The organism is Streptomyces sp. NPDC079141, assembly GCF_040686775.1.
Taxonomy (GTDB): Bacteria; Actinomycetota; Actinomycetes; order Streptomycetales; family Streptomycetaceae; genus Streptomyces.
Genome location: NZ_JBFBLP010000014.1, coordinates 168,494 through 222,710 on the forward strand (window position 1 = coordinate 168,494; position 54,217 = coordinate 222,710).

Here is a 54,217-nt window from a genome sequence, read left to right on the forward strand (position 1 = left end):
ATCAACAACCAGGTCGGCTTCACCGCGGCCCCCGAGTCCTCGCGTTCCTCCATGTACGCGACGGACGTGGCCCGCATGATCGAGGCCCCGATCTTCCACGTGAACGGCGACGACCCGGAGGCCGTGGTCCGCGTCGCGCGGCTCGCCTTCGAGTTCCGCCAGGCGTTCAACAAGGACGTGGTGATCGACCTCATCTGCTACCGCCGCCGCGGTCACAACGAGTCGGACAACCCGGCCTTCACCCAGCCGCTGATGTACGACCTGATCGACAAGAAGCGCTCGGTGCGCAAGCTCTACACCGAGTCCCTGATCGGTCGCGGCGACATCACCCTGGAAGAGGCCGAGCAGGCGCTGCAGGACTACCAGGGCCAGCTGGAGAAGGTCTTCACCGAGGTCCGCGAGGCCACCTCGCAGCCGGCTTCGGTCGAGCCCTCGGAGCCGCAGGCCGAGTTCCCGGTCGCCGTGAACACCTCGGTCTCCGCCGAGGTCGTCAAGCGGATCGCCGAGTCCCAGGTCAACGTCCCGGACAGCATCACCGTCCACCCGCGTCTGCTGCCGCAGCTGCAGCGCCGGGCGACGATGGTCGAGGACGGCACGATCGACTGGGGCATGGGCGAGACCCTGGCCGTCGGTTCGCTGCTCCTGGAGGGCGTCCCGGTCCGCCTCGCCGGCCAGGACTCCCAGCGCGGCACGTTCGGCCAGCGCCACGCGGTGATCATCGACCGTGAGACGGGCGACGAGTTCACGCCGCTGATGTACCTCTCCGAGGAGCAGGCGCGCCTGAACGTCTACAACTCCCTGCTCTCCGAGTACGCGGCGATGGGCTTCGAGTACGGCTACTCGCTGGCCCGCCCCGAGTCCCTGGTGATGTGGGAGGCGCAGTTCGGCGACTTCGTCAACGGCGCCCAGACGGTCGTGGACGAGTTCATCTCGTCGGCGGAGCAGAAGTGGGGCCAGACGTCCGGCGTCACCCTGCTCCTCCCGCACGGCTACGAGGGCCAGGGCCCGGACCACTCGTCCGCGCGCCCGGAGCGGTTCCTCCAGCTCTGCGCCCAGAACAACATGACGGTCGCGATGCCGACGTCCCCGTCGAACTACTTCCACCTCCTGCGGTGGCAGGTGCACAACCCGCACCACAAGCCGCTGGTCGTCTTCACCCCGAAGTCGATGCTGCGTCTGAAGGCCGCGGCGTCGAAGGCGGAGGAGTTCACGACGGGCCAGTTCCGCCCGGTCATCGGCGACGCGTCGGTGGACCCGGCGGCCGTGAAGAAGGTCGTCTTCTGCGCGGGCAAGGTCTACTACGACCTCGAAGCCGAGCGTCAGAAGCGCGGCGTGACGGACGCTGCAGCTGCCGCGACGGCGATTATCCGCATCGAGCGCCTGTACCCGCTGCCGGGTGCCGAGCTCCAGGCCGAGATCGCCAAGTACCCGAACGCCGAGAAGTACCTGTGGGCCCAGGAGGAGCCGGCGAACCAGGGTGCGTGGCCGTTCATCGCCCTGAACCTCATCGACCACCTGGACCTGGCGGTCGGTGCGGACGTCCCGCACGGCGAGCGTCTGCGCCGCATCTCTCGCCCGCACGGCTCGTCCCCGGCGGTCGGTTCCGCGAAGCGGCACCAGGCCGAGCAGGAGCAGCTGGTGCGTGAGGTGTTCGAGGCGTAGTCCTCGACATCGGTACGAAGGGGCCCGGTGCCCGGCCGGAAGGCCTGCACCGAGCCCCTTCGTCTTGGGGTCAGCCCAGGAACGGCTCGAAGTCCCAGTAGGGCCGCGTGCGTTGACGGGCGGCGATCGTGAGCGGGTGCTGGGCACCCAGCCCACGGGTCAGCCCGAGGATGCCGTCCTCCTCCATCCGGCCGGCCGCCACCTGCTCCCGCGCCGCCCGCAGGTCGGAGGCGAGCGCGACCTGGCAGGACAGCGTGAAGGGGTGCTCCTCGCCCAGCGCCTGCCGGGCCCGGCGCAGGGTGTCCCGGCTCAGCTCCACGGCCTCCTCGATACGGCCGTTGAGGTTGCGCGCACCGGCGGCGTTGAGCGCGCAGCCGAGCGCCCAGGGGTGGTCCACGCCGAGCGCTGCCGTGAGACCCGCGAGCCCGGCCTCGAACAGTGACATGGCCTCGGCCCGCTCCCCCATGGCCTGCCTCACGAGGCCGCTGTTGGACACCATGCCGGTGGCGACCGGGTGGGCCGCGCCGAGGAGTTGGCGGTACCCGGACTCGGCCTCGTCGACGAGCTCGCGGGCCTGGTGCAGATCGCCGTGCTCGCGCAGGAAGTTGCCGTGGACCGTGAGGAAGGCCAGGGTGCGATGGTGCTCCCGGCCGTGCGCCAGGATCAGCTGTTCCAGGAGGCTCACCATGGTCGGCCACATGTCCGGGGTGCGGCCGCCCTCGTACCGCATGCTCATGGCCAGCTCGGCGCGGGCCGCCAGTGTCTGGGGGTGCTGGTGGCCGAGTACCTGCGTATGGAGCCGGACGAGCGGCTCCTGGTGGGCAAGCGCCTCGCGGTAGCGGCCCAGCAGCCGCAGTCCGTGGCTGACGGCGGTGCCCGAGTCGAGCGTGCTCATGTGGCGGGCGCCCAGGACGTGTTGCCGCCTGGCCGAGGTCTCCGTGTCGAGTTCGTACGCCTCCCTGTACCGGCCGAGGAGCCGCAGGCCGATGCCGAGGTGGTGCCGGGCGGCCAGCGTGGGGGCCTCGTCCGGGCCGAGCAGCCGGCCGAGTCTGCCGAGGACCTCGCTCTGCAGATCGTGGGCCTCCTGGTACCGGCCGAAGTGACGCAGATCGGCTGCCACACCGGTCTGGATCATGAGTTCGTCGATCGGCCGGCGCCGGGGATCCTCCTGGAGGATCGTCAGGAGGCCGCTCCCTGCTTCGTACGCCTCACGGAACCTGCCGTCGGCACGCAGGATGCCGCACTGCTGGTCCGTCAGGTCGAGCATGGGCCGGCTGAGCGGGGACATGAGGCCCGCCCAGCGGTCCCGAATCCGTTCGGCCAGTCGTGCGCCCTCCCCGTACTCTCCGCCGGCCAGGCAGTACCGAAGGCAGTTGAGAACCGTCTCCTGCACCGCGGGCAGGGAGCTGTCCAACGCCCCGGAGGCTTCCAGATGCGGCAGCAGCTCCGCGTATGCAAGCCAGCTCCTGCTGTCTGCCGGGTTCTTGGGGTCGGCCGCCGCGAGCAGGCTGAGGACGGCCGCACGGTGGTGGAGGCGGCTCTCGTCACTGATCAGCCTGGACACGATGTCGTGGACCAGCCGGTGCATGCGGACCGCACCCTGCGACGGCCCTCTCTCGATGCCGCCGAAATCGGTGGTTTCGCGCGTGAGGATCGAGTACGCGACCAGGGTGTCCAGGGCCTGGTTCCAGGCGAGCTCGTCGGTCGTCATCCAGCGCAGTTCCTCGGGGAGTTCCACGTCCGGATGGGCGCGGACGAGCCCGAGGGGGATGCGCCCGGGCGCGAAGAACGTGCACAGGCCGAGGACGTCGACGGCCCGCGGCTGGTCCTGCCGGAGCCGGTTGAGCAGGATCGACCAGGAGGTCAGGGACGCCTCCGGGAAGCCCTGACCGGTCACGGGCTCGTCCACGATGGACAGCCTGCGTTCGCGGACCATGCTCAGGTATTCGTGCGCCTCCATGTGCGACTCGCCCAGCCAGGCGGCCGCCTGGACGACCGGCAGCGGTACGTCACCGAACTCGGCGGCGATCACGTCGGCCTCGTGCGTGGTGATGTGGGGCGCGCGACGCATCAGATAGGCGGTGGACTCCCCGCGAAGGAAGGCGGGGACTTCGAGCATGTCGGCATGCTCGCTCCAGGCCCGGTTCCGGGATGTGATCAGGACGTGGCCGGTGCCCTGGGGAAGCAGGGCACCCGCGGCCTGGGGAATGTCCCAGCCGTCGAAGATCAGCAGCCAGTTGGAGTACGGCTGCCCGCGGCGCAGGGCGTCCCTGACGGCTCGGACGCGTTCGCCGGGCTCGCTGCCCACCCGCAGGCCGAGCTCCACGGCAAGCTCACCCAGCCGATCGCGCTGGATGGCGCGGTCGTCCGAACTGACCCACCACACCACGTCGTAATCGCTGCTGAAGCGGTGGGCGTACTCGGCGGCGATGTGGGTCTTGCCGATGCCGGACATGCCCAGCAGGGCGCAGACGGCGGTGCCGGGCTCCGCGTCGACGAGGAGCTGATGAAGGTCGTTGAGCAGTTCGTCGCGGCCGGTGAACCGGGGGTTGCGGCGCGGGACCTCGCCCCAGATCTCGCAGCGCGTCTCCGGGTAGCGGACCCGTGCGGACAGGGTCAACGGGGTACGGCGGCGCGGCAGTTCGAGGCGGTTGAGCAGACGCTCCTCGGCGGCCGCCTCGCTCAGCCCCCACAGGTTGGCCGGCTCCAGGACCGCGGTGGCGGACGGGAGCGACCGGTTTGTGAGGTTGACGGCGGCGAAACGGTGGGCGTGCTCGGCCACGAAGCCGCGCAGGACGTCGTTCCACTCGCCGGCGGGGCGGACGCCGAGTTCGAAGAACCAGTCGTTGAGAACCAGCAGCACCCGGCCGCCGGGCATGAGCAGATCGCCGAGCGCTTCCTCCAGCGGAACGTCGTCGCGCGGGTTCCAGCGCTGAAGGCTGACGCGGTGGCCGTGACGCTCCAGGCAGTACGCGATCCATGCCGCCCAGGCCCGGTGAAAGCCGGGGTAGACGACCATGACACCGGAGACGAGGCTCGGTGGCTGCGGACGGGCGGGGGCGGCGTCGGCCCCTGCCGACCGGTCGCTCGCCGCGTCACGACGGGGGGCCGGAGAGGGCGCCCCGCGAGCCTGCCGGTCGGCTGCCCTGAGCCGGTCCACCTCCGCGCGGAGGCTGTTGAGCTCCGCCTCCTGCCGGGCCCGGTCCCTCTCGGCCCGCAGCCTGGCCCCGGTCTCCTCCGCTGTCGCCGCCTCGTCCGCGGCGAGCAGATGCTGTTCCAGATCCGCGCAGCGTTGCTCGGCCAGCGCAACACGCTGCTCGGCCGCGGCCAGCGCGGCTTCCAGGTCGATGACGCGCTGCCGCAGCGCGTCCCTCTCGCCGCGCACCCGGTGTTGCTCCGCGCGCAACACGTCCAGCTCGGCGCCGGATGCCCGCTGGGCGGCCACCGTCGCGGCGAGTTCCTGCCGCTCCGCCTCCAGCCCCGCGAAGCGCTCGCGCTCCGTGTGCAGGACCGTGGCCAGGGCGTCGGCCTGGGTCCTGGCCACCTCCATCTCCTGGACGGCCGCCGCCAGCTTGTCCTCCAGGACCTGCACCTGCCAGGCACGGGGGTTGGCCGTCTTCAGGGCCGCTCGCTGGAGGTCCGTCAGGCGGTTGCGGGCCGCGAGAGACATCGGGCGCCCGAGTTTCCTGCCGACGTCCTCGACCAGCGCGGCGACGAAATGGTCCGGCGCGACCGTGTGACCGCTCAGATAGCGGCTCACACTGCTCGGCTTGTAGCGTCGCTTGGCCGCGTATCCCCGCACTGAGATCCGCAGTTCCGCGAAGCACTGGCGCAGTTCGACGGCCAGGTCACGGCGCTCGCCGGCCAGCTCGGCCGCCAGCGGGGCGAGACCGACGGCGAGGGCGCCCGCGGGGTCGCCGAGGGGGACGACCAGCTCCCCGGAGACCACCTCGATCTCGTCCACTCGTTCCCCCTGCCCTGCGCCACGCACGTGTCCCACAGCATCCGCAACATGATGAGCTTGGCGCAACACCCCTGACTTTTCCCAGAGTTGAAGCACAAACCCGCCCAGCTCCGAAGGGGAACGGTCATGAACCGCAAGCACGCCCTCAAAGCAACCGTCACCGTGCTGGCCGCGGCCGTCTCGGGTGCCGTACGCGCCGTCGTGTCGTGGCTGCTGGATCACGGCACGGACGGTGCGTGACAGCGGGCCGCGCCTATCCTGGAGGTATCGCGTTCCGGCAGCCCTGCTGTCCCCATCCCCGACGGAGAGCACGTTGTACTTCACCGACCGAGGCATCGAAGAACTTGAGAAGCGGCGCGGCGAGGAGGAGGTCACCTTCGAGTGGCTCGCCGAGCAGCTGCGGACGTTCGTCGACCTGAATCCGGACTTCGAGGTGCCGGTGGAGCGGCTGGCGACGTGGCTGGCGCGGCTGGACGACGAGGACGACGACGAGTAGGTCGTACGGGGGTATGTGGCGGGGCGCCTGGGCGGCGCCCCGCTTTCGTGTTGTTCGCGCCGTCGGGGTCAGTCGCGCGGGTGGCTGAGGTCGTACGTCAGGCCCAGCGCGCCGTGCGCGAGCAGCAGCGCCCCCGCCATGGTCCAGCCGCCGCTGTGCCGCCGCAGGCCGAAGGCCGTGAGCGGCAGGCCGGCGGCGATCTGGGCCAGGGCGAGTGCCCGCGCCTGTGGGCTGCCGGACCAGGGGAGCCATGGACCCAGGCTTCTGTCGACCGCGCCGAGCTCCGCGCGGACCGTGTCCCGCCAGCCCGCCCACTCGACGGCGCGGGCCGTAGGCAGGGCGCGGGCGGCCTCCCGGAGCCGGTCGGCGCTGTCGCCGGGGGTGAGGCCCTCGGGCAGGGCGGCTCCCGCGCGCGTGAGGACCGCGAGCAGGCCGCGCAGGCGGGCGCGGGCGTCGGCCTCGGGGTCCGGTTTCGTCAGCGCGTCGAGGGACTCCATGTCGAGGACCGGGTCGAGGCCCAGGCGGGCGGCGAAGGTGCGCATGGCCTCGTCCTCGCCGGCCGGGGTGCCGTTGGTGAGCCAGACGTAGCCGACCGGGCGGCGGAAGCCGGAGGCGAGCGTGTAGCCGGCGCGGTCCCGGTCCCACCACAGGGCGAGTACGGGCCAGGGGGCGCCGACGGCCAGGGCGGTGGCCCAGCCGGTGAGGACGCGGTCGACGGGTTCCTCGCCGTGCAGCCAGGGCGTGCCCTCGGGGACGAGAACGCTCCACTGCGCGCCGGCCGGGACGAGCAGCATGCGCTCGCGCAGCAGCTGGGCGACTGGGGCGACGGAGTCCGGCTCCGCCCTGCACAGGAGCAGGGCACCGGGGGCGGGGGCGGTGCGGGGAGATTCCGTCGGCATGGTCACACGCTAGGACGACAAACGCCGTTTGGTCATATTTGAAGCCGAATGCATCCCCAGAATGAGTGTCTTGACTTTCGTTGGCCGCGATATATCGTGAATGACAAGAGACGCGATATGGCGCGTTGTCACGGGGAGGATCCCACCATGTCCGAGTGGTCCGTCGCCGAGCCGCGGAAGCTCACGTTCGACGAGCCCGTGCGCGAGCTCCACGTGCGCGTCGTCAACGGAACGGTCAACGTCATGGGGACGGACGAGGGTTCCGCCCGTCTGGAGGTCTCCGACATCGAGGGCCCGCCCCTGGTCGTGACCCAGGAGGACGGCACGCTCACGGTGGCGTACGACGACCTGCCCTGGAAGGGCTTCCTGAAGTGGCTCGACCGCAAGGGCTGGCGGCGCAGCGCCGTCGTCTCGCTGGCCGTGCCCGCCGACACCCGGGTCGAGGTGGGCGTGGTCGGCGCCGGAGCCGTCGTCTCCGGCGTCCGCGGCCCGTCGGTGGTCAAGGGCGTCACGGGCGACACGACCCTCGTCGGGCTCTCCGGCCCGGTGCGCGCCGACACGGTCTCCGGGAACCTGGAGGCCCAGGCCGTCACCGGCGACCTGCGCTTCAACTCCGTCTCCGGCGATCTCACCGTCGTCGAGGGCTCGGGCCCCTCCGTGCGGGCCGACTCGGTCAGCGGCTCGATGATCGTCGACCTCGATCCGGACGGGCCCACCGACATCCGCCTCACCAGCGTCTCGGGCGAGATCGCCATCCGGCTGCCGCAGCCGGCCGACGCCGATGTCGAGGCCAACACCGCCAGCGGCACCATCTCCAACGCCTTCGACGGTCTGCGGGTCCACGGCCAGTGGGGCGCCCACAAGATCACCGGACGGCTCGGCGCGGGCAACGGCAAGCTGCGCGCGACGACGGTGTCCGGATCCATCGCCCTGCTGCCCCGGCCCCCGCGCGAGGACGAGCCCTGGGACGCGGACGAGGCCCCCGTGGACAGCACACCGGGCACCACAAGGGAGAATGCCGGTTCCGGTTCGGGACCGGCCGCCTCCACCGCCGACCCGGCCGACGGCACGACCGACAAGAAGGTGCTCTGACATGCCTCCCGTCTTCGCCCACGGCCGCCTGCGCCTGTACCTGCTGAAGCTGCTGGACGAGGCCCCGCGCCACGGCTACGAGGTGATCCGCCTCCTGGAGGAGCGCTTCCAGGGCCTCTACGCGCCGTCGGCGGGCACGGTCTATCCGCGCCTGGCCAAGCTGGAGACCGAGGGTCTGGTCACCCACACCACCGAGGGCGGCCGCAAGGTGTACGCCATCACGGACGCCGGCCGGGCCGAACTGGCCGACCGCAGCGGGGAACTGGCCGACCTGGAGCTGGAGATCCGTGAGTCGGTCGCGGAGCTCGCCGCCGAGATCCGGGCCGACGTCCGCGGCGCGGCCGGTGATCTGCGGCGCGAGATGCGGGCGGCGGCCGGAGAGGCCCGCCGGGCCGGCGGCGCCAAGGGCGGTGACGAACGGGACGGCACCTTCGGGGACTTCGGCGATGTCACGGACTTCACCGAGAAGGAGGCGTGGCGCGCCGCCAAGGAGGAGATGCGCCGCGCCAAGCAGGAGTGGAAGGACCAGGCCCGGCGCGCCAAGGACGAGAGCCGCCGGGCCCGCGAGGAGGCCCAGCGGGCCCGGCGCCAGGCCAAGGAGGCCCAGGACCGGGCGCGCGCCCAGGCGCAGGAGGAGATGCAGCGCATCGCCCGGCGGGTCCAGGACCATGTGCAGGACCACTTCTCGCGGGGCGACTGGCCGACAGGCGTGCGCGAGGGCCTGACCGAACTGGCCAAGGAGTTCGGCGAGTTCGGGATGGACTTCGGCAAGGACTGGGCCTTCGGCCGGAGTTCCACCGCACAGCGGCCGCGCCCCGAGCACTCCGGGCCCCCGGAGGACTCGCGCAAGCCGCACCCGGAGTACTCCGAGACCCCGGAGGACTTCCCCGGCAGCTACGAACCCTCCTGGGCGCACGAGGACTCCACCGGAGACCCCGCCCGCGACCTGGACCGCCTGCTGGACCGCTTCCGCGACGACGTCCGCGACGCGGCCCGGGACCATGGCGTCACGGCCGACCAGCTCCGTGACGCACGCCGCCATCTGTCGACGGCGGCGGCACACCTCGCGGCGCTGCTGCGGGGGCCGAAGGTCTGACGGGGCCACCGCGGGAGGGGGCGCCTCGGTGCCCCCGGCCGTGGGTCCTCCCCGTCAGCCCGCCTTCCTGCCCTCTCCCCCGCCGTACAGAACCCGGGTCAGCGCCTCGTGGGTCACGCCGTGGTCGGCGAGGACCTCCGCGGGCACGCCCGGCCGGGTGGCGAGGGCGAGCAGCAGATGCTCGTCGCCGATGTGCCGATCGCGTCGGGCGACGGCGATGCGCAGTGCCCGTTCGAGGGTGTCCTTGGCCTCCCGGCTGAAGGAACGGCGCCCGGACCACCACCCCTTGTCCTTGCGGTCGCCGGACATCGCCCCGACGCCGTGCACCTCCTCGACCCGGGCGACGATCTGCGCGACGTCGATCCCGAGCCCCGCGAGCGCGTCGGCATCCGCCTGGGACAGTCCGGCCAGCCGCCGCGCCTCGCCGAGCGCGTCCCGCACCGACTGTTTGCGCTCCGCCAGCCCCAGCGCGGCCAGCGCGAAGGAGGCTCGGCTGCCTTCCCGGTCGAGCAGGGCGAGGAGCAGGTGGTCGGCGTCCACGGTGTGGGCCCCCGCCCGTTCCGCGAGCTCGACCGCACCCTTCACCACATCCCGGGCGTCCTTCGTGAACCGCTCGAACATCAATGCCTCCCGTACTTCTTGTGCACGGCCTGCCTGCTTACGCCGAGTTCCGCGGCGATTTCCTGCCACGACCAGCCCTGGTTGCGCGCGCCGCGCACCTGCACCGCCTCCAGCTGCTCCAGCAGCCGGCGCAGTGCGGCGACGGCACGCAGTCCGACCCGCGGATCGCGGTCGCCCGCCCGCTCGGCGAGATCCGTAGCTTCGCTCATACCGTCAACCTATGTTGACACCAGGCAGATGTCAACCATGGTTGACATCCGGGGCAGGCGAAAGGCGGGCCCGGAGAACCCGAACCCGCCCGTCCACCTACCTGCCGACCTGCCTGGAACCCGAGGTCAGTTGCTGAGCACGATCTTTCCGAACTGCTCCCCCGACTCCATCCGCTCGAAGCCCTCTCGCGCCCGGTCGAGCGGGAGCACCTCGTCGATGACGGGCCGCACACCGGTCGCGGCGCAGAAGGACAACAGGTCCTCCAGCTCGTCCTTGGTGCCCATCGTGGAGCCGACGATCTTCAGCTCCAGGAAGAAGATCCGGGTCAGCTCGGCGTGCGAGGGCCGGTCGCCGCTGGTCGCCCCCGAGATGACGAGCGTGCCGCCGGGCCGCAGCGACTTGACCGAGTGCGACCAGGTCGCCGCGCCCACGGTCTCGATGACGGCGTCCACCCGCTGCGGCAGCCGCGCACCCGACTCCACCGCCTCCACGGCACCCAGCTCCACGGCCCGCTTTCGCTTGGCCTCGTCCCGGCTGGTGGCGAAGACCCGGAGCCCCGCCGCCTTCCCGAGCACGATCGCGGCCGTGGCGACACCGCCGCCGGCGCCCTGCACGAGCACGGAGTCACCGGGCCGTACGCCCGCGTTGGTGAAGAGCATCCGGTACGCCGTCAGCCAGGCCGTGGGCAGACAGGCGGCCTCCTCGAAGGACAGCTCCTTCGGCTTGGGCAGCACGTTCCACGTCGGCACGGCGACCTGCTCGGCGAAGGTGCCCTGGTAGCGCTCGGTGAGGATGGAACGGGGTTCCCTGGGGCCGACCCCGTGACCGCTCTGGCCGATGACGGAGTGCAGGACGACCTCGTTGCCGTCCTCGTCCACGCCGGCGGCGTCACAGCCGAGGATCATCGGCAGCTTGTCCTCTGCGAGGCCGACGCCGCGCAGGGACCACAGGTCATGGTGGTTGAGGGAGGCGGCCTTGACGTTGACGACGCTCCAGCCGGGGCGGGCCTCGGGGGCGGGGCGCTCCCCCAACTCAAGGCCGGTGAGCGGCTGGTCGCGGTCGATTCGGGCGGCGTAGACGGCGAACATGATGTTGACGATAGGGGGCGCGTCTGTCATCCGGTACCGGGCGGCACTGTGAGACATGCCCTCTTGCGTTCGGACCTGCGCGGCCCACGCCGAACCACCCACCCGGCCCAACCCCCGGGTAAAGAAATGACCCCGGCCGAAAACCCGACCGGGGTCATCCCTCCTACAGCTCAGCTCACCGCCGAGCCACGCCCTCCGCCCGCGCCGCGGCGGCGACGGCCGCCGTCACCGCGGGGGCGACCCGCTCGTCGAACGGCGACGGGATCACGTAGTCCGCTGCAAGGTCGTCGCCGACCACCGACGCCAGCGCCTCGGCGGCCGCGATCTTCATGCCCTCCGTGATCCGGGAGGCCCGGACCTGGAGCGCCCCGGCGAAGATGCCGGGGAACGCGAGCACGTTGTTGATCTGGTTCGGGAAGTCCGAGCGCCCGGTGGCCACGACGGCCGCGTACTTGTGCGCGACGTCGGGGTGCACCTCGGGGTTCGGGTTGGCCATCGCGAAGACGAAGGCCCCCTCCGCCATGGACGCCACCGCGGGCTCCGGCACCGTACCGCCGGAGACGCCGATGAAGACGTCGGCCCCGGCCAGGGCGTCCTCCAGCGAGCCGGTCAGGCCGGCCTTGTTGGTGAACCCGGCGACCTCGCGCTTGACGTCGGTGAGGTCCGAGCGGTCGGCCGAGATGATGCCCTTGCGGTCGGCGAGCGCGACATCCCCGATACCGGCCTCGACCAGCATCTTGGCGATGGCGACACCGGCCGCACCCGCGCCCGAGATGACGGCCCGCAGCTGCCCGATCTCGCGCCCGCTCAGCCGGGCGGCGTTGCGCAGCGCGGCCAGCGTCACGACCGCCGTGCCGTGCTGGTCGTCGTGGAAGACCGGGATGTCCAGCCGCTCCTGGAGCTTGCGCTCGATCTCGAAGCACCGGGGCGCCGAGATGTCCTCCAGGTTCACGCCGCCGAAGGAGGGCGCGAGCCGCACCACGGTCTCGACGATCTCGTCGACCCCGGTGCAGGACAGCGCGATCGGGACCGCGTCCACGCCGCCGAACTGCTTGAAGAGGATCGCCTTGCCCTCCATCACGGGGAGGGAGGCCTCGGGCCCGATGTCGCCGAGTCCGAGCACGGCCGTACCGTCGGTCACCACCGCGACGACGGACGACTTCCAGGTGTAGTCGTGCACCAGCTCGGGCTGCTCGGCGATCGCGCTGCACACCTTCGCGACGCCGGGCGTGTACGCCAGGGACAGGTCGTCCTTGTCCTTGACCGGCACGGTGGCCTGCACAGCCATCTTGCCGCCGCGGTGGAGCGCGAACGCCGGATCGAAGGAATCGAGGGGCTCGGCCCCGCCGTCCTGATCGGTACTGCTCTCGCTGCGAGGATTGACAATCTCCGCTGCCACTTTGTCTGACCCCTTAGATATTCATGGTTTGAGGGTGGCCACTCCTGGTGAGAAGTGGGCGGGCACCGCGCACGGCCCAGGCTGTTGCTGCATGCGGGCCGGTGCGCGACGGGCGCGCCGCACACGCGCCCTGAGCCCCGGATGAGGGGTGTAAAGCACCTTCTTACCGGACGACCGGCTTCGAGGACGAGTCCAATACGTGCAAGCTCACATGGCGGAACGAAGAACGATCATCGATCACCGGATATCGGTGACATGAATCATGTGCACCTATATGGACAAGTCGCCCGGGCCCCCTTGACGGGCGCCGGAGCCACGGTCAGGTGCCTTCTCAGCGGCCCTGCCGGTCATCCGCATCCTGAGACAGGCCGGAGATCTTCCGGCCGGAAGGGGAGATTCCCGTAGAAGGTGCGGTCGTGATGTACCGACCTGGTGGGGTTCGGGTGTCACCCGTTATCCGATTTTGACATAGCGAGCCCCCTGAATGGCTCAGTCCGAATGGCAAGATGCCGTAATCACACGAGGTCGCGACACTCGAAGGCGTGTGCTCTCGTCGACCCAAGGCCTCTGCCGACCCCATCGGCAGGTGCCCGCCCCATCGGCAACTCCACCCATCCGCCGGAGGAACCCACCATGACCGCAAGCACCACCCGTCGTACGACCGCCGCGCGCTCCCGGCTGGCAGCGGTCGGCTCGATCGCGGTCGCAGGCGCTCTGCTGCTCACCGGCTGCGGCGACCAGACCAAGGACGACAGCAGCGAGACCGAGACGACGAAGAGCTCGGCCCCGCTGGCCGACAAGCTTCCGGCTGCCATCGCCAGTAAGGGCGTCATCAAGGTCGGCTCCGACATCGCTTACGCGCCGGTGGAGTTCAAGGACGACTCCGGCAAGACGGTCGGCATCGACCCCGACATCGCCGCGGCGATGGGCAAGCAGCTCGGCGTGACGTTCGAGTTCCAGAACGCCACCTTCGACACCCTCATCGGTGGTCTGGCCTCCAACCGGTACGACATCGCGATGTCGGCCATGACCGACACGAAGGACCGCCAGGAGGGCATCGACGGCGACACCGGCAAGAAGGTCGGCGACGGCGTCGACTTCGTCGACTACTTCACCGCCGGTGTCTCGCTGTACACCAACGCGGGCGACACCCAGGGCATCAAGACCTGGGACGACCTGTGCGGCAAGACGATGGCCGTGCAGCGCAACACCTTCTCGCACGACCTTGCCAAGGACCAGTCCAAGAAGTGCACGGACGGCGGCAAGAAGGAACTCAAGATCGAGGACTTCGCCACCAACCCGGAGGCCGAGACCCGGATGCGCTCCAAGGGCGCCGACGTCGTCTCCGCCGACTTCCCGATCGCCGCGTACTCCGTGAAGAACGCGGGCGGCGGCAAGTACTTCGAGATCGTCGGCGACCAGGTCGAGGCGGGCCCCTACGGCATCGCGGTGTCCAAGGAGGACACCGAGCTGCGTGACGCCCTGCAGGCCGCCGTCCAGGCCATCATCGACAACGGCGAGTACGAGAAGATCATCAAGAAGTGGGGCGTCGAGGACGGCGCGATCACCGAGGCCAAGATCAACGGCGGTTCCTGATCCCCGTCTCGGCACTACCGTTCTGAAAGGCTCCACCCGTGACTGTTGACGTCAACAAGACGGACGGTCCCGCTGACCCCACGCCGCCCGCCGGACCGGAGGCCATCAAGGCCATCCCGGTCCGGCACCCGGGGCGTTATGTGTCCGCGGTTCTCGCGATCGCCATCCTCGGCGCGATCGTCTACGCCTTCGCGCAAGGCAACATCAACTGGGACGCGATTCCCGAGTACTTCTTCGACGACCGCATCTTGCACGGCGTCTGGAACACCCTGCTGCTCACCGTGCTCTCCATGGTGATCGGTATCGCGGGCGGCATCCTGCTCGCCGTGATGCGCCTGTCGAAGAACCCGGTGACCTCGTCGATCGCGTGGTTCTACATCTGGTTCTTCCGGGGCACCCCGGTCCTGGTCCAGCTGTTCGTGTGGTTCAACCTCGGCCTGGTCTTCGAGTACATCAACCTCGGCCCGATCTACAAGGACTATTGGTCGTCCTTCATGACGCCGCTGCTGACGGCGCTGCTCGGGCTCGGCCTCAACGAGGCCGCGTACATGGCGGAGATCTGCCGTGCCGGTCTGCTCTCGGTCGACGAGGGCCAGACCGAGGCGTCGCACGCGCTCGGCATGAGCCACACCAAGACGCTGCGCCGGATCGTCATCCCGCAGGCGATGCGCGTGATCGTGCCGCCGACGGGCAACGAGGTCATCAACATGCTGAAGACGACCTCGCTCGTCTCGGCGGTGCAGTTCGCCGACCTGTTCAAGGAGGCTCAGGACATCGGTCAGAACGCGGGCTCCACGGTGGAGATGTACTTCCTCGCCGCCGCCTGGTACCTGATCATGACCTCGATCCTCAGCGTCGGCCAGTACTACATCGAGCGGCACTACGCGCGCGGTTCGTCCCGCAGCCTGCCCCCGACGCCCATGCAGCGTTTCAAGGCGGCCGTACTGCCTACTCGTCGCCCGAAGGGAGTCACGGCATGACGGACGTGACGAAGCAGCCCTCCGAGGACTCGGCGCCGGCCCAGGCCATGGTGAAGGCCGAGGCCGTCCACAAGTCCTTCGGCCACATCGATGTCCTCAAGGGCATCGACCTGGAGGTGAAGACCGGCGAGGTCTTCTGCCTCATCGGCCCCTCCGGCTCCGGCAAGTCGACCTTCCTCAGGTGCATCAACCACCTGGAGAAGATCAACGGCGGACGGCTGTACGTCGACGGCGAGCTCGTCGGCTACCGCCAGAAGGGCGACAAGCTGTACGAGCTCAAGGACAGCGAGGTCGCACGGCAGCGCCGGGACATCGGCATGGTGTTCCAGCGGTTCAACCTGTTCCCGCACATGACGGCCGTCGAGAACGTCATGGAGGCGCCCATCCAGGTCAAGGGCGTCGGCAAGAGCAAGGCCCGGGAGCGCGCCCGGGAGCTGCTGGAGAAGGTCGGCCTGGGTGACAAGGCTGGCAACTACCCCTCGCAGCTCTCCGGCGGCCAGCAGCAGCGGGTGGCCATCGCCCGTGCGCTGGCGATGGACCCGAAGCTGATGCTGTTCGACGAGCCGACCTCGGCCCTGGACCCGGAGCTGGTCGGTGACGTCCTCGACGTCATGCGCGACCTGGCCGAGTCCGGCATGACGATGGTCGTCGTCACCCACGAGATGGGCTTCGCCCGCGAGGTGGGCGACAACCTCGTCTTCATGGACGGCGGTGTGGTGGTCGAGTCCGGCAACCCGCGCGACGTCCTGACGGACCCGCAGCACGAGCGCACGAAGGCGTTCCTGTCGAAGGTCCTGTAGAACGGCGGAAGGGGCGGTACGGGATTCCCGTACCGCCCCTTCGTGCTGCTAGGGCCGCAGCTCCGGCTTCAACGCCAGTTCGCGCAGCTGCTCGCGGGTGATCGGGTAGCTCTTGAGCAGCGGGCCCGGGGAGCCCTCGCCGAGGTAGCCGGTGATGTCGTGGATGCGCAGCAGGCTGCCGTCCGTAAGCTCCAGGCTCGCCTCCAGTGACGGCCCCCAGTTGGGGTGCGTGCCCTCCTCGCCGACAGTGCCGCTCCACTCCCAGACGGACAGCTGTGTGCCGTCGGGCAGTTGCTCGGTCTCGCAGTTCTTCACCCCGGAGTCGGGGGCCTCGGTGACCTCCGAGCACAGATCCTGCCCGAACCCACCGCTCTTCAGCTCCGCCTCCTTCGCGGTGACGCCCCGCACGGTGATGTACCCGACGCCGCCGTCCCGCTCGACGGCGTAGTCACCGTCGTACGGCCCCACGTCCTTGGGCAGCTTCGCGTCGGGCACCATCTTGACCAGCCGCAGCAGCGACACCTCCTTGACGTCCCCGATCCCGTCCGGCAGCAGTTCTACGAACCCGTCGGCACCGGTGGACTGTCCGCCGCCCGTGGGCGCCGCCGCCACGCTCGCTCCCCCGCCGTCCGGCAGCACCCCGGACCCCAGCACGAGACCGCCCGCGACGACGGCCGCCACCGCGCCGGTCACCGCGGCCCGCCGCCGCCACCGCAGCCGCGCGGCGCGCGCGAAGACGACCTCGCTGCCCCGGTCGGCCGGCACCGGCACCTGGTCGACGGCCCGTCCGAGCAGCTCCCGGACGGACTGGTTGTCGTTCATACGTGTTCCTCCCGCACCGCGGCCCTCAGCGCCGCGAGTCCCCTGGCCGTATGGCTCTTGACCGTGCTCTCCCGCATCCCGAGCAGTTCGGCGGTGGCTGCCACGCTGAGGTCCTCCCAGTAGCGCAGCACCAGCACCGCCCGCTGCTTGGGCGCGAGCCCTGCGAGAGCGGCCCGCACCATCAGTCCGGTGTCGCTGTCGACCAACTGCCCCGGTACGTCCGGCAGTTCGCCGTACGCGTGCTCCCGGCGCCAGAACCGGCGGCGGGCCGAGATGAACGTGTTGACCAGCGTCTTGCGCGCATAGGCGTCCAGGTTGTCCAGCCGCCCGTGTCTGCGCGCGCCGAGGACGACCTTGACCAGCGTCGTCTGGACGAGGTCCTCCGCCTCGTCGCGGTTGCCGCACAGCAGATAGGCACTGCGGAACAGTGCCGTGCGTCTGCCCGCGACGAAGGCGTGCAGAGCCGCTTCCGCGCCCCGCGTCATCCCCCACCCCTTCCGGTTGTCTGCGGACCTTCTCACCCCTTCCAGTGCGGTGGGGGGCGGCCAGGGACGCGGAAGAGGCGGTACGAATTTTTCGTACCGCCTCTTCCTGGGGGAACCGGTGCCTACTTCAGGGCCAGCAGCAGCGTGTCCGAGGGCGAGCACCACACCGGCCGCGCCTCGGTGAAGCCCTTCTCGCGCAGCACGCGCGCGTGCCACGCGACGGACGGCATGTCGCCGTCGGCGTGCTCGCCGTAGATCTCGAAGCGGCGGGCGGTCGGGGCGGCGAGGACGGGGTCCTTGGCGGCGACCTGCCACCACTCGGCCCAGTCCAGGGCGCCGTCCTGCTTGGCCTGATCCGTGCCCGCGTGGCGCTGGGCCTGCTCGGCCGCGTTGATCCGGGGCGTGGTGTCGTCGATCATGTGGTCCGCGTTCATGAAGACACCGCCGTCGCGGACGAGTTCCGCGACCTGACCGTAGAGGGCCGCGAGGGGTTCGCTGTACAGCCAGTGCAGGGCCGTGGCGGTCAGGACGGCGTCGTACGAGTCGTGCGGCAGCTTCGCCGTCCAGTCGGGGTCCTTGAGATCGGCGGTGACGAACGTGACCCGCTCGTCGCCGGCGAAGGTGCCCCGGGCGATGGTGAGGAGCGCCGGGTCGAGGTCGACGCCGGTGCTGGTGGCCTCCGGGAAGCGGGCGAGGAGCCGGGCCGTGATGGTGCCCGTGCCGCAGGCGAGGTCGAGGACACGCGGGGCGGGGCCGACGAGGGCCTCGACCATGTCCAGCATGATCCGGAAGCGATCCTCCCGGTCGGGCATGTACATCTCCTGCTGGCGGTCCCAGCTCTCCTGCCACGCCTGCCAGTCGGTTCCGGTTGTCGTCGTCATGGAAGCCCCCTCTTTGTACGCATGCGTAATACCCTGGATGCAGGAGCAGGTGTTACCCGACCCGCACGACGACCATAGAACGCCTCTGTAAGGACTACAAGTGGAACTGGCCTATTACTCGGACTACGCCTTGCGTCTCGTCAACAGCGAGGACCCGGCCCGGGGCAAGGACACGCTCACCTCGGTCGAGGCCGTCCGCGACCTGTTCGGCGTCAGCAAGGACGCCGCGCGCCGCGCCACCGAGGCCGACGTCACCCGCTTCCGCTCGGTCCGTGCGCGGCTCAGGGCGGTCTTCGAGGCGGCCGACGGCGGCGACGAGACCCTGGCGGTGAACCTGCTGAACTCCCTGCTGCTGGAGTTCCCCGTCAGCCCGCAGATCTCCGGGCACGACACCCGTGACGACAACGGCCGTCCGCTGTGGCACATGCACCTGGCGGACCACCCGTCGAACGCGACCGCCGGCTACGCCGCCATCGCGGCGATGGGCCTCGCCTTCCATCTCACGGAGTACGGCGTGGACCGCCTCGGCCTGTGCGAGGCAGCGCCGTGCCGCAACGCCTATCTCGACACCTCGACCAACCGGTCCCGGCGCTACTGCTCCGACCGCTGCGCCACCCGCGCCAACGTGGCGGCCTACCGCGCCCGCAAGCGCCTTGAGGCGGACCGGTCGGAGAAAACGGGCCGCACGGCCGACGCCGCCCAGCGCGCCAGCGCGAACGGCGAACGCTGATCGGCCTTGCGCGGCCGGTACCGCAAGCGCACCTTGCCCAGTACCAACTCCTCGGGGACGGTCCCGTAGTCCGTGCTGTCCCCGCCCGCGTACGCGTTGTCCCCGAGCACCCACCAGCCGCCCTCGCGCCGCTCCGCGGCCCGCTTGACGACCAGCAGGTCCTGCTGGAACGGATGACGCAGAACGACCACGTCACCGGGCCGGATCCGGGCCCCGTAGTGCACCACCAGCCGGTCCCCGTGGTTCAGCGTGGGCACCATGGACGGCCCGGTCACCTCGGCCGGCCCGAAGGGCAGCAACGGCCGCCCGCGCTCGGTCTCCTGCGACAGTTCCGGCATCACCGGCACCTCCCCGGTCCTTTCCTCCACCAGTCTCAGTCTGACCCCGGACTTTTGTCCTAAGCCCATGGGGGCACTCGCGAAAACCCGTCCCGCAGGGAGTAATGTCCCACCTGAGAAGACGATCACGAGGAAGGAATGCTCCATGCTTTCCCGCCTGTTTGCCCCCAAGGTGAAGGTCAGCGCGCACTGCGACCTGCCCTGCGGTGTGTACGACCCTGCCCAGGCCCGCATCGAGGCGGAGTCGGTGAAGGCCGTCCAGGACAAGATGGCCGCCAACGACGACCCGCACTTCCAGGCCCGCGCCACCGTCATCAAGGAGCAGCGCGCCGAGCTCGCGAAGCACCACGTGTCGGTCCTGTGGAGCGACTACTTCAAGCCGCCGCACTTCGAGAAGTACCCGGAGCTGCACCAGCTGGTCAACGACGCCCTGAAGGCCCTGTCGGCCGCCAAGGCGTCCACCGACCCGGCCACCGGTCAGAAGGCTCTGGACTACATCGCCCAGATCGACAAGATCTTCTGGGAGACGAAGAAGGCCTGACGGTCTTCGCACGCTCCTGACCGGCGGTCGGTGCACCACCGCAGGTCATCTGCTTGCTGCTTGCCGAAGGGGTCCGACCGGTCATCGGTCGGACCCCTTCGTTCGTTGCCGGCGCCCTCAGGCGGCCGGGTGCGGCTCCCGCGCCCCCACCCTGCGGGCGAGCCGGCCCAGCAGCACGGCGTTGAACAGCCCTGCCGAGGCCGTGATGGCGGAGAAGAGCAGCGGGGTCAGCCAGGAGTCGCCCGCGGGCATCGCCAGGATGGCGAGGAAGCTGAACGGCGCCGTGGTGATCAGCGGATAGATGGCCGCGAACCCGGGGTCGGGCGACAGGTACACGGCGTAGAGGAAGAAGCCCAGCGCCGCCGCGACCACGGCGAGGTAGCCGCGCGCCAGCCAGTTGTCCACGGCGGGCGCCAGCAGGGCACGGATCCCGCGCGTAGTGGACGAACCCGACCTCGCGGTGGACGAAACCGACCTCGCGGCGAGGGCGCCGAGCACGGCGGCGTTCACGAGGGCGCACAGCAGGAGCAGTACGGCCGTGAAGGTGAGAGCCAGCACCTGGGCCGCGCCGCCGCCCTCGGTACCGGGGCCGAAGGGCAGGAGCATGCCCAGGAAGGACCAGGGCGCCGTGAGCATCAGAGGGCCCGCGGCGAGGGGGCTGTCCGGGGCAAGGAGCGCGGCCGCGACGGAGGCGCCGAAGACGGCCAGATAGCCCCGGCCGAGCCAGTTGCCGGTGGCGAGCGAGAGCAGCCGGCGCAGGCGCGGAAGGCGGCGCGGGAGGGAGTCGTTCGTCATCGTGGGTTCCTCTGGTCGGTCCGTGGTCGGTGCGTTCTCCACGATGGACCGGCCGGCGCGTTCGGACATGAGTACGGATGCTTAGCCCACCTGGGGGCACCGGCCCTGATCGATAGGGCAAACGCCTGCCCCTGAGCCGCCAACTCCGATACTTTGCCCTTGCGTTCAGTGCTCGGACATACAGCGCAAGAGCGCGTGAACAGGGGGAATCATGAAAATCGTGACCAGGGATCAGCTCGGCTGGCCCACGTCCGCCGCTCCGACCCAGACGTCCACCAAGGGCGTCAAGGTGCACTACGAGGGCTCACCCGTCTCCAAGAAGCTCCTCACGGATCACGACGCCTGCATCGACGAATGGCAGCAGATCCGCAAGTCGCACCTGGCGAACAAGGTGGAGAACTACTCCGACATCGCCTACAACTACGGCGCCTGCCCGCACGGCTTCCTGCTGGAGGGCCGCGGCCTCGGCCGCCGCACCGGCGCCAACGGCAACCAGGACCTCAACAAGGGCCACTACGCCATCGTCGGCCTCGTCGGCAGCGAAGGCCTGACCGAGCCCACGGACGCCATGCTCTCCGCGATCCGCGACGGCATCGAGCTGCTGCGCAAGCACGGCGCGGGCAAGGAGATCAAGGGTCACCGCGACGGACATGCGACCGCCTGCCCGGGCAAGGCGCTGTACGCATGGGTCCAGGACGGCGCGCCCCGGCCCGGGAGCATCGAGACGAAGCCCGGCACCGGCGCCACCGGCCCGGCCAGGCCGAAGCACGAGCCGTACCCCGGCGCCGACTTCTTCCTGAAGGACGGCAAGCCCGCGCTCGGCAAGAAGTCGCCGATCTTCACCGCCATGGGCAAACGGCTCGTCGCCGAGGGCTGCGGCCGCTACGAGGTCGGCCCCGGCCCGACGCTCGGCACGGCGGACGTCGAGAGCTACGAGGCCTGGCAGCACAAATGCGGCTTCACCGGCGCGAACGCGAAGTGGCCGCCCGGGAGGACCACTTGGGACAAGCTCAAGGTCCCCAACGTCTAGGGCCTCGGCCCGAAACGTCTAGGCGCTCCGCCCGAACCCGCCCGAACCCGTCCGACACCAGCCGGGACGCCCAGCGCCGCAGTGCCTCCTCCACCGGAGGGTGGTGCAGGCCGGCGGCGCGGGCCAGCCGGTCGGCGGATCCGGTGTCGTAGCGCTCCTCGGAGAGAAACGTGAGCGTCTCCGGATCCGCGCCGGTCAGTGCCCGGGGCAGGCGGCGGATCAGGCCGACGGGGAGGGTGAACCTGGGCGCCCTGACGCCCAGGTGGCCCGCAAGGAGCGCGACCAGGTCCGGCAGGAGGGGTGTTGCCGGGTCGAGCACGGTGTGGCGGGTCACCGGGCCGTCCTGGTCCGAGTCGGGTACCGCCGCCAGGAACCGGGCCAGGTAGTCGATGGTCACGACGGGGACGAAGGTACGTCGGCTGCCGGCCAGGGCAGGGAGGCGGCCCGTCCACAGTTGTTCGACGAGAGCGGCCAGGCCGATGTACTGGCCCGCCTCCCCGGTGGTCGAATGCCCGATCACTGTGCTGGGGTTGACCACCGTGAGGGGCACGCCGAGTTCCGGCGCCGTGACGCGCACGGCCGCGTCACCCTCCGTCTTGGACGCCTCGTAGGCACCCAACTCCGCGTACATCAGGCGGGATTCGGCGGGCGGGTACGGGAAGCGCGGCCGATGCACGCCGCTCACCCGGTAGCCGGACAGATGGACGAGCCTGCGCAGGCGCGGGCGCGTCGCCGACCAGCGGAGCACGTTCAGCGCCCCGTCCACATTGGCCGCGCGTGCCTCGTCGGCGGTCAGGCCGAACCGGTAGAGCGCGGCGGTGTTGAACACGTCGCGGACGTCGCCGAGCACCTCCTCGTCGTGCGGGGCGAGTCCGAGGCCGGGCCGGGTGATGTCGGCGGCCACGGTGGCCAGGGCGCGGTCGTCGCCGCCGTGCCCGCGCAGCCAGCCGCGCAGTTCCCGGTCGCGTGCGCTGCCGCTGCCGTCGCGCACCGCGGCGGCGACCGGCTCGCCCCGGCCGAGGAGTTCGAGCACGAGCCAGCGTCCGGTGAAGCCGGTGGCGCCGAGGACCAGGGTGGAACCGCTCATGTGACCCTCCAGAATGTAGACCGGTCTGCATATTTTTAGGTGCCGAAGGTGCCGAAGGCGCCGGAGGCGCCGAGAGGGCTGCCGATGAGAGCGCCCGCCCCTGTCACTCGGCGAGCAGCAACTCCACCGCCCGCGCCGCCTGCGCGAGCGGCAGCCGGCTGTGCTGCACCTGCGCCAGCAGCACGGCCCCCTCCACCTGCGCAAGGACGGCGCCCGCCGCCGCCTCCGCGGCCGCGGCCCGCCACCCCTCCGCAACCAGCCGGTCGGCCAGCGCCTGCTGCCACCGCCCGTACGCCTCGGCGCAGACATCGCGCAACTCCTCATTGCCGCCCGCCACTTCGAGCGCCACGGTCGCCAGCGGGCAGCCCTTGCCGTAGTCGGAGTTCTCCATCCGCTCGGCGAAGACGTCGAGCAGCCGGCGGACGATCTCCAGCGCGGACAGCCGGTCGGCGCCCAGCGACGCGATCAGGTCGCCGACCTCCTGGCCGCTCTCCGTCAGCGCCGCCGCGACCAGCTGGTCCTTGCCCGCGGGGAAGTGGAAGTACAGGGAGCCGCGCGGGGCACCGCTTTCCGCCAGCACCTGGTTCAGGCCCGTGCCGAAGTAGCCCCGCGCCTCGATCAGCGTGCGCGTGGCGGCGATCAGCCGGGAGCGCGTCTCCTCGCCCTTGACACCCATGACGGCGACAATAGACCGGTCTGCATATTCTTCGCCACCCCTCTTCAGCGCCGTCCGGGGTCGTGCGATCCTGGCCGGGTGACCACCGAGGATCTCGTCCGGCTGCGGCAGGCGCGCGACCGGATCAACCGCGAGTACGCCGAGCCCCTCGACGTCCCCGCGCTCGCCCAGACCGCGCTGATGTCCCCGGGCCACTTCCAGCGCAGCTTCCGGGCCGCGTTCGGCGAGACGCCGTACAGCTATCTCATGACCCGCCGCATCGAACGGGCCAAGGCGCTGCTGCGCCGCGGCGACCTCACCGTCACCGAGGTCTGCATGGAGGTCGGCTGTACCTCGCTAGGTTCCTTCAGCTCGCGCTTCACGGAGCTGGTCGGCGAGACCCCGAGCGCCTACCGGGCGCGTTCGCACGAGGACGGCGCGGCGATCCCGCCGTGCGTGGCCCGCCGCTTCACGCGGCCGAAACGGTCGTAGCGTCCTAGCCTGCTGGCATGGACATCAAACTGAAGCAGTGCTTTCTCGCCGTCGACGACCACGACAAGGCGATCGCCTTCTACCGCGACGTCCTGGGCCTGGAGGTCCGCGGTGACGTCGGTTTCGAGGGGATGCGGTGGGTGACCGTCGGCTCGCCGGCGCAGCCCGACGTGGAGATCGTGCTGGAGCCGCCCGCCGCGGACCCGGACACCTCCCCCGCCGACAAGGAGGTACTGGCCCAGCTGCTCGCCAAGGGCGTGCTGCGCGGGGTCAACTTCACCACCGCCGACTGCGACGCCCTGTACGAGCGGGTGCGGGAGTCCGGCGCCGACGTGATCCAGGAGCCGATGGACCAGCCGTACGGCGTGCGCGACTGCGCGTTCCGGGACCCGGCCGGGAACGCGCTGCGGTTCATGGAGCCCAGGCGCTGACCTGACCTACGATCGCGTCCATGACCATCCGCTGGACTTACGCCTTCGTCGACCGCCCCGCCGGGCTCCTCGGCCGCGCCTGCGAGTTCTGGACCGCCGTCACAGACACGCGGCTGTCCGAATTCCGGGGCGACCAGGGCGAGTTCGTCACTCTGCTGCCCGCTGCGGCCGACGCCTGCGTGAAGGTGCAGGGGGTCGACCAGGGAGATGGCGGCGCGCATCTCGACTTCGCCGTGGACGACGTAACGGGGTTCGTGAAGGAGGCGCTGCGGCTCGGGGCCGGCCTGGCGGCCGAGCACGAGGGGTGGGCCGTACTGCGCTCCCCCGCCGGCCAGTTGTTCTGCGCCGTGCCCTGGAACGGGGAGTCGGTCCGCCCGCCCGTGGTCAACGGAACCCGGCTGGACCAGGTGTGCCTGGACGTCCCGCCCTCGCTCCACGACGCCGAAGTCACCTTCTGGAGCGGGCTGTTGGCGGGCTGGGCGTCCCACCCCGGTTCCCTCCCCGAGTTCCATGTGGTCGAGCCCCCGGCCGGAATGCCGATCCGCCTTCTGCTCCAGCGCCTCGGCACCGATCGCCCCCTCTCCGCCCATCTCGACCTGGCCTGCGCGGACATCGCAGCGACCGGGGCCCGCCACGAGGAGCTGGGCGCGGAGACGGTCGCCCACGGCGCGCACTGGACGGTGATGCGCGACCCGGCCGGCGGCACGTACTGCCTGACGGGACGGAACCCGGAGACGGGCAGCCGCTAGCGGCTCATGCTGTAGTCGCACAGGACGACCGTCCCGTCGGACCGGGGGGACGGAGTGATGCCGGGGCCCGGGCAGTCGGAGTCCGCGTCCACCGACGGATAGGTGGCCGGCTGACGCCCGCGCGGCTCCCGCGGCTCGCCCGTGTCGTCCAGCCACAGGGTGAGCCCGCCGCCCACGGTCACCGCGACCGCCCACACCGCCACGGCCCACCGCCACCACCGGCGCCCGCCCGTCACGGCCACGGCTCCACGGCCACGACCGCCGCCACCGGGATCGGGCCGTACACATGCGGGAACTCCTCGGCGCCGGGCTTGGCCGCCTCGTACTTCAGCGGCACGTCGAGGAGATCGGGATCCACCACGAGGACCACGAGATCGTCCAGGTCCGCGAAGAAGGCCGCTGCCGTGCGCGGCAGTTGGGCGCGCGTCGAGCAGTGGATGAAGCCCTCCTCCCGGAGGGTCCTCCCGCGCGTCGAGATCTCGTACGTGCCCTTCGCGCGGGCCGCCTCCCACAGGGAGCGCTCGGTGAGGTGCAGGACGGTGTCGGTCATGGGTTCACGCTACGGCCTCAACCGCGCCGCCCGCCCCAGCAGATAGCGCTGCTCGGGCAGGCTCATGGTCTGTGCGGCCGCCGCCTCGTAGGCGGCGCGGGCCTCGTCGTAGGAGCCGGCGCGCTCCAGGAGGTGCGCGCGTACGGCTTCGAGGCGGTGGCCCAACTCCACGTTCAGGGTGCCCAGTTCGGACAGGCCCGCCTGGGGGCCGTGGACCATGGCCACGGCGACGGCACGGTTGAGGCGTTCGACGGGACCGGGGACGAGGTCCACCAGTACGTCGTAGAGGCCGAGGATCTCGCGCCAGTCGGTGGCCTCGGCGGACGGTGCCTCGTCGTGCACGGCGGCGATGGCCGCGCGCAGTTGGTAGGGGCCGGCCGGGCCGTGCGAGAGCGCGTGGGTGATCAGGGCCACGCCCTCCTCGATCGCGGCCTTGTCCCAGCGGTCGCGGTCCTGCTCGTCGAGGGGCACAAGGTCGCCGTGCGGGCCGGTACGAGCCTCGCGGCGGGCGTCGGTGAGCAGCATGAGGGCGAGCAGGCCGGTCACCTCGCCGTCGTCCGGGAGCAGCCGGTGGACCGTGCGGGTCAGGCGGATGGCCTCGCCGGCGAGGTCGCGCCGCTGGAGGGACGGGCCCGAGGTCGCCGTATAGCCCTCGTTGAAGATCAGGTACAGCGTCTGCAGGACGGCCGGCAGCCGCTCGGCCCAGTTGTCCGGGCGGCCGAAGTCCGCCCCGCGCACCTTCTGCTTGGCGCGGCTGATGCGCTGGGCCATGGTCGCCTCGGGGACCAGATGGGCACGGGCGATCTCGGCCGTGGTCAGACCGCCGACCGCGCGCAGGGTGAGCGCGATCTGCGCGGGCGGGGTGAGGTCGGGGTGGCAGCACAGGAAGAGCAGGGACAGGGTGTCGTCCTCGCGGGGAGCCCCGTCCGCCCCGGACGCCAGGCGCTCGCCGAGCGCCGCCGCCTTCTCCTCCCGCGCCCGCCGGGCGTCGTCCGCGCGCAGCGCGTCGGTGAGCCGCCGCGAGGCCACCTTGATCAGCCAGCCGCGCGGGTTGTCCGGCACCCCGGCCGAGGGCCACTGCCCGGCGGCGGCGAGCAGCGCCTCCTGTACGGCGTCCTCGGCGGCGTCGAAGTGGCCGTAGCGGCGGACGAGTGCGCCGAGGACCTGCGGCGCGTGGCGGCGCAGCAGGTGCTCGACGGTGTCGTTCATGGGGCTCAGACGTCTCCGGTGTCCTCGCCGATGGGCCGGATCACGACCGGGTACTCCGGCGCCCCTTCGGGCACGGGGCACTGGGTGACGCGTGCGGCGATCTCGGTGACCCGTTCCAGGCTCGCGCAGTCGAGGACCCAGTAGCCGGCCAGCAGCTCCTTGGTCTCGCTGTACGGGCCGTCGGTGATCACGGGCTTGCCGTCCGCGCCGCGGCTGACGAGCCGGGTCTTTGCGGGCTCGACCAGACCCTGGGCGTCGACCAGCTCGCCGGACTCGGCGAGGTCGTCGTTGATCGCGCCCATGTGGGCGAACATCGCCTGGATGTCCTTCTCGGTCCAGGCCGCCGGGGAGTGCTCGGACGTCCTGCCCTGCATCGCCTCGTAGTCCGCCTGCGTTCCCTGCACCATGACCAGGTACTTCATGACTGAAGCTCCTTCGGTTCGCGCCACCCGTCGGGCGGCTCTCACAGGGGACGTCGGAGCCGGACCCGGGTTCTCGACATGGTTCGGGACGGCGGTTCAGGAATTTCTCGTGGCGGGCTCTTCCGGTTCCTCGGGCTCGCTCCGGGGCGCGGGGTGCTCGGGGTGCCTGTGGCGCGGATGGTGTACGTGGTGGTGGTGCGGGTCGTAAAAGTCTTCCTCGGCGCCTTCTTCGACGTAGGCCTCGCAGTCGGGGTTGCGGCACGGGCCGGCCACCCAGAGCGGGACCCAGGCGCCCAGCGTCTTGTGACGCCGGACGACTGTTTCGACGGACTGTCCGCAGACGGGACATGCATGTGCATCGCTGCCCATGCCCCCAGGGTAGGCCGGTCAGCGCTTGCGTGCGTAGGTACGCACCAGAACTCCGTTGTCGAACGTGCGCACCCCCTCCAGGGTGAAGTCGGTGACGGCGAAGTCGGCGCCGAACATCGGCATGCCCGCGCCGTAGACCTGCGGGTAGGTCTTGATGACGAGCTCGTCGACCTCGTCGAGGAGTTCGCCCGCCACCCGTGAGCCGCCGCAGAGCCAGATGCCGAGGTCGCTCTCCTCGGCCTTCAGTTCGCGGATCCGGGCGACCAGGTCGCCGTCGATCACCGTCACGTTCGGGTCCGGGGAGGCGCCGAGGGTGCGGGAGGCGACGTACTCGCGCAGGTGGGAGTACGGGCTGGTGATGCCGGCGTCGAGGGCGACCTGATAGCTGGCGCGGCCCTGGATCACCGTGTCGAAGTTGGGGTTCGCGACGTCCTTGACGCCGAGCTGCTCGCGGCCCTGGGCCGAGATGCTGTCCGGGTAGGCCGAGGCGAGGTAGCCGAGGAACTCCTCGTCCAGGAACGCGAACATCGACGAGGCGTCGCCCTTCGGGTCCCCGATGAAGCCGTCGATGGAGCAGGCGACGAAGTACGTGAGCTTTCGCAAGCCGGTCTCTTTCCGTAGGGTGACCGTGAACAACTGCATTTGTAGTGCTTCACCTGTAGTGGTTGCAAGTACATTCGGGGATCGAAATCAAGTGGGAGAGGAGATTCCGCATTGGCCAGGAATCCGGAGCGCCGCGCCGCGCTCGTGGACGCGGGGGTCGAGGTGCTCGCGCGCGAGGGGGCGCGCGGGCTGACGTTCCGCGCGGTGGACGCCGAGGCCGGGGTGCCCGTGGGCACCGCCTCGAACTACTTCACCGGCCGCGACGACCTGCTCCGCCAGATCGACGCCCGGCTGCACGAGCGGCTCACGCCCGACCCCGAGGTGCTCACCGCGCTGCTGCGGCGCCCGAAGGACCGCTCACTGGTCACCGCGTTCATGGACGACCTGATGGCCCGCGCCACGGGCGACCGCCACGCCTATCTCGGCCTGCTGGAGATGCGCCTTGAGGCCACCCGGCGCCCCGAACTGCGCGCGTCCTACACCAAGTCCGTGCGCGCGGACCTGGAGGAGGGCATGGAGTTCCACCGGAACGCCGGGCTGCCAGGCGGCGACGAGACGGTCACCGTGCTCTATCTCGCGATGCTCGGGCTGCTCCTGGAGCACCTGACGCTGCCGGGTGTCCTGGAGGGCGTACTGCCGGGGGTCACCGTCCCGGACGGCCTGATCGAGCGGATCGTGGAGACGATCGTGCCGGTGGAGTAGTAGGGCGGGGAGTGGATCAGCCCTTCGGTTCACGCCACATCGGCCACATCTGCGGCCCGTCGGGGAGGTCCAGGGGCCGGTCGAGGAGTTCGAAGCCGAGGCGCTCGTAGAGGGCCCGGCTGCGCGCGCTGCTCGCCTCCAGGTACGCGGGCAGGCCCTCGCTGTCGCAGCGGTCGAGGACCGAGGTGATCAGCGCCCTACCGAGGCCCTCGCCCTGCCGTTCGGGGTCCACGCCGATCATCCACAGGTAGGCGTGAGCGCGGCCCGAGGGGTGGATGTCCGAGGTCAGCCGGCCGATCAGTTCGACGCGCTCGTTGGCCGGGTCGACGGCGGCACGGAGCTGCGCGGGCCCGTCGTCGTCGGCTTCGTGCTCCTCGGCGGGCACGGACAGCCACAGCGCGCAGGCCGAGCCGTCCTCGGCCAGGTCGATCCACCCCTCCGCGAGCACGATGTCGGCGAACGCCGCCATGAGCCGGTGGTGGGTCGCCCGCCGGTACTCGGCGCCGGGGAAGACCCAGCCGCTGACCGGATCGTCCTGGAAGGCCTCGTCCAGCAGCCGCACCACCAGCTCCCGGTCCTGTGCATCCGCCGCCCGGATCACCACGCCCATGCCCCGCCGCCCCTTCGACTCAACCGGACTTGATCGTAAGGGGGTTGGGGCGGATGTGCCGAGCGTGATCCGGACAATGTGAGCGCAGGAACGGGCCCCGCACACCGTGGGGATGTGCGGGACCCGTGGCCGGAGGCGATGGCCGTACGGGGTCAGGAGCCGTACGGTCACCGCCTCCGGGGTCTTCGGCGGCGGTCAGGTGCTGCGCCGGGTGACGAACTCGGCCAGGGCCAGCAGCCCTCCCGCCTCCTCCGGGTCGGGCACCGCTCGCGCCAGTTCCTGCATCGCGCGGGCCATCCGGTCCGCGGCCTGGACCTGCGCCCAGTCGCGTCCGCCGGCCCGCTCCACCGCCAGCGCCGTACGCGCGGTCTCCTCGTCCGGCGCCATACCGCCCTTGCCGTACGGCACTTGGTACAGCTCGGCCAGCTCCACGGCGGCCGGTGTGCCGGAGGTCAGCGCGGCGACCACCGGCAGCGACTTCTTGCGGGCGGCCAGGTCGGCACCGGCCGGCTTTCCGGTGCGCCGCGGGTCCCCCCATATGCCGATGACGTCGTCGATGAGCTGGAAGGCGAGCCCGGCCTCGCGGCCGAAGGCGTCCATCGCCGCCACGTCCTCCTCGGTGGCCCCCGCGTACAGCGCCCCCAGCGCACAGGCGCATCCCAGCAGGGCGCCCGTCTTGGCCTCGGCCATGGCGAGCACCTCGTCGAGGGAGACCTCGGCGGGGCCGCAGCGCTCCATGGCGGTGTCGGCGTGCTGGCCTTCGCACAGTTCGACGACGCAGGCGGTGAGCCGGGCGGCGGCCGCGGCGGCCGCCGGGTGCGGGTCCTCGGCGAGCAGCCGCAGGGCCAGCGCCTGGAGGGCGTCCCCGGCGAGGATCGCGTCGGCGTCGCCGAACACGGTCCAGGCGGTGGGCCGGTGGCGACGGGTGGTGTCGCGGTCCATCACGTCGTCGTGCAACAGCGTGAAGTTGTGGACCAGTTCCACCGCCGCGGCCGCCCGGACGGCGGCCGTCCGCGCGGGCCGCCCGCCGAGCGCCTCGGCGGCGGTGAGGACGAGGGCGGGACGGATCGCCTTGCCCGCGTTACCGGCCGCGGGTGTGCCGTCGGCGTGCTCCCAGCCGAAGTGGTAGAGCGCGACGCGGCGCATGAAGCCGGGCAGCGAGTCGAGGGCGGAACGCAGTTCGGGGTCGACGGACGCCCGCGAGCGTTCCAGGATGGCGGTCGCCTCGTGTCCGTCGAGCGGTCCCGTTCCGGCCTCCGTGTCGGTCCTGAAGGGCCTCGGCCCCTCGCGGGTCTCGGTCGGCCGCCGTCTGCCGGCGGGGAGTTGCTGCGTCTCCGTCATGAGCTCACCCATCGGATCGCCTGGTCGGGTCGGCGGACGGTGGCGCCTCCGCTGCGGCCGGTCGTGTACCCCCAGGGTGTACCCGCCCCAAAGGGCGGGGACACCGCACGGCTGCGGGGAGCGTCACCGCCAGCGCCCGATCTCGACGTTCTCCAGGACGCCGAGCGCGTCCGGCACGAGGACCGCGGCCGAGTAGTACGCCGTCACCAGGTAGTTGATGATCGCCTGTTCGTTGATGCCCATGAAGCGCACGGACAGGCTCGGCTCGATCTCGTCCGGGATGCCGGCCTGCTGGAGCCCGATGACACCCTGCTCCGCCTCGCCGGTACGCATGGCGATGATCGAGGTCGTACGGGCCTCGGTGACCGGGATCTTGTTGCACGGGTAGATCGGCACCCCGCGCCAGGTGGGGATGCGGTTGCCGGCCACGTCGATGGTCTCGGGGACGAGTCCGCGCTTGTTGAGCTCACGGCCGAACGCGGCGATCGCGCGCGGGTGGGCGAGCAGCAGCTTGGTGCCGCGGCGCCTGCTGAGCAGTTCGTCCATGTCGTCCGGGCTGGGCACGCCGTCGTGCGGCTGGATCCGCTGGTCGTACTCGCAGTTGTTCAGCAGGCCGAACTCACGGTTGTTAATGAGCTCGTGCTCCTGGCGCTCCTTCAACGCCTCGACCGTCAGCCGCAGCTGATGCTCGGTCTGGTTCATCGGCTGGTTGTAGAGGTCGGCCACGCGCGTGTGGATGCGCAGCACGGTCTGGGCGACGCTCAGTTCGTACTCACGGGGCCGCGCCTCGTAGTCGACGAAGGTGTGCGGGATGTCCGGCTCACCGCTGTGGCCGGCCGCGAGGTCGATCTCCTTCTCGCCGTACTTGTTGGTGCGCTGGTCGGGGATCGAGCGCAGCTGCTCCAGGTGCTGGCGCAGGGAGTCGGCGCGCTCAGCGACCTGCTCGACGTCCTGGCGGGGCAGAACGAGGACGGTGCACCCGGTGACCGTGCGGACCGTGTACTCCCAGATGGCGTCGGCGTCGAGCAGCGCCTGGTCGCCGAGGTAGGCGCCGTCGGCGAGGACACCGAGGGACTCGTCGTCGCCGTACGGGCCCGTGCCGATCTTCTCGACCCGGCCGTGCGCCAGCAGGTACACCTCGTCGGCCGGACTGCCGAAGGAGGCGAGCACCTCCCCCGCGGCGAGTTCGCGCTGCTGACAGCGCCGGGCCAGTTCGGCGAGGACCTCCTCGTCCTCGTACCCCCGCAACGCGGGCAGTTCGCCCAGCTCCGCGGGGATGACCTCGACCTGGTCACCGGTCTTCACGAATGTGACGCGGCCGTCCCCCACGGCGTACGTCAGGCGGCGGTTCACCCGGTACGTACCGCCCTGCACATTCACCCACGGAAGCATGCGCAGCAGCCAGCGCGAGCTGATCTCCTGCATCTGGGGTGCGGACTTGGTGGTGGTGGCCAGGTTCCGCGCGGCAGCTGTGCCGAGGCTCTGCTGCGGCTTGCCCTGCTCCGTGCGGACCTCTTCGCCTACCGACATAAAGAAATGCCCTCCCGGTCATGCTCCGGCGCCGGTCTGCGCCGGGCATCGATCTCGCGACCAAGCCTTCCTCACGGAGCGTGCCGGTGCTATTACCCGAAAGAGCGGGAATGGATCTTCGGTGACTGGGCACATAGAGGGCCCGGCCCGTCGGCCCCGGTTCCGGGAATTGGCCGAAACTGCACGCCGGCCGTGCGCCCGCCCGATTCCCGATCATTCCGTTTCGGTACAAGCAGCGGTACGAGTGGGCCGCGCACGGCGGCCGACGCACAGCACGAAGGAGGCGGCCGTGGCCTCACCCATGTCGGCGCAGAGATTCCTGGCGAGGCTCCGGGCCGAAGGCGCCACCGTCGTCGAGGTCGGCGACTGGGAACATCACAACCGCAACCACAAGGGGCCGTGGGGCCCGGTCCACGGCGTGATGATCCACCACACGGTGACCAAGGGCAGCGAGCGGACGGTGGAGCTGTGCCGCAAGGGCTACGAGGGCCTGCCCGGCCCGCTGTGCCACGGCGTCATCACCAAGGACGGCACGGTCCACCTGGTCGGCTACGGCCGCGCCAACCACGCGGGCCTGGGCGACGACGAGGTGCTGCGCGCCGTCATCGCGGAGACGGCCTTACCCCCCGACAACGAGGCCAACACCGACGGAAACCGCCACTTCTACGGCTTCGAGTGCGAAAACCTCGGCGACGGCGTCGACCCCTGGCCGGCGGCCCAACTGGAGGCGATCGAGCGCGTCTCCGCGGCGATCTGCCGCCACCACGGCTGGACGGAACGCTCGGTCATCGGCCACCTGGAGTGGCAGCCGGGGAAGGTGGACCCGCGAGGCTTCACCATGAGGTCGATGCGCGGACGCATCAGGGACCGCCTGCAGTAGCCCTGCCCCAGCTCCCACCCCGGGCGACAATGGCTCCGTGACCAGCCTCGACACCCTCCGCCCCCGGCTCCCCTCGCCACTGGAGGAGCTCGTCGACGACCGGTTCGCCCGGCACGGCATCCGCCTGCTCCTCAAGCGCGACGACCTGATCCACCCGGACCTGATCGGCAACAAGTGGCGCAAGCTCGCCCCGAACCTCACCGCGGCGGCCGGAAGAACCGTCGTCACCTTCGGCGGCGCCTACTCCAACCACCTGCGCGCCACCGCCGCCGCGGGCCGCCTCCTCGGCATACCCACCGTCGGCGTGGTCCGCGGCCAGGAACTCGCCGACCGCCCCCTGAACCCCTCCCTCGCCCGGTGCGCCGCGGACGGCATGCGCCTGCACTTCGTCGCCAGATCGGTGTACCGCGACAAGACAGAACCGGACACCCTGGCGGCCATCCTGCGCGCGGCGGACGCGGACGACGCATACGTCGTCCCGGAGGGCGGCAGCAACGCCGCCGCCGTACGCGGCTGCCAGGAGCTCGGCACCGAACTGCGCGGCCGGGCCGACGTCGTCGCGCTCGCCTGCGGCACCGGCGGCACCCTGGCCGGACTGGCCGCCGGCCTCGCCCCCGCCCAGCGCGCGCTGGGCGTCCCGGTGCTCAAGGGCGGCTTCCTGACCGCCGACATACAGGCCCTTCAGCACGGCGCCTTCGGCGGCCCGCGCGGCACGTGGTCGCTGGACGACCGCTTCCATTTCGGCGGCTACGCGCGCACCACCCCCGAACTCCACGCCTTCGCCGACGACTTCGAGGACCGCCACGGCCTGCCCGTGGAGCGACTGTATGTCGCCAAGTTGCTGTACGGACTTGTCGCCCTCGCGGCGGAGGGCGCCTTCGCGCGCGGGACGACGGTCGCGGCCGTCGTCACCGGCCGCCCCTTCCCCTGAGCTCCGACGGCACCGGGCCCTACTCGGTCTCCCGGAACGCCGCCGCCTCCTCCAGGTCCAGCCGGCGCAGCAGCGTGCGCAGCATCTCGTCGTCGATGTAGCGCCCGTCGCGGAGCTTGACGAACACCTCCCGCTCGGCGCCGATCATCTCCCGGGACAGCCGCCGGTAGGTGTCGTCGACGGTTTCGCCGGTGACCGGGTTGACCTGCCCGAGCCGTTCCCAGACGGCGTTGCGGCGGCGCTCCAGGACCGTGCGGAGGCGGTCGGCCAGGGGCGGCGGCAGGGCGTTGCGCTCGTCGGAGAGGAGCTCGTCCAGGCGCCGCTCGGCGGCCCGGGAGGCCTGCGCCTGTGCGTTGGCCTCGGCGAGCGTCTCGGCCTGCACGTCCCGCCCGGGCAGCTTCAGCATGCGGATCAGCGGCGGCAGCGTGAGGCCCTGGACGACCAGCGTGCCGATGACGGTGGTGAAGGTCAGGAAAAGGATCAGATTGCGCTCGGGGAAATCCTCGCCGCCGTGCACGGTCAGCGGGATCGAGAACGCGATGGCCAGCGACACCACGCCCCGCATCCCGGCCCAGGCGATGATGAACGGCCCCTTCCAGGTCGGGTTCTCCTCCCGTTCCCGGATTCGCGCCGACAGCATCCGCGGCAGGAAGGTCGCCGGATACACCCACACGAACCGGGAGGCGACGACCACGAGGAAGAGGGCGACCGCGTACCAGGCGGCGCGGCCGCCCTCGTACTCCCCGAGGTCCTTGAGGACCACCGGCAGCTGGAGGCCGATCAGCGCGAACACGGCCGACTCCAGGATGAAGGCGACCATCTTCCATACGGCGTCCTCCTGGAGGCGGGTCGCGAAATCGACCTCCCACGCGCGGTGTCCCAGCCAGAGCGCGACGACCACGACCGCGAGCACTCCGGAGGCGTGCACCTGCTCGGCGACCGCGTAGGCGACGAACGGGATCAGCAGGGAGAGCGTGTTGCGGAACAGCGCCTCCTTCACGTGCGTGCGCAGCCACTGGATCGGCACCATCAGCACCAGGCCGATCCCGATGCCGCCGATCGCCGCGACCAGGAACTCGCCGATCCCGCCGGCCCAGGTGGCGCCCTCGCCGACCGCGGCCGCGAGCGCCACCCGGTAGGCGGTGATCGCGGTCGCGTCGTTCACCAGGGACTCGCCCTGGAGGATCGTGGTGATCCGGGACGGCAGCCCCACCCGGCGTGCCACGGCCGTGGCCGCGACCGCGTCCGGGGGCGCCACCACCGCGCCCAGCACCAGGGCGGCGGTCAGCGGCAGCCCCGGCACGATCATGTACGCGGCCCAGCCGACGGCGAAGGTCGCGAAGAGCACGTAGCCCACCGACAGCAGCGCGACGGGCCGCAGCTGGGCCCGCAGGTCGAGGTAGGAGCTGTCGGTGGCGGCCGTGTGCAGCAGCGGCGGCAGGATGAGCGGCAGGACGATGTGCGGGTCGAGGGTGTAGTCGGGGACCCCTGGCAGATACGACACGGCCAGGCCGACCGCGACCAGCAGCAGGGGCGCCGGCACCGGGGTGCGTCGCGCGGCGGCGGCGACCGCGGCGCTGCCCGCCACCAGCAACAGCAGCGGCATCACGTCCATGCGTCTCGCCCGCCCTCGTTCATCGTCGTTCGCCCGCCCTCGGTTTTTCGCGCGGCCTTCCGCGCGCCCGTCGTAACCTGGCAATCATGAAACAGTGCACGCATGCCGACGCGCTGCCGCACCCGGAGCCCCCGCCGCTCACCGAGACCTGCCCGGAGTGCCTGGCGGACGGCACTCACCCGGTACAGCTGCGGTTGTGTCTCACCTGCGGTCACGTCGGCTGCTGCGACTCCTCGCCGGGGCGGCACGCGACGCGGCACCATGGAGACACCGACCACCCGGTCATGCGCACCTTCGAGCCCGGTGAGAACTGGCGCTGGTGCTTTGTCGACCATGTCCTCGTGGCGCCCGCCACGACTCGGGAATCGGACGGTTCGACCGTCTGAGGCCTGGGTACGTCAACCCGGCGCGCGCTCTTCCCATTTGGGCCCGGCAAACCCCTAGCCACGGAGCGTATCCATAGGTTTACTATGAGTGACAGCAGGGGGTTGGGGTCCCGGGGACAGGAAAGTTGAGAGCGCGGTAGCGTCACCGCTGAACCACACATCGCGTTACCCGGGGGGCGACCCTCGGCCCCGAAACGCTTGTACCACCTTGGAGGTGAGGGTGTCCCAGATCGCAGGCGAGCCCGCGACCCAGGACTTCGTGGAAGTCCGGCTGCCGGCTGCGGGTGCCTACCTGTCGGTGCTGCGTACGGCGACTGCCGGCCTCGCCGCCCGTTTGGACTTCACCCTCGACGAGATCGAGGACCTTCGCATCGCGGTGGACGAGGCCTGCGCGATCCTGCTCCAGCAGGCCGTGCCCGGCTCGGTGCTCAGTTGTGTCTTCCGGCTCGTCGACGACTCGCTGGAGGTCACGGTCTCGGCCCCGACCACGGACGGTCACGCACCGTCACGTGACACCTTCGCCTGGACCGTGCTGTCCGCCCTCGCGGGCAAGGTCTCCTCCGCCGTGGACGACGACAAGACCGTTTCGATCAGCCTCTACAAACAGCGCGGCGCGGGACCCGGGCCGGCGTGAGGAACGGGGACGGGCCGGTGCGGGACGAAGAGCGCGGGACACGGGAGCTGCCCGCCGAGGGCGGGGGTGTGCCCCGCCCGAGCGACGCCGCGGACCTGCGGGAGGACTCGGCGCTCGGTTCGCGGCGCATGGCGGACGGCGTCGACGGCATCCCCGAGCAGGCCCGGCCGCATCCGGAGGACGACTCCGGCGACTCGGCGGAGGCCGGCGGCCCGGCCGACGGGCGGCTGGATCGGAAGGGTGCCGTGCAGGGCGCGCCTTTGGCGGGACGGATCGGGGTCTCCCCTGTCCGAGCCGAGGCGGGGGCTCGGGGAAGGGCTACGGGCGGGACGATGAGCGAGCACGAGCGACACGCCGAGGACGATGCGTTGGGTGCGCACAGCGGGCAGGCCACGCAGCACGCCTCTCAGGACCGCAGCGGGGCGCGCGCCATGTTCGTCGAGCTGCGCAAGCTGAAGGACGGCAGCCCGGAGTACGCGGAGCTGCGCAACCAGCTGGTCCGTATGCACCTGCCGCTCGTGGAGCACCTCGCGCGCCGGTTCCGCAACCGCGGCGAGCCGCTGGACGACCTCACCCAGGTCGCCACCATCGGCCTGATCAAGTCGGTCGACCGCTTCGACCCGGACCGCGGCGTGGAGTTCTCGACGTACGCGACTCCGACGGTGGTCGGCGAGATCAAGCGGCACTTCCGCGACAAGGGCTGGGCGGTGCGCGTACCGCGCCGGCTCCAGGAGCTGCGCCTCGCCCTGACGACGGCCACGGCCGAGCTCTCCCAGCTGCACGGCCGCTCCCCCACGGTCCACGAGCTGGCCGAGAAGCTGGCCATCTCGGAGGAGGAGGTCCTGGAGGGCCTGGAGTCCGCCAACGCGTACTCCACGCTGTCCCTGGACGTCCCCGACACCGACGACGAGTCGCCGGCCGTGGCGGACACCCTCGGCGCGGAGGACGAGGCGCTGGAGGGCGTCGAGTACCGCGAATCCCTCAAGCCGTTGCTGGAGGACCTGCCGCCGCGCGAGAAGCGGATCCTGCTGCTGCGCTTCTTCGGCAACATGACCCAGTCGCAGATCGCGCAGGAGGTCGGCATCTCGCAGATGCACGTGTCGCGTCTGCTGGCGCGCACCCTGGCGCAGCTGCGGGAGAAGCTGCTGGTCGAGGAGTAGCCCCCGCGGGACTGCTCCGCACTACTCCGACGCGTTGCCGGGCCCCCGGATGCCGAGGGCCCGGGTCGTCTCGGCGTTGATGAGCAGCACCAGCGCGGTGACGGCCACCACCCCGAGGGCGATTCCGGCCGGGATGGCCACGCTGTCGGCCTGCAGCAGGTTGTAGGCCACGGGCAGCGCCATGATCTGCGTGATGACGGCGGGGCCGCGGGCCCAGCTGCGCCGGGCGAGCAGTCCGCGGGCGGCGAGCAGTGGCAGCAGCGCGAGCACGATCAGCGTCACACCGCCGGTGACGGCCTGCTGCCGGTCGTCCGCGTCACCCGTGAGGCCGAGGACGAGGATCCAGACCCCGCCGACCACCAGGGCGAGGCCCTCCAGCGCGGCGAGCGCCGCCGCGTACGTCAGCCGCCGCGGGCGGGGTCCGGCTTCCGGGGCGGGGTTCTGCTCAGCACTCACCCCTGAAGAGTAGCCCTCGCCGGGTGCGCGCCCCGGGCCAGGTGGGGGCGCCCGTGGCAAGGTTCACGCACCGATTCTCCTACGAGATCCCTACTCGGCCTGGGATCGGTACCACCCAGTAGGTACTCTGCAATCCATGCGTGCACTTCTCGTGGTCAATCCGGCGGCAACCACCACAAGCGCACGTACGCGCGATGTCCTGATCCATGCGCTCGCGAGCGAGATGAAGCTTGAGGCGGTCACCACCGAGTACCGCGGGCACGCGCGCGATCTGGGCCGACAGGCCGCGGAGAGCCAGGACGTCGATCTGGTCGTGGCCCTGGGCGGCGACGGCACGGTCAACGAGGTCGTCAACGGTCTGTTGCACGCCGGCCCCGACCCCGAGCACCTCCCCGGTCTCGCGGTGGTCCCCGGCGGCTCCACCAATGTCTTCGCCCGCGCGCTGGGCCTGCCCAACGACGCCGTGGAGGCCACCGGCGCCCTGCTGGACGCCCTGCGCGAGGGCAGCGAGCGCACGGTGGGCCTGGGACTGACCTCGGGGACGCCCGGCACGGACGACGAGGCGGTGCCCGCGCGCTGGTTCACCTTCAACGCGGGCCTCGGCTTCGACGCCGGCGTGGTCGGCCGGGTCGAGCAGCAGCGGGAGCGCGGCAGAAAGTCCACGCATGCGCTCTACGTCCGTCAGGCCCTGCGCCAGTTCTTCGGCGAGGCGCACCGTCGGCACGGGACGATCACGCTGGAGCGGGCGGACGCGGAGCCGGTGACCGACCTGGTGCTGTCGATAGTCTCGAACACCTCTCCGTGGACGTTCCTGGGCAATCACCCGATGTACGCGTCGCCTAAGGCCTCGTTCGATAAAGGACTCGACGTACTCGGTCTCAGCCGTATGACGACGGCCGCGGTTGCCCGGTATGGCACCCAGTTGCTCACTTCGTCCCCCGAGCGTGGCCCGCATGGGAAGCATGCCTTCTCACTGCACGACCTGGACCGGTTCACCTTGCATTCGAAGGTCCCGCTGCCCCTCCAGATGGACGGCGACCACCTGGGGCTGCGTACGAGCGTGACGTTCACAGGCGTACGCCATGCACTGCGTGTGATTGTGTGAGCAGAAGGGGCTAAAGTCCTTTCACTCGAACGTTTAGGCCAGGATCCACCCCATGGAAGTACGGCTGTGACCTAGTCGACACCGAGGAATCAAAAAAAACTTTCCGGAAGGGGTTGTATCCGCCGCTGAGGTTTGCGAGTCTCTACGTGGCGATCGGGACAGCCCGCAACACCGGCTCCACAGATCACCGGAACCCCTCTTCATCTCACAGGACCACGCCAGGGAAACCTGACGGGCGGCCCTTCACTTGTTGAGGGATTCGTGAAAGCGTTCACATTCACAAGCAACTTGCACGTAATACCAAGGAGAGGTAGCAGCCATGGACTGGCGTCACAACGCCGTTTGCCGCGAGGAAGACCCCGAGCTCTTCTTCCCCATCGGCAACACCGGTCCTGCGCTGCTGCAGATCGAGGAAGCCAAGGCCGTCTGCCGTCGCTGCCCCGTTATGGATCAGTGCCTGCAGTGGGCGCTTGAGTCCGGTCAGGACTCCGGCGTCTGGGGTGGTCTCAGCGAGGACGAGCGCCGTGCCATGAAGCGCCGCGCCGCCCGCAACCGGGCCCGTCAGGCCTCCGCCTGACACACCCGCCCCGCGACAGCCTGAGCTTGGCGGCGCGTACAGCGAGTACGCATCTCCCGCCCCCGAGCCGCAGCGCGCAGTACCCCCGATGCGCATAGCACGAGCTTTTGGCCCCGGACCGATCAAGGTCCGGGGCTCATTGCTTTCTACGGCTCGCTCCGGCGACTCGCGTGCTACGGCTACTTCTGCGCCCGCACCGGAATGTCCAGGATCACCTGCGTACCCCGCTCCGGCGCCGGGACCATGTCGAACGTACCGCCCAACTCCCCCTCCACCAGGGTCCGTACGATCTGCAGGCCGAGGTTGCCCGCGGTGTGCGGGTCGAAGCCCTCGGGCAGGCCGACGCCGTCGTCCTGGACGGTGACGAGGAGGCGGGTCTCCTTGGAGGTGCCGCCGCGGACCGCGGAGACCTCGACGGTGCCGGTGTCGCCCTGCCGGAAGCCGTGCTCCAGCGCGTTCTGCAGTACCTCGGTCAGCACCATCGACAGCGGGGTGGCGACCTCGGCGTCCAGGATGCCGAAGCGGCCGGTGCGCCGTCCGGTGACCTTGCCCGGTGAGATCTCGGCGACCATCGCGAGGACCCGGTCGGCGATCTCGTCGAACTCCACGCGCTCGTCCAGGTTCTGGGAGAGCGTCTCGTGCACGATCGCGATCGAGCCGACCCGGCGTACCGCCTCTTCGAGCGCCTCGCGCCCGCGGTCGGACTCGATGCGCCGGGCCTGGAGGCGGAGCAGGGCCGCCACGGTCTGGAGGTTGTTCTTCACCCGGTGGTGGATCTCCCGGATGGTCGCGTCCTTGGTGATCAACTCGCGTTCGCGGCGGCGCAGTTCGGTGACGTCGCGGAGCAGGACGAGCGATCCGATGCGGGTGCCCTTGGGCTTGAGCGGGATCGCCCGGAACTGGATCACCCCGCCGTCGGACTCGATCTCGAACTCGCGGGGCGCCCAGCCGCTGGCCACCTTGGCCAGCGCCTCGTCCACCGGGCCGTGGGTCGGGGCGAGTTCGGCGGTGGTCTTGCCCAGATGGTGGCCGACCAGGTCGGCGGCCAGGCCGAGCCGGTGGTAGGCGGAGAGAGCGTTCGGGGAGGCGTACTGGACGATGCCGTCCGCGTCGAGGCGGATCAGGCCGTCGCCGACGCGGGGCGAGGCGTCCATGTCGACCTGCTGGTTCGCGAACGGGAAGGAGCCGGCCGCGATCATCTGCGCGAGGTCCGAGGCGCTCTGGAGGTAGGTCAGTTCCAGCCGGCTCGGGGTGCGCACGGTGAGCAGGTTGGTGTTGCGGGCGATGACGCCGAGGACGCGCCCTTCGCGCCGTACCGGGATCGACTCGACCCGGACCGGGACCTCCTCGCGCCACTCGGGGTCGCCCTCGCGCACGATCCGGCCCTCGTCGAGGGCGGCGTCCAGCATGGGGCGGCGGCCGCGCGGGACGAGGTGGCCCACCATGTCGTCCTGGTAGGAGGTCGGGCCGGTGTTGGGCCGCATCTGGGCGACGGAGACATACCGCGTGCCGTCGCTGGTGGGGACCCACAGGACGAGGTCGGCGAAGGAGAGGTCGGAGAGCAGCTGCCACTCCGAGACCAGCAGATGGAGCCACTCAAGGTCGGACTCGTCGAGGGCTGTGTGCTGGTGGACCAGTTCGTTCATGGAGGGCACGAGTGTGAGCGTACCTGGCGGTTTGTGCGGCCCTGAAATGTTCGGCCGCCGACCACGTACGACCGCCGAAGACACCCGCGGGCCGCGGCGCCTGAGAGGGACCCTCAACCCTCCCGGCACCGCAGCCCGGAGCAATATCGGCCGGGGGGTGTGCGGTCCCGTCGGCCGAAGGATGAGGAGCCGGGGCAGTCAGGGCAGAGAGCACCGGTTCCTCGGTCCGTCTTCCTGTGCGGGGAAGACGGAAGCCTGTGTCCTCGTATCACGTGGACTCTCGTCACCATTGTGGACTAGACCACTCGGCGTGTCCATGCGGTGGAGGATGTTTGTTGTTGTCGCTTCCGGACCGGGACTCCAACTAGTCGGACGTCCCAGCATCCACCACGCAGCCTAACGCTTGTGGGTTCATGTGCGGGGCCAGATGGACAGGGCAATTTCCGCGAGCGTCTCCAACTCCGCGCGGCTCGCGCCGTCGCGCGCCTGCTGGGACATGCCCTGGATCATCGCGCCGGCATGCCGGGCGAGCGCCCCGGCGTCCGTGCCCGCGGGTAGCTCACCTGCGGCGATGTCCGCACGGATACGGCTCTCCATGGCGGCGATGTTGGCGTTGCGCCGGACCCGCAGGGACTCCTCGACCTCGGGGGTCGAACAGTTGATGGCCGCATGGATCACCAGGCAGCCGTACGGATGGCCCGGGTCGGTGTACTCGACCGCCGCCTCGCGCAGAATCCGCGTGACGGCGGCGCGGGCGGTGGGCTCCTCGGCGAGGGCGCGGTCGGTGAAGGAGCCGTACTTCGTGCCGTATTCGCGGACGACCTCCTCGAACAGCGACCGCTTGTCGCCGAAGGCCGCGTACAGACTCGGGGCGCCGATGTCCATCACGCGGGTGAGGTCCGAGACGGACGTGGCCTCGTAGCCGTGCTCCCAGAACGCCAGGAGCGCCTTCTCCAGCGCGGTCTCGCGATCGAACGAACGGGGGCGGCCACGGCGCCTCGATGCGGCCCCGGCCTGCGCCTTCGTCTGCTCACTGCTCACCATGGAGTGCATTTTATAGCGGGCGCTAGACAAATGTCGGCGGCGTGATCTACGGTTTTTCTGTAGCGACCGTTAGACAAATGACGAGGGGGCGCCGGGATGGGCGTGCTTGCAGGCAGGACGGCTCTGGTGACGGGGGCGAGCAGGGGTATCGGGCGAGGCATCGCCGAGCGGCTGGGGCGCGAGGGCGCACGGGTCGCCGTGCACTACGGCAGGAACGAGGCGGCGGCGAAGGAGACGGTGGCCGCGATCGAGGCGGCGGGCGGCTCCGCCTTCACGATCGGCGTCGAGCTGGGCGTGCCGGGCGACGCGGAGGCACTGTGGGAGGAGTTCGACCGGCACGCGGACGGGCTGGACATCCTGGTGAACAACGCGGGCATCGGGAACACGCCACCGATCGACACGATCGACGAGCAGGTCTACGACCGGGTCTTCGCCGTGAACGTGAAGGGGCCCTTCTTTCTCGTCAAGCATGGCGCGGAACGCCTGCGGGACGGCGGCCGGATCATCAACATCTCGTCGGGACTCGCCCGGACCGCGGTCATGCCCGACAACATCGCCTACGCCATGACGAAGGGCGCGCTCGACGTCTTCTCCCGCGACCTGTCCAAGATCCTGGGCCCCCGGGGCATCACTGTGAACTCGGTGGCCCCGGGGCTCATCGACACCGACAACACCGCCGCCTTCCTCTACGGCACCGAGGACGGCATGGCGCAGGCCGAGGCGATATCGGCGCTGGGCAGGGTGGGGACACCGGCCGACGTGGCGGACGTGGTGGCGTTCCTGGCCTCGGACGACGGGCGGTGGGTCACGGGGAGCTGGGTGGACGCGACGGGAGGTTCGCTGACCTGAGCCTCGCGCCGGCGCCCGCCACCTGCTACTGCCGGCCGACCGGGCTCAGCGCGTCTCCGTCACCTTCGCCAGGGCGCGGGGTGCGTCCGGGTCCTGGCCGCGGGCGATGGTCACCTCGTGGGCCAGCAGTTGCAGCGGGATGATCTCCAGGACGGGCTGGACCTCCTCCGCCACGCCGTCGGTGGGCAGGACGAAGCCGGCCGAGGCCCGCTCGACCTGGCTCGCCGGCCCGATGACGACCAGGTCGGCGCCGCGGCCGCGGAGGCGGTCCAGGACGGGCTGGAGCGCCTCACCGCCCTTGCCGTCCGGCACGACCGCGATGACCGGGGACACGTTGTCGACCATGGCGAGCGGGCCGTGCAGCAGGTCGGCGCCGGAGTAGGCGAGGGCCGGGATGTAGCTGGTCTCCATCAGCTTGAGGGCGGCCTCCTTGGCCGTGGGGTAGCCGTAGCCGCGCGAGGTGATCACCATGCGCTCGGCGAAGCGGTAGCGGGCGGCGAGGAGGCGGACCTCGCCCTGCCGGGCCAGCAGCTGCTCGGCCAGGTCCGGCAGGGGCTTCGCCGGGGCGCCGTCGCCGCCGCGCAGGCCTTCGACGAAGAGATAGAGGCAGAGAAGGGAGGCGGTGTAGGTCTTGGTCGCGGGGAGGGCCTTCTCCGGTCCGGCCATGACGTCGATGTGGTACTCGGACACGGCGGCCAGCGGTGAGTCCGGGTTGTTGGTCACGGCGAGGGTGATCGCGCCGGCCTCCCGGGCGGCCCGTGTGGACGCCACCAGGTCCGGGGAGCCGCCGGACTGGCTGACGGTGACGACCAGGACGTCGGTGAGGTCCGGGCGGGCGCCGTAGGCCGTGGTGGTCGACATCGAGGTGAGGCCGCAGGGCAGGCCGAGGCGGATCTCCAGGAGGTACTTGGCGTAGAGCGCGGCGTTGTCGGAGGTGCCGCGGGCGGTCAGCAGCACGAAGCGGGGTGCGCGGGCGGCGATCTCCTGCGCGATCCGCCGGACGGCCGGGGCGCCGTCCTGAAGGATCCGGCGCAGTACGGCCGGCTGCTCGGCCATCTCGCGGGCCATGATCCGGCCCGGGGGCTCGCTCTGGGGGTCCGGGGGCGTGGCGGTGGTCATGCGGGTTCCCTTCGGGTCGCTGCGGCTCCTCCCATTGCACTCCCCCGAGCTGAACATCGCCCGTGCGCAGGCTTGCGGGCGCATCCTTTCGACCCTCGTCCGCGTCCCCGCTCGGCCCTCGTCCGTGCGCCCGCGTTCACCTGGGAGGCAGGGCCCTCCTCTGTTAGATTGGTCTAAACCACATAGCCCTCTCGGGTACCGGTCGAGTCACCGGTTGAGCCCCTTTCCAGATCGGCAGGCCCAGCGTGGAAGTTGTCATCGTTCCGGATGCCAAGGCGGGCGGCGAGCTCATCGCCGAGGCCATGGCACAGCTCCTGCGGCGCAAGCCCGACGCCGTGCTGGGCGTGGCCACCGGCTCGACGCCGCTGCCCATTTACTCGGCGCTCGCTGCGAAGGTGCGTTCCGGTGCCGTGGACGCCTCGCGGGCGCGGGTCGCGCAGCTCGACGAGTACGTGGGGCTGCCGGCCGAGCATCCGGAGTCGTACCGCTCGGTGCTGCGGCGTGAGGTGCTGGAGCCGCTCGGTATCGGGATGTCCTCCTTCATGGGGCCGGACGGGACGGCCGAGGACGTGCAGGCGGCTTGCCAGGCGTACGACGCGGCGCTGACCGAGGCCGGGGGCGTGGATCTGCAGTTGCTGGGGATCGGCACGGACGGGCACATCGGGTTCAACGAGCCGTGCTCGTCGCTGGCCTCGCGGACGCGGATCAAGACGCTGACGGAGCAGACGCGGGTGGACAACGCGCGGTTCTTCGACGGTGACATCGAGCAGGTGCCGCATCACGTGATCACGCAGGGCATCGGCACGATTCTGGAGGCGCGGCATCTGGTGCTGCTCGCCACGGGGGAGGGCAAGGCTGATGCCGTTGCCGCTACCGTGGAGGGGCCGGTTGCTGCGGTGTGTCCCGCTTCGGCGTTGCAGTTGCATCCGCATGCGACGGTTGTGGTGGATGAGGCTGCTGCTTCCAAGTTGAAGCTTGCGGACTACTTCCGGCACACGTATGCCAACAAGCCTTCGTGGCAGGGGATTTAGGGCGGTTTCGTCCGCCTGGTCCGGTGCTTTTCGGGGTGCGGGTTGTGTGTGGCTTGTCGCGCAGTTCCCCGCGCCCCTTGGGCGCGTAAAGGCGCCGGTTCCCTCGTGGGGAACCGGCGCCTTTCTCGTCGTACAGCCGCTACCTGCCCGCGATGATCTCCGCCGCCGCCCGGCCGCAGACCCTCGCCGCGCCGTGGGTCGCTATGTGCAGGGCGCCTCGTGGCGGGGACTGGGGGACGCCCATTTCGACGATGATCGTGTCGGGGCGTTCGCGCAGGAGGGTGTCCAGGGTCTTGGACATCCAGGGGTGGCGGTGTTCGTCGCGGACCACGGCGACTATGCGGCGGGGGCCGGCCGCCTCCAGGGTTGCCCGGGCCGCGGTCTCGTCCGTGTAGGTGGCCGTCTGTGTGCCCGGGAGCAGCTCCGCCAGTTCGGCTGCGACGCCCCAGGGGGTTTCGTCGCCCACCGCGATGTTGGCCACCGGGGTGAGTGCGGCCACGTAGGGGGCCTCGGTCAGGGGCTCGTGCGGCTGGGGAGCCGTCACTCGCAGGGCTCGGCGGGCGGCCGTCAGGCCGATCTCCGGGCGGGCCTCCACCTCCGCGGCCGGGGTTGCGGTCGTCCAGCGGGCCAGGGAGCGGACGCGTTCCGCCGCCTCCGCCAGGCGTTCCTCGGGGAGTGCACCCGTGCGGACGGCCGTGACGAGGGCGTCGCGCAGGCGTCGCACCGTCTCCTCGTCCGTCAGGCCGCCGCCCACGCAGATGGCGTCGGCGCCGGCGGCGAGGGCGAGGACACTGCCGCGTTCGATGCCGTAGGTGGCGGCGATGGCCTGCATCTCCATGCCGTCGGTGACGACGAGGCCGTCGTAGCCGAGTTCGCCGCGCAGCAGGTCGGTGAGGATGCGGTGGGACAACGTTGCCGGGCGGGCGGGGTCCAGGGCCGGGACGAGGATGTGGGCGGTCATGACGGCCCGGGTGCCGGCGGCGATCGCGGCACGGAAGGGGGTCAGTTCGCGTTCCGCGAGGACGTCGAGGTCGGCGTCGATGCGCGGGAGTGCCTCGTGGGAGTCGACGGCGGTGTCGCCGTGGCCGGGGAAGTGCTTGGTGCAGGCCGCGACGCCCGACGCCTGGAGGCCGGTGACGTAGGCGGCGGTGTGCCGGGCGGCCAGCTCGGTGTCGGCGCCGAAGGAGCGGACCCCGATGACCGGGTTCGAGGGGTTGGAGTTCACGTCCGCCGACGGGGCCCAGTTGAAGTTGACTCCGCAGGACGCGAGGCGGCGGCCCAGTTCGGCGGCCACCTGCTGCGTCAGCTCCACGTCGTCCACCGCGCCGAGGGCGTGGTTGCCGGGGAAGGAGGAGCCGGTGTGCACCTCCAGGCGGGTGACGTCGCCGCCCTCCTCGTCGATCGCGACGAGCACGTCCTCGCGCTCGGCACGCAACTGGGCGGTGAGCGCGGCCAGTTGTTCGGACGAGGCGATGTTGCGGCCGAACAGGCCGACGGAGGCAAGGCCCTCGCCGAGGCGGCGCAGCAGCCAGTCGGGGGCGGTGGTGCCGGCGAAGCCGGGCTGGAGGACGGTCAGGGCGTCACGCGTCAGGGTGTCGGTGCCGCTGGCGAATGTCGTCATCGGGTGGCGTTATCCCTTCACGGCGCCATCGGTCAGGCCGCTGACGGCCTTGCGCTGGAGGTAGACGAAGAGGATCAGGATCGGGACGGCGAAGAGGGAGGAGGCCGCCATGGTGGCGCCCCAGTCGTCGCCGAAGGCGGTGCGGAAGCTGGACACCCACAGCGGCAGGGTCTGGGACTCGGCTTCCTTGTTGAGCACCAGGACGAGCGGGAACTCGTTCCAGGCGGTGATGAAACCGAACATGGAGGTCGACATCAGACCGGGGGCGAGCAGCGGAAGGATCACCCTGCGGAACGCGATGACGCGGGTGCAGCCGTCGACCATCGCCGCCTCCTCCAGCTCCCTCGGCACGGCGGCGACGAAGCCGCGCAGCGTCAGGATGGTGAACGGCAGGATCATCATCATGTAGAAGACCGTCAGCGGGACCAGGCTGTTCAGCAGGGAGGCGTCCCGCACGATCATGTAGATCGCGATGACCATGACCTCCCAGGGCGCCATCTGGGCCAGCATGAAGCCGACGATGAAGCCGCGCCGTCCCTTGAACCGCATCCGGGCCAGGGCGAAGGACCCGGCGAGCGCGATGATCAGGGAGAAGACGACCGCGAGGCTCGTGACGATCAGCGAGTTGGTCACGTACGTCCAGAAGTGGTCGACGCTGGTCGCCGTCCTGAAGTGCTCGAAGGTGATGTCCGTCGGGAACCAGACGGGGTCCTCGGAGATGATGTCGCCGGTCGGCTTGAAGGCCGTGGAGAACATCCAGTACACGGGGAAGAGGCAGCCGATGATCAGGACGACGGCCGTGACATTGGGCCAGATGCGGCCGAAGAGCGTGCGCTTCACAGCTCCCCCTCCTCGTCTTGCTTGAGCACGATCCGCAGGTAGTAGGCAGTGAGCCCGAGCAGGATCAGGATGGTCAGGACGGCGATGGCTGCGCCCATGCCGTAGTGCTGGTTGCCGACGCCCTCGATGTAGGCGTAGACGGGCAGGATCTCGGTGAGCCGGTCGGGGCCGCCCGCGTTGATGACGTAGACCTGCACGAACGCCTTGAAGATCCAGATGACCTCCAGGAACGTCGTGGCGTAGAGGAAGGGCCGCAGGACCGGCAGGGTGACCGTGGTGAAGCTCTTCCAGGCGCCCGCGCCGTCGAGGGCCGCGGCCTCGTACAGCTCGGCGGAGATGACGGTGGTGGCCGCGTACAGGTTGATGGCGACGAACGGGATGGACATCCAGACGATCAGCAGGGTGACGACGAAGAACGTCGACATCTGGCTGCTGGTCCAGCTGTAGTCGGCCATGGAGTGCCAGCCGAGCTTGTCCAGCACCCAGTTGACGACGCCGAAGCGCTCGGCGAACAGCCACTGGTAGACGGTGGTCGCCGCGACGACCGGCATCGCCCAGGCGAGCACCAGGCCGATCATCAGCATCAGCCGCATCCGCTTGCCGAGCCGCGCCAGCAGCAGGCCGACCAGGGTGCCGAGCACCATGGTCAGGACGACGTTGACGGCCGTGAACAGGATCGAGCGGAGGGTGACGCGCCAGAAGTCCTCGCCGGTGAGGACTTCCTTGTAGTTGTCGATGCCGTTCCACTCGGTGGCGTGCTGGATCAGCTGCGCCATGTTGAGGTTCTGGAACGACAGCAGTACGTCCTTCAGCAGCGGCCAGCCGAGCAGCAGCACGGAGGCCGCGCAGGCCGGCAGCAGCAGGAGGTACGGGGCGAGCGCGCCGAAACGGGACGCGGCTCGCGGGGCTGGCCCGCCGGATCCTGAAAGGCCCTTGCGGACGTCCGCCGGGCCGGAGGGCGGCCGTTCGGTCTGCACGGTCATGCTCGCGTTCTCTTCTCCTCGACCTGCCTGAACGCGGGGTGGAGGGCCGCCCCGTGGCGGCCCTCCACCCCAGTGCCTTACTGCTGCTGCGAAAGGCGCTTGTTGAACTCGTCCTCGACCTGCTCGGCGGCCTCGGCCGGGGACTTACCGTTCAGCACGGCGGTCATGTAGGTCTTGATCGGGTTGGGCGCGTTCTCGACGGCGGCCCATTCGGCGATCAGCGGCGTGGTGCCACCGCCCGCGGCGGCCGGGGCCGCTGCCTCGGCGACGGCGTTGCCGGCCAGGTTGGTCTGCAGCGACTCCTTGTTGGGGATGACGCCGTTGAGCTTGGCCAGCTCGCCCTCGTACTTGTCGGACAGGGCGATCCGCAGGAATTCCTTGGCGAGCTCCTGCTTCTTGCTGCCCGCGGCGACGGCGAGGTTGGAGCCGCCGAGGAAGACGCCCTCGGGCTTGGCCTCCGTGGGACCGGGGATCGTGAAGTAGCCGATCTCCTTCTCGATCTTCGGGTTGGCCTCGATGGCGATGCCGGCTTCCCAGCCCATGCCGATGAAGGCACCGACGTTGCCCTTGCCGAAGACCTCGCCCTGCTGCGGGGTGGCCTCGTCCTTGTCCTTGGGGGCCTTGGAGAGGTCCTGGAACTTCTTGTAGGTCTCCATGGCGGCGGCGACCTTGGGGTCGGCCAGGTTGGAGACGTACTTGTCGCCGTCCTTCTTCACCAGCTCGGCGCCCTCACCGATGGTGAGGCCGACGAAGTGGTACCAGTTCTGGCCGGGCAGGTAGATCGGCTCGGCGTCGGTCTTCTCGCCGATCGTCTTCAGGTCGTCGTAGAACTCGTCCCGGGTCTTGGGGGTGTCCTTGATGCCCGCCTCGGCCCAGATCTTCTTGTTGTAGAGGACGACGCGGTTGGCGAAGTACCAGGGGGCCGCGTACTGCTTGCCCTCGAAGACGGAGGAGTTGTTCAGGGACTCCGTCCAGTCGGCGCCGATCTCGGTCTTGAGGTCGGCGAGGTCGGCGAGGCCGCCGGTCTTGGCGTAGGCCGGGGTCTGGGTGTTGCCGATCTCGAAGACGTCCGGCGGGTTCTCCTCCGACAGGGCGGTGGTCAGCTTCTGCTGGATGCCGTTCCACTGCTGGATCTCGAACTTGACCTTCGCCTTGGTCTTCTTCTCGAAGGCGGCGGCGACGTCCTTCTGCCACTGGTCCGGGGAGGATCCGTCCATGACCCAGACGGTGAGGGTCTGGCCCGCGTACCCGTCCGCGCCGGTCTTGCCCTCGTCGCTGCCGTCGTCGCCCCCGCACGCCGCGATGGAGACCATCATTGCCGCGACACCGATCGCGGATATCAGCTTGCGCTTCACGCCACCCTCCTCAGGGATGCCCACGAACCCCCCTGGCTCCCCCGCCATGTACGTGGGGCCGGGACCTGGACCAATGGTGTAGACCAGTACCCGGAGCTTGGACCAGACCAGGAAGCGTGTCAAGGGTGCTCGAATACCCTCTGACCAGCTGTTATCCGACCTACATATGAAGGAACCTTTAAGTAAGAAGCCAGCGAAAACAGCAGCGCCGGAGTAGTCTCTTCCGCTAGACCACTTGGCTCTGTGGACTAGACCAAAACAGGTGGCGACGGTATACAGAGGGGATCACGATGTGACCCGCATCCGGAGCCGGGAAGGCAGAGCATGAGCACCGACGTCAGCAGTGCGGAGAACGAGGGTGGGGCCACCGTCCGTACCGCGCGCGTGCCCAAGTACTACCGCTTGAAGAAGCACCTGCTGGACATGACCGAGACACAGGCGCCCGGCACACCGGTGCCGCCCGAGCGGACACTGGCGGCGGAGTTCGACACCTCGCGCACCACCGTGCGCCAGGCCCTCCAGGAGCTGGTCGTCGAGGGCCGTCTTGAGCGCATCCAGGGCAAGGGCACCTTCGTCGCCAAGCCGAAGGTCTCCCAGGCGCTGCAACTCACCTCCTACACCGAGGACATGCGCGCCCAGGGCCTCGAACCCACCTCGCAGCTGCTGGACATCGGCTACATCACCGCCGACGACCGGCTCGCCGACCTGCTCGACATCACGGCCGGCGGCCGGGTGCTGCGCATCGAGCGCCTGCGCATGGCCAACGGCGAGCCGATGGCGATCGAGACCACCCACCTGAGCGCCAAGCGCTTCCCGGCCCTGCGCCGCTCCCTCGTCAAGTACACGTCCCTCTACACCGCGTTGGCCGAGGTCTACGACGTCCATCTCGCCGAGGCCGAGGAGACGATCGAGACCTCGCTGGCCACTCCGCGCGAGGCCGGCCTGCTCGGCACCGACGTGGGCCTGCCGATGCTGATGCTCTCCCGCCACTCGCTGGACCGGGACGGGCAGCCGGTGGAGTGGGTGCGGTCGGTGTACCGCGGGGACCGCTACAAGTTCGTCGCGCGACTCAAGCGGCCGCAGGACTGAGGCCGACGCGCGGCTCAACCGGCAGCGGGTCCAAGTCGGTTGAAGCTTCGACAGCAGTAGTGCACGTGGTGTAGCGCAGCTCACATTCCTGTTCTACGGTCCTCCCGTCATCGCATGGACGGGAGGACGACCCGGTGCGCACTGCGAACACTCGAACCATCGTCATCTGGACCCTCGTCGGACTGGTCGGCGCCACCGGCTGGGCGGTGCTGGCGCTCTCCCGGGGCGAGGACGTCTCCGCCGCCTGGATGGTCGCCGCGGCCCTCGGCTCGTACGCCATCGCCTACCGCTTCTACGCCAAGTTCATCGCGTACAAGGTCCTCAAGGTCGACCGCACCCGGGCCACCCCGGCGGAACGGCTCGACAACGGCATCGACTTCCACCCGACCGACCGGCGCGTCCTGCTCGGCCATCACTTCGCGGCGATCGCCGGCGCCGGACCACTGGTCGGGCCCGTACTGGCCGCGCAGATGGGCTATCTGCCCGGCACCATCTGGATCATCGCGGGCGTCATCTTCGCGGGCGCGGTCCAGGACATGGTGGTGCTGTTCTTCTCCACGCGCCGGGACGGCAGGTCCCTCGGCCAGATGGCCCGCGAGGAGATCGGCCCGTTCGGCGGGGCCGCGGCACTGCTCGCCGCCTTCGCCATCATGATCATCCTGCTCGGGGTGCTGGCCCTGGTCATCGTCAACGCCCTGGCCGCCTCCCCGTGGGGCACCTTCTCCATCGCGATGACGATCCCGATCGCCCTGCTGATGGGCTTCTATCTGCGGGTCCTGCGCCCCGGCCGGGTCGCCGAGGTCTCGCTCATCGGCGTCGGCCTGCTGCTGCTCGCCCTGGTCGCGGGCCGCTGGGTCGCCGAGTCGTCCTGGGCCGACGCGTTCACCCTGGCGCCCTCCACCCTGGTCATCTGGCTGGTGGCGTACGGCTTCATCGCCTCGATCCTGCCGGTGTGGATGCTGCTGGCGCCCCGCGACTACCTCTCCACCTTCATGAAGATCGGCACAATCTTCCTGCTCGCGCTCGGGGTCGTCGTCGCGCTGCCGACGCTGAAGATGGACGCGATGACCGACTTCGCCTCGCGCGGCGACGGACCGGTGTTCGCCGGGTCGCTGTTCCCGTTCGTCTTCATCACCATCGCCTGCGGGGCCCTGTCCGGCTTCCACTCCCTCATCTCCAGCGGCACGACGCCGAAGATGATCCAGAAGGAGACCCAGGTCCGGATGATCGGCTACGGCTCCATGCTGATGGAGTCGTCGGTGGCCGTGATGGCGCTGGTGGCGGCTTCGATCATCGACCCGGGGCTGTACTTCGCGATGAACGCGCCCGCCGGGGTCATCGGGGACACCGTGCAGAACGCCTCGCAGGTGGTGACGGGCTGGGGCTACCAGATCTCCCCGGAGGAACTGGCGGCGGCCGCCCGCAACGTCGAGGAGGCCAGCCTGCTCTCCCGCACGGGCGGCGCTCCGACGCTCGCCGTCGGCATCTCGGACATCTTCTCCCAGATCACCGGGGACAGTCTGCGGGCCTTCTGGTATCACTTCGCGATCATGTTCGAGGCGCTGTTCATCCTGACCGCCCTGGACGCCGGGACGCGCGTGGGCCGCTTCATGCTCCAGGACACCCTCGGCAACCTCTACCTGCCGTTCAAGGACGTCAGTTGGAAGCCCGGCCTGGTCATCTGCAGCGGGATCGTGTGCGGGCTGTGGGGGTACTTCCTGTGGGTGGGCGTGCACGAACCCCTCGGCGGCATCAACCAGTTGTTCCCGATCTTCGGCATCTCCAACCAGCTGCTGGCGGCGGTCGCGCTGGCGGTCTGCACGACGCTGCTGGTGAAGTCCGGGCGCCTGAAGTGGGCCTGGATCACCGGGGTTCCGCTCGCCTGGGACGCGACGGTGACGCTGACGGCCAGCTATCAGAAGGTGTTCTCCAGCGATCCGAGGGTCGGCTTCTTCAAGCAGCGGCAGGTCTTCCAGGACGCGATCGACGACGGGAAGATCCTGCCGCCGGCCAAGTCCATGGACGACATGCACACGGTGGTCACCAACTCCACGGTGGACGGCGTCCTTACGGCGGTCCTCGCCCTGCTGATCGTGATCGTCATCGTGGACGCCACGCGCGTGTGCGTCCGCCACATCCGCCGCCCGGCACTGTCCACGCTGAGCGAGGCACCGTACGTCGAGTCGAGGATCGCCGCTCCGGCCGGGCTGTTCCCGACCCGCGAGGAGAAGGAGGAGCAGCGCGATGCGGTCACTACGGCGGGCAGTTAGGGCGGTGCGCTGGTACGTCCGGGAACTCACCGACGAATCCGCGTACGACCGTTACGTCACCCACCTCCGCAGAACCCACCCGGAGGAACCCGTGCCGTCCCGGCGCGATTTCGAGCGGATGCGGACGGACCGGCAGGAGTCGGACCCGCGCCAGGGTTTCCGCTGTTGCTGAGGGGTTTTTGAAGGGGGATCACCGGGGACCGATATGCGGACGAGGGGTTCCGCTTCTGCGACACCGTGACCTACATTGCCTGCGCGTTACACAGGTGATCAGTGAGGGGACGGAGCCGTCAGATGTCAGATGCCCCAGAAGTGAGCAGAGGGCAGGTGGTGACGCCTGTGCGTGTCGTC

Annotated in this window: 58 protein-coding genes (2 of these 58 cut by a window edge); 27 read left to right on the top strand and 31 right to left on the bottom strand. The window is 70.4% G+C overall.

What is annotated here, in order from left to right; all coding sequences use genetic code 11:
• On the top strand, positions 1-1,662 hold the final stretch of the coding sequence (locus AB0Q90_RS31100) for a multifunctional oxoglutarate decarboxylase/oxoglutarate dehydrogenase thiamine pyrophosphate-binding subunit/dihydrolipoyllysine-residue succinyltransferase subunit (protein WP_365733905.1). It extends 2,127 nt beyond the left edge of the window; 1,662 of the gene's 3,789 nt are visible here — the last part of the coding sequence; its start codon lies off the left edge, out of view; it ends in the stop codon at positions 1,660-1,662.
• Positions 1,663-1,732: 70 nt separating this feature from the next.
• Here the strand turns inward: AB0Q90_RS31100 and fxsT are convergent, their stop codons facing one another.
• Positions 1,733-5,626, bottom strand: a complete 3,894-nt coding sequence (gene fxsT / locus AB0Q90_RS31105) for an FxSxx-COOH system tetratricopeptide repeat protein (protein ID WP_363161680.1) — start codon at positions 5,624-5,626, stop codon at positions 1,733-1,735.
• 313 nt (positions 5,627-5,939) lie between these two features.
• On the opposite strand from fxsT, the gene AB0Q90_RS31110 reads away from it, so the two are divergent.
• A complete protein-coding gene (locus AB0Q90_RS31110) occupies positions 5,940-6,122 on the top strand; it encodes a DUF6104 family protein (protein ID WP_019075209.1) in 183 nt (60 codons plus the stop codon).
• Positions 6,123-6,190: 68 nt separating this feature from the next.
• On the opposite strand, the gene AB0Q90_RS31115 is transcribed toward AB0Q90_RS31110, so the two are convergent.
• On the bottom strand, positions 6,191-7,021 hold the full coding sequence (locus AB0Q90_RS31115) for a hypothetical protein (protein ID WP_363161681.1): 831 nt from the start codon (positions 7,019-7,021) through the stop codon (positions 6,191-6,193).
• 147 nt (positions 7,022-7,168) lie between these two features.
• On the opposite strand from AB0Q90_RS31115, the gene AB0Q90_RS31120 reads away from it, so the two are divergent.
• The gene (locus AB0Q90_RS31120; protein WP_363161683.1) at positions 7,169-8,113 is read left to right on the top strand and encodes a DUF4097 family beta strand repeat-containing protein; all 945 of its coding nucleotides are present in this window, start codon (positions 7,169-7,171) and stop codon (positions 8,111-8,113) included.
• 1 nt (position 8,114) lies between these two features.
• Positions 8,115-9,209, top strand: coding sequence for a helix-turn-helix transcriptional regulator (locus AB0Q90_RS31125; protein WP_363161684.1), 1,095 nt, complete (start codon positions 8,115-8,117; stop codon positions 9,207-9,209).
• Between the two features lie 54 nt (positions 9,210-9,263).
• Here AB0Q90_RS31125 and AB0Q90_RS31130 read toward each other — a convergent pair whose 3' ends face one another.
• The 4 genes from AB0Q90_RS31130 to AB0Q90_RS31145 all read right to left on the bottom strand — a co-directional run bounded on the left by AB0Q90_RS31130 (position 9,264) and on the right by AB0Q90_RS31145 (position 12,527).
• The gene (locus AB0Q90_RS31130; protein WP_363161685.1) at positions 9,264-9,830 is read right to left on the bottom strand and encodes a Clp protease N-terminal domain-containing protein; all 567 of its coding nucleotides are present in this window, start codon (positions 9,828-9,830) and stop codon (positions 9,264-9,266) included.
• Positions 9,830-10,039 carry an HTH domain-containing protein gene (locus AB0Q90_RS31135; protein WP_363161686.1) on the bottom strand — a complete coding sequence of 70 codons (210 nt, stop codon included), beginning with the start codon at positions 10,037-10,039 and terminating at the stop codon, positions 9,830-9,832. Before AB0Q90_RS31135 ends, AB0Q90_RS31130 begins: the two co-directional genes overlap by 1 nt.
• A gap of 126 nt (positions 10,040-10,165) precedes the next feature.
• Positions 10,166-11,128, bottom strand: coding sequence for a zinc-binding dehydrogenase (locus tag AB0Q90_RS31140; protein ID WP_363161687.1), 963 nt, complete (start codon positions 11,126-11,128; stop codon positions 10,166-10,168).
• Positions 11,129-11,303: 175 nt separating this feature from the next.
• A complete protein-coding gene (locus AB0Q90_RS31145; RefSeq protein WP_363161688.1) occupies positions 11,304-12,527 on the bottom strand; it encodes an NADP-dependent malic enzyme in 1,224 nt (407 codons plus the stop codon).
• Between the two features lie 633 nt (positions 12,528-13,160).
• Here AB0Q90_RS31145 and AB0Q90_RS31150 point away from each other — a divergent pair.
• From AB0Q90_RS31150 to AB0Q90_RS31160, 3 genes are read left to right on the top strand one after another with little or no spacing between them, the layout of a single operon-like run.
• Positions 13,161-14,123 (top strand): ABC transporter substrate-binding protein, encoded by a 963-nt coding sequence (locus AB0Q90_RS31150; RefSeq protein ID WP_363161689.1) that lies wholly within the window; start codon positions 13,161-13,163, stop codon positions 14,121-14,123.
• 38 nt (positions 14,124-14,161) lie between these two features.
• Entirely contained in the window at positions 14,162-15,103 is a 942-nt protein-coding gene (locus tag AB0Q90_RS31155) for an amino acid ABC transporter permease (protein WP_363161690.1), read from the top strand.
• Positions 15,100-15,903 (top strand): amino acid ABC transporter ATP-binding protein, encoded by an 804-nt coding sequence (locus tag AB0Q90_RS31160; protein ID WP_363161691.1) that lies wholly within the window; start codon positions 15,100-15,102, stop codon positions 15,901-15,903. Before AB0Q90_RS31155 ends, AB0Q90_RS31160 begins: the two co-directional genes overlap by 4 nt.
• Positions 15,904-15,951: 48 nt before the next feature.
• On the opposite strand, the gene AB0Q90_RS31165 is transcribed toward AB0Q90_RS31160, so the two are convergent.
• The 3 genes from AB0Q90_RS31165 to AB0Q90_RS31175 form a co-directional block, all read right to left on the bottom strand.
• Positions 15,952-16,725: a hypothetical protein gene (locus AB0Q90_RS31165; protein ID WP_363161692.1), complete on the bottom strand. Its 774-nt coding sequence runs from the start codon at positions 16,723-16,725 to the stop codon at positions 15,952-15,954.
• Positions 16,722-17,210 (bottom strand): SigE family RNA polymerase sigma factor, encoded by a 489-nt coding sequence (locus AB0Q90_RS31170; RefSeq protein ID WP_363161693.1) that lies wholly within the window; start codon positions 17,208-17,210, stop codon positions 16,722-16,724. The genes AB0Q90_RS31165 and AB0Q90_RS31170 overlap by 4 nt, the downstream gene beginning before the upstream one ends.
• Positions 17,211-17,332: 122 nt before the next feature.
• Positions 17,333-18,091, bottom strand: coding sequence for a class I SAM-dependent methyltransferase (locus AB0Q90_RS31175; RefSeq protein ID WP_363161694.1), 759 nt, complete (start codon positions 18,089-18,091; stop codon positions 17,333-17,335).
• A gap of 100 nt (positions 18,092-18,191) precedes the next feature.
• On the opposite strand from AB0Q90_RS31175, the gene AB0Q90_RS31180 reads away from it, so the two are divergent.
• Positions 18,192-18,821 (top strand): CGNR zinc finger domain-containing protein, encoded by a 630-nt coding sequence (locus AB0Q90_RS31180; RefSeq protein WP_363161695.1) that lies wholly within the window; start codon positions 18,192-18,194, stop codon positions 18,819-18,821.
• Here AB0Q90_RS31180 and sodX read toward each other — a convergent pair.
• Complete coding sequence (gene sodX, locus AB0Q90_RS31185; protein ID WP_363161883.1) at positions 18,725-19,159, bottom strand: nickel-type superoxide dismutase maturation protease; 435 nt, start codon at positions 19,157-19,159, stop codon at positions 18,725-18,727. The two genes, AB0Q90_RS31180 and sodX, sit on opposite strands and share 97 nt — an antisense overlap.
• 145 nt (positions 19,160-19,304) lie before the next feature.
• On the opposite strand from sodX, the gene sodN reads away from it, so the two are divergent.
• A complete protein-coding gene (sodN, locus tag AB0Q90_RS31190; protein ID WP_005480378.1) occupies positions 19,305-19,700 on the top strand; it encodes a superoxide dismutase, Ni in 396 nt (131 codons plus the stop codon).
• A gap of 117 nt (positions 19,701-19,817) precedes the next feature.
• Here sodN and AB0Q90_RS31195 read toward each other — a convergent pair whose 3' ends face one another.
• Positions 19,818-20,495 (bottom strand): hypothetical protein, encoded by a 678-nt coding sequence (locus AB0Q90_RS31195; protein ID WP_363161696.1) that lies wholly within the window; start codon positions 20,493-20,495, stop codon positions 19,818-19,820.
• A gap of 211 nt (positions 20,496-20,706) precedes the next feature.
• Between AB0Q90_RS31195 and AB0Q90_RS31200 the strand changes: the two genes are divergently transcribed.
• Positions 20,707-21,525: a peptidoglycan-binding protein gene (locus tag AB0Q90_RS31200; protein ID WP_363161697.1), complete on the top strand. Its 819-nt coding sequence runs from the start codon at positions 20,707-20,709 to the stop codon at positions 21,523-21,525.
• Here the strand turns inward: AB0Q90_RS31200 and AB0Q90_RS31205 are convergent.
• Both AB0Q90_RS31205 and AB0Q90_RS31210 read right to left on the bottom strand, forming a co-directional pair.
• Entirely contained in the window at positions 21,506-22,612 is a 1,107-nt protein-coding gene (locus AB0Q90_RS31205) for an SDR family oxidoreductase (RefSeq protein WP_363161698.1), read from the bottom strand. The two genes, AB0Q90_RS31200 and AB0Q90_RS31205, sit on opposite strands and share 20 nt — an antisense overlap.
• A 103-nt stretch (positions 22,613-22,715) precedes the next feature.
• Entirely contained in the window at positions 22,716-23,288 is a 573-nt protein-coding gene (locus AB0Q90_RS31210) for a TetR/AcrR family transcriptional regulator (protein WP_363161699.1), read from the bottom strand.
• 78 nt (positions 23,289-23,366) lie between these two features.
• Here AB0Q90_RS31210 and AB0Q90_RS31215 point away from each other — a divergent pair, with 78 nt between their 5' ends.
• The 3 genes from AB0Q90_RS31215 to AB0Q90_RS31225 are packed head-to-tail and all read left to right on the top strand — an operon-like array spanning position 23,367 to position 24,939.
• Entirely contained in the window at positions 23,367-23,759 is a 393-nt protein-coding gene (locus AB0Q90_RS31215) for a helix-turn-helix transcriptional regulator (RefSeq protein WP_363161700.1), read from the top strand.
• A gap of 17 nt (positions 23,760-23,776) precedes the next feature.
• Positions 23,777-24,190 (top strand): VOC family protein, encoded by a 414-nt coding sequence (locus AB0Q90_RS31220; RefSeq protein ID WP_363161701.1) that lies wholly within the window; start codon positions 23,777-23,779, stop codon positions 24,188-24,190.
• A 20-nt stretch (positions 24,191-24,210) separates the two neighbouring features.
• On the top strand, positions 24,211-24,939 hold the full coding sequence (locus tag AB0Q90_RS31225; protein ID WP_363161702.1) for a VOC family protein: 729 nt from the start codon (positions 24,211-24,213) through the stop codon (positions 24,937-24,939).
• Here the strand turns inward: AB0Q90_RS31225 and AB0Q90_RS31230 are convergent.
• The 6 genes from AB0Q90_RS31230 to AB0Q90_RS31255 all read right to left on the bottom strand — a co-directional run bounded on the left by AB0Q90_RS31230 (position 24,936) and on the right by AB0Q90_RS31255 (position 28,092).
• Positions 24,936-25,175: a hypothetical protein gene (locus AB0Q90_RS31230; protein WP_363161703.1), complete on the bottom strand. Its 240-nt coding sequence runs from the start codon at positions 25,173-25,175 to the stop codon at positions 24,936-24,938. The genes AB0Q90_RS31225 and AB0Q90_RS31230 overlap by 4 nt on opposite strands.
• Positions 25,172-25,489 (bottom strand): DUF952 domain-containing protein, encoded by a 318-nt coding sequence (locus tag AB0Q90_RS31235; protein WP_363161704.1) that lies wholly within the window; start codon positions 25,487-25,489, stop codon positions 25,172-25,174. The genes AB0Q90_RS31230 and AB0Q90_RS31235 overlap by 4 nt, the downstream gene beginning before the upstream one ends.
• 9 nt (positions 25,490-25,498) lie before the next feature.
• Positions 25,499-26,698, bottom strand: coding sequence for a sigma-70 family RNA polymerase sigma factor (locus AB0Q90_RS31240; RefSeq protein WP_363161705.1), 1,200 nt, complete (start codon positions 26,696-26,698; stop codon positions 25,499-25,501).
• A 5-nt stretch (positions 26,699-26,703) separates the two neighbouring features.
• A complete protein-coding gene (locus AB0Q90_RS31245; RefSeq protein ID WP_363161706.1) occupies positions 26,704-27,120 on the bottom strand; it encodes a YciI family protein in 417 nt (138 codons plus the stop codon).
• Positions 27,121-27,216: 96 nt separating this feature from the next.
• Positions 27,217-27,489: a hypothetical protein gene (locus tag AB0Q90_RS31250; RefSeq protein ID WP_363161707.1), complete on the bottom strand. Its 273-nt coding sequence runs from the start codon at positions 27,487-27,489 to the stop codon at positions 27,217-27,219.
• A gap of 18 nt (positions 27,490-27,507) precedes the next feature.
• On the bottom strand, positions 27,508-28,092 hold the full coding sequence (locus tag AB0Q90_RS31255; RefSeq protein WP_363161708.1) for a dihydrofolate reductase family protein: 585 nt from the start codon (positions 28,090-28,092) through the stop codon (positions 27,508-27,510).
• Between the two features lie 111 nt (positions 28,093-28,203).
• On the opposite strand from AB0Q90_RS31255, the gene AB0Q90_RS31260 reads away from it, so the two are divergent.
• Complete coding sequence (locus AB0Q90_RS31260) at positions 28,204-28,794, top strand: TetR family transcriptional regulator (protein ID WP_363161709.1); 591 nt, start codon at positions 28,204-28,206, stop codon at positions 28,792-28,794.
• A gap of 16 nt (positions 28,795-28,810) precedes the next feature.
• Here the strand turns inward: AB0Q90_RS31260 and AB0Q90_RS31265 are convergent, their stop codons facing one another.
• From AB0Q90_RS31265 to AB0Q90_RS31275, 3 genes are all read right to left on the bottom strand, one after another.
• Positions 28,811-29,404 (bottom strand): GNAT family N-acetyltransferase, encoded by a 594-nt coding sequence (locus AB0Q90_RS31265; protein ID WP_363161710.1) that lies wholly within the window; start codon positions 29,402-29,404, stop codon positions 28,811-28,813.
• A gap of 195 nt (positions 29,405-29,599) precedes the next feature.
• A complete protein-coding gene (locus AB0Q90_RS31270; RefSeq protein ID WP_363161711.1) occupies positions 29,600-30,757 on the bottom strand; it encodes a family 2 encapsulin nanocompartment cargo protein polyprenyl transferase in 1,158 nt (385 codons plus the stop codon).
• 111 nt (positions 30,758-30,868) lie between these two features.
• On the bottom strand, positions 30,869-32,275 hold the full coding sequence (locus AB0Q90_RS31275; protein WP_363161712.1) for a family 2B encapsulin nanocompartment shell protein: 1,407 nt from the start codon (positions 32,273-32,275) through the stop codon (positions 30,869-30,871).
• A 289-nt stretch (positions 32,276-32,564) separates the two neighbouring features.
• Here AB0Q90_RS31275 and AB0Q90_RS31280 point away from each other — a divergent pair, with 289 nt between their 5' ends.
• Both AB0Q90_RS31280 and AB0Q90_RS31285 read left to right on the top strand, forming a co-directional pair.
• Positions 32,565-33,155 carry an N-acetylmuramoyl-L-alanine amidase gene (locus AB0Q90_RS31280; RefSeq protein WP_363161713.1) on the top strand — a complete coding sequence of 197 codons (591 nt, stop codon included), beginning with the start codon at positions 32,565-32,567 and terminating at the stop codon, positions 33,153-33,155.
• A gap of 37 nt (positions 33,156-33,192) precedes the next feature.
• Positions 33,193-34,086, top strand: a complete 894-nt coding sequence (locus AB0Q90_RS31285) for a pyridoxal-phosphate dependent enzyme (protein ID WP_363161714.1) — start codon at positions 33,193-33,195, stop codon at positions 34,084-34,086.
• A 19-nt stretch (positions 34,087-34,105) separates the two neighbouring features.
• On the opposite strand, the gene AB0Q90_RS31290 is transcribed toward AB0Q90_RS31285, so the two are convergent.
• Complete coding sequence (locus AB0Q90_RS31290) at positions 34,106-35,701, bottom strand: Na+/H+ antiporter (RefSeq protein WP_363161715.1); 1,596 nt, start codon at positions 35,699-35,701, stop codon at positions 34,106-34,108.
• Between the two features lie 86 nt (positions 35,702-35,787).
• On the opposite strand from AB0Q90_RS31290, the gene AB0Q90_RS31295 reads away from it, so the two are divergent.
• The 3 genes from AB0Q90_RS31295 to AB0Q90_RS31305 all read left to right on the top strand — a co-directional run bounded on the left by AB0Q90_RS31295 (position 35,788) and on the right by AB0Q90_RS31305 (position 37,881).
• Entirely contained in the window at positions 35,788-36,087 is a 300-nt protein-coding gene (locus AB0Q90_RS31295; protein WP_363161716.1) for a UBP-type zinc finger domain-containing protein, read from the top strand.
• 220 nt (positions 36,088-36,307) lie between these two features.
• Positions 36,308-36,721, top strand: a complete 414-nt coding sequence (locus AB0Q90_RS31300; RefSeq protein ID WP_015657891.1) for an anti-sigma factor — start codon at positions 36,308-36,310, stop codon at positions 36,719-36,721.
• A 17-nt stretch (positions 36,722-36,738) separates the two neighbouring features.
• Entirely contained in the window at positions 36,739-37,881 is a 1,143-nt protein-coding gene (locus AB0Q90_RS31305) for an RNA polymerase sigma factor SigF (RefSeq protein WP_363161717.1), read from the top strand.
• 21 nt (positions 37,882-37,902) lie between these two features.
• Here the strand turns inward: AB0Q90_RS31305 and AB0Q90_RS31310 are convergent, their stop codons facing one another.
• Positions 37,903-38,337, bottom strand: a complete 435-nt coding sequence (locus AB0Q90_RS31310) for a hypothetical protein (RefSeq protein ID WP_363161718.1) — start codon at positions 38,335-38,337, stop codon at positions 37,903-37,905.
• Between the two features lie 136 nt (positions 38,338-38,473).
• Here AB0Q90_RS31310 and AB0Q90_RS31315 point away from each other — a divergent pair, with 136 nt between their 5' ends.
• Positions 38,474-39,442 carry a diacylglycerol kinase family protein gene (locus tag AB0Q90_RS31315; protein WP_363161719.1) on the top strand — a complete coding sequence of 323 codons (969 nt, stop codon included), beginning with the start codon at positions 38,474-38,476 and terminating at the stop codon, positions 39,440-39,442.
• A gap of 319 nt (positions 39,443-39,761) precedes the next feature.
• On the top strand, positions 39,762-40,019 hold the full coding sequence (locus tag AB0Q90_RS31320) for a WhiB family transcriptional regulator (protein WP_006142322.1): 258 nt from the start codon (positions 39,762-39,764) through the stop codon (positions 40,017-40,019).
• Positions 40,020-40,198: 179 nt separating this feature from the next.
• Here the strand turns inward: AB0Q90_RS31320 and AB0Q90_RS31325 are convergent, their stop codons facing one another.
• A complete protein-coding gene (locus AB0Q90_RS31325) occupies positions 40,199-41,665 on the bottom strand; it encodes a PAS domain-containing sensor histidine kinase (RefSeq protein ID WP_363161884.1) in 1,467 nt (488 codons plus the stop codon).
• Between the two features lie 411 nt (positions 41,666-42,076).
• Positions 42,077-42,709, bottom strand: coding sequence for a TetR/AcrR family transcriptional regulator (locus AB0Q90_RS31330; RefSeq protein ID WP_363161720.1), 633 nt, complete (start codon positions 42,707-42,709; stop codon positions 42,077-42,079).
• A 96-nt stretch (positions 42,710-42,805) separates the two neighbouring features.
• Here AB0Q90_RS31330 and AB0Q90_RS31335 point away from each other — a divergent pair, with 96 nt between their 5' ends.
• Complete coding sequence (locus AB0Q90_RS31335; RefSeq protein ID WP_363161721.1) at positions 42,806-43,558, top strand: SDR family oxidoreductase; 753 nt, start codon at positions 42,806-42,808, stop codon at positions 43,556-43,558.
• A gap of 45 nt (positions 43,559-43,603) precedes the next feature.
• Here the strand turns inward: AB0Q90_RS31335 and AB0Q90_RS31340 are convergent, their stop codons facing one another.
• Positions 43,604-44,677: an SIS domain-containing protein gene (locus AB0Q90_RS31340; protein ID WP_363161722.1), complete on the bottom strand. Its 1,074-nt coding sequence runs from the start codon at positions 44,675-44,677 to the stop codon at positions 43,604-43,606.
• Between the two features lie 245 nt (positions 44,678-44,922).
• Between AB0Q90_RS31340 and nagB the strand changes: the two genes are divergently transcribed.
• Positions 44,923-45,708 (top strand): glucosamine-6-phosphate deaminase, encoded by a 786-nt coding sequence (nagB, locus tag AB0Q90_RS31345; protein WP_363161723.1) that lies wholly within the window; start codon positions 44,923-44,925, stop codon positions 45,706-45,708.
• A 139-nt stretch (positions 45,709-45,847) separates the two neighbouring features.
• Here the strand turns inward: nagB and AB0Q90_RS31350 are convergent, their stop codons facing one another.
• The 4 genes from AB0Q90_RS31350 to AB0Q90_RS31365 form a co-directional block, all read right to left on the bottom strand.
• Positions 45,848-47,329 (bottom strand): glycoside hydrolase family 3 protein, encoded by a 1,482-nt coding sequence (locus AB0Q90_RS31350; RefSeq protein ID WP_363161724.1) that lies wholly within the window; start codon positions 47,327-47,329, stop codon positions 45,848-45,850.
• 9 nt (positions 47,330-47,338) lie between these two features.
• Positions 47,339-48,169, bottom strand: coding sequence for a carbohydrate ABC transporter permease (locus tag AB0Q90_RS31355; protein ID WP_363161725.1), 831 nt, complete (start codon positions 48,167-48,169; stop codon positions 47,339-47,341).
• Positions 48,166-49,152 (bottom strand): sugar ABC transporter permease, encoded by a 987-nt coding sequence (locus AB0Q90_RS31360; RefSeq protein ID WP_363161726.1) that lies wholly within the window; start codon positions 49,150-49,152, stop codon positions 48,166-48,168. The genes AB0Q90_RS31355 and AB0Q90_RS31360 overlap by 4 nt, the downstream gene beginning before the upstream one ends.
• Positions 49,153-49,229: 77 nt before the next feature.
• The gene (locus AB0Q90_RS31365; protein WP_363161727.1) at positions 49,230-50,507 is read right to left on the bottom strand and encodes an extracellular solute-binding protein; all 1,278 of its coding nucleotides are present in this window, start codon (positions 50,505-50,507) and stop codon (positions 49,230-49,232) included.
• 324 nt (positions 50,508-50,831) lie between these two features.
• Between AB0Q90_RS31365 and AB0Q90_RS31370 the strand changes: the two genes are divergently transcribed.
• The 4 genes from AB0Q90_RS31370 to AB0Q90_RS31385 all read left to right on the top strand — a co-directional run.
• A complete protein-coding gene (locus AB0Q90_RS31370; protein WP_363161728.1) occupies positions 50,832-51,596 on the top strand; it encodes a GntR family transcriptional regulator in 765 nt (254 codons plus the stop codon).
• 134 nt (positions 51,597-51,730) lie between these two features.
• Entirely contained in the window at positions 51,731-53,866 is a 2,136-nt protein-coding gene (locus AB0Q90_RS31375; protein WP_363161729.1) for a carbon starvation CstA family protein, read from the top strand.
• Positions 53,841-54,038: a YbdD/YjiX family protein gene (locus tag AB0Q90_RS31380; RefSeq protein ID WP_363161730.1), complete on the top strand. Its 198-nt coding sequence runs from the start codon at positions 53,841-53,843 to the stop codon at positions 54,036-54,038. Before AB0Q90_RS31375 ends, AB0Q90_RS31380 begins: the two co-directional genes overlap by 26 nt.
• A gap of 122 nt (positions 54,039-54,160) precedes the next feature.
• Positions 54,161-54,217: the 5' end (the start) of a DUF3311 domain-containing protein gene (locus AB0Q90_RS31385; protein ID WP_363161731.1), read on the top strand. 201 nt of this gene lie beyond the right edge of the window; only the first 57 of its 258 coding nucleotides appear in the window; it begins with the start codon at positions 54,161-54,163; the stop codon falls past the right edge of the window.

Excerpts from the sequence above, each read along its gene's own strand:
- AB0Q90_RS31340 (WP_363161722.1), bottom strand. The coding sequence starts at position 44,677 with ATGACCACCGCCACGCCCCCGGACCCCCAGAGCGAGCCCCCGGGCCGG.
- AB0Q90_RS31295 (WP_363161716.1), top strand. The coding sequence starts at position 35,788 with ATGAAACAGTGCACGCATGCCGACGCGCTGCCGCACCCGGAGCCCCCG.
- AB0Q90_RS31320 (WP_006142322.1), top strand. The coding sequence starts at position 39,762 with ATGGACTGGCGTCACAACGCCGTTTGCCGCGAGGAAGACCCCGAGCTC.
- AB0Q90_RS31150 (WP_363161689.1), top strand. The coding sequence starts at position 13,161 with ATGACCGCAAGCACCACCCGTCGTACGACCGCCGCGCGCTCCCGGCTG.
- AB0Q90_RS31370 (WP_363161728.1), top strand. The coding sequence starts at position 50,832 with ATGAGCACCGACGTCAGCAGTGCGGAGAACGAGGGTGGGGCCACCGTC.
- AB0Q90_RS31315 (WP_363161719.1), top strand. The coding sequence starts at position 38,474 with ATGCGTGCACTTCTCGTGGTCAATCCGGCGGCAACCACCACAAGCGCA.
- AB0Q90_RS31335 (WP_363161721.1), top strand. The coding sequence starts at position 42,806 with ATGGGCGTGCTTGCAGGCAGGACGGCTCTGGTGACGGGGGCGAGCAGG.
- AB0Q90_RS31245 (WP_363161706.1), bottom strand. The coding sequence starts at position 27,120 with ATGAAGTACCTGGTCATGGTGCAGGGAACGCAGGCGGACTACGAGGCG.
- AB0Q90_RS31325 (WP_363161884.1), bottom strand. The coding sequence starts at position 41,665 with ATGAACGAACTGGTCCACCAGCACACAGCCCTCGACGAGTCCGACCTT.
- AB0Q90_RS31250 (WP_363161707.1), bottom strand. The coding sequence starts at position 27,489 with ATGGGCAGCGATGCACATGCATGTCCCGTCTGCGGACAGTCCGTCGAA.
- AB0Q90_RS31195 (WP_363161696.1), bottom strand. The coding sequence starts at position 20,495 with ATGACGAACGACTCCCTCCCGCGCCGCCTTCCGCGCCTGCGCCGGCTG.
- AB0Q90_RS31170 (WP_363161693.1), bottom strand. The coding sequence starts at position 17,210 with ATGACGCGGGGCGCGGAAGCGGCTCTGCACGCCTTCGTCGCGGGCAGA.
- AB0Q90_RS31360 (WP_363161726.1), bottom strand. The coding sequence starts at position 49,152 with ATGACCGTGCAGACCGAACGGCCGCCCTCCGGCCCGGCGGACGTCCGC.
- sodN (WP_005480378.1), top strand. The coding sequence starts at position 19,305 with ATGCTTTCCCGCCTGTTTGCCCCCAAGGTGAAGGTCAGCGCGCACTGC.
- AB0Q90_RS31240 (WP_363161705.1), bottom strand. The coding sequence starts at position 26,698 with ATGAACGACACCGTCGAGCACCTGCTGCGCCGCCACGCGCCGCAGGTC.
- AB0Q90_RS31350 (WP_363161724.1), bottom strand. The coding sequence starts at position 47,329 with ATGACGACATTCGCCAGCGGCACCGACACCCTGACGCGTGACGCCCTG.
- AB0Q90_RS31270 (WP_363161711.1), bottom strand. The coding sequence starts at position 30,757 with ATGGGTGAGCTCATGACGGAGACGCAGCAACTCCCCGCCGGCAGACGG.
- AB0Q90_RS31165 (WP_363161692.1), bottom strand. The coding sequence starts at position 16,725 with ATGAACGACAACCAGTCCGTCCGGGAGCTGCTCGGACGGGCCGTCGAC.
- AB0Q90_RS31225 (WP_363161702.1), top strand. The coding sequence starts at position 24,211 with ATGACCATCCGCTGGACTTACGCCTTCGTCGACCGCCCCGCCGGGCTC.
- AB0Q90_RS31290 (WP_363161715.1), bottom strand. The coding sequence starts at position 35,701 with ATGGACGTGATGCCGCTGCTGTTGCTGGTGGCGGGCAGCGCCGCGGTC.
- AB0Q90_RS31330 (WP_363161720.1), bottom strand. The coding sequence starts at position 42,709 with ATGGTGAGCAGTGAGCAGACGAAGGCGCAGGCCGGGGCCGCATCGAGG.
- AB0Q90_RS31210 (WP_363161699.1), bottom strand. The coding sequence starts at position 23,288 with ATGGGTGTCAAGGGCGAGGAGACGCGCTCCCGGCTGATCGCCGCCACG.
- AB0Q90_RS31120 (WP_363161683.1), top strand. The coding sequence starts at position 7,169 with ATGTCCGAGTGGTCCGTCGCCGAGCCGCGGAAGCTCACGTTCGACGAG.
- AB0Q90_RS31205 (WP_363161698.1), bottom strand. The coding sequence starts at position 22,612 with ATGAGCGGTTCCACCCTGGTCCTCGGCGCCACCGGCTTCACCGGACGC.
- AB0Q90_RS31135 (WP_363161686.1), bottom strand. The coding sequence starts at position 10,039 with ATGAGCGAAGCTACGGATCTCGCCGAGCGGGCGGGCGACCGCGATCCG.
- AB0Q90_RS31140 (WP_363161687.1), bottom strand. The coding sequence starts at position 11,128 with ATGTTCGCCGTCTACGCCGCCCGAATCGACCGCGACCAGCCGCTCACC.
- AB0Q90_RS31125 (WP_363161684.1), top strand. The coding sequence starts at position 8,115 with ATGCCTCCCGTCTTCGCCCACGGCCGCCTGCGCCTGTACCTGCTGAAG.
- AB0Q90_RS31175 (WP_363161694.1), bottom strand. The coding sequence starts at position 18,091 with ATGACGACGACAACCGGAACCGACTGGCAGGCGTGGCAGGAGAGCTGG.
- AB0Q90_RS31200 (WP_363161697.1), top strand. The coding sequence starts at position 20,707 with ATGAAAATCGTGACCAGGGATCAGCTCGGCTGGCCCACGTCCGCCGCT.
- AB0Q90_RS31275 (WP_363161712.1), bottom strand. The coding sequence starts at position 32,275 with ATGTCGGTAGGCGAAGAGGTCCGCACGGAGCAGGGCAAGCCGCAGCAG.
- AB0Q90_RS31220 (WP_363161701.1), top strand. The coding sequence starts at position 23,777 with ATGGACATCAAACTGAAGCAGTGCTTTCTCGCCGTCGACGACCACGAC.
- AB0Q90_RS31265 (WP_363161710.1), bottom strand. The coding sequence starts at position 29,404 with ATGGGCGTGGTGATCCGGGCGGCGGATGCACAGGACCGGGAGCTGGTG.
- sodX (WP_363161883.1), bottom strand. The coding sequence starts at position 19,159 with ATGCCGGAACTGTCGCAGGAGACCGAGCGCGGGCGGCCGTTGCTGCCC.
- AB0Q90_RS31235 (WP_363161704.1), bottom strand. The coding sequence starts at position 25,489 with ATGACCGACACCGTCCTGCACCTCACCGAGCGCTCCCTGTGGGAGGCG.
- AB0Q90_RS31160 (WP_363161691.1), top strand. The coding sequence starts at position 15,100 with ATGACGGACGTGACGAAGCAGCCCTCCGAGGACTCGGCGCCGGCCCAG.
- AB0Q90_RS31130 (WP_363161685.1), bottom strand. The coding sequence starts at position 9,830 with ATGTTCGAGCGGTTCACGAAGGACGCCCGGGATGTGGTGAAGGGTGCG.
- AB0Q90_RS31115 (WP_363161681.1), bottom strand. The coding sequence starts at position 7,021 with ATGCCGACGGAATCTCCCCGCACCGCCCCCGCCCCCGGTGCCCTGCTC.
- AB0Q90_RS31380 (WP_363161730.1), top strand. The coding sequence starts at position 53,841 with ATGCGGTCACTACGGCGGGCAGTTAGGGCGGTGCGCTGGTACGTCCGG.